The organism is Streptomyces sp. NPDC060209 (assembly GCF_042728155.1).
GTDB lineage: Bacteria > Actinomycetota > Actinomycetes > Streptomycetales > Streptomycetaceae > Streptomyces.
Genome location: NZ_JBHWZS010000023.1, coordinates 1 through 54,118, shown reverse-complemented (window position 1 = coordinate 54,118; position 54,118 = coordinate 1). Strand labels below are relative to the sequence as shown.

Here is a 54,118-nt window from a genome sequence, read left to right as displayed (position 1 = left end):
CCGACATCGAACGGGACACCATCCTCGACGCCCCGGCCGCCCTGGCGTTCGGGCTGGTGGACCACGTCGTGGAGAACCGCACGCCGCCCCAGCCGCCGCATCCCGCGAGGTGAACGCCCGATGCTCTCACCCCAGTTCCCGCCGCTTCCCGCACTGACCCGCGCCGAGGCCGAGTTCATCGACTGCTACCTGGAGGTGCTCGACCAGCTCGGCCGCATCAATCCCGCCCGCGGCAGCGACACGTACGGAGCGCTCCGGGCGGCTCAGGCCCTCGCGTCCCGGGCCACCGCGCTCCGCGACGCACTCGTGTTGATGCACGAGCGGGGTGAGTCGCAGATCCACGCGGACACCCTGGCCAGAGCGTTACGGCTGCTGGACGGAGAACGTCGCGCCGGACGGGTCGCCCTGCCTCCCGCGTCATCCGGTTGAGCGCCTTCGCCACCGACTCGGCCGCCGCATCCGTCTTTTCGACGCTCTTCCACGACACGCCCGACGGGCCGATGAGTTTCCCTCGCTCGATCGGCGTAGAAGCTCCCCCGCCCGAGGGACAGCCCAACTTGCGCAACGGGCGCGGACGCTGAGCGGAATCAATCGTTCCGCCGCTGGTACGCGGCTGGTCAGGTCCGGCCGTCGCGGCTCCGGGCCGACCGCGTCCACTCGATCGGATCAGTCGTGACGACTCTCACATATCGCCACTTCGACCAGGAAATCCGACAGCGGGTGCGTAAAGATCCCTGGGACGACAAGCCCCCGCCACCGCGGCGGGGCGGTCCGGGCGGACGCCGAGTCCTGCCGCCGTCCGGATGTCTGGTCGACAGAAGTGGATCGGCAGGAGTGGAGGACCCGAGCACAACGGGCCGGCCGGATTTCCGGACGGCCCTCGGGGTGAAGCCGCTGTGCGCGGCCGGGCAACTTCGCCAGCCCGAACCCGACAGGTCATCCTTCACAGGCGGCTGACGAAGGGTTGCGCATGACTGCGCAGGTTCATGTCCCGTCTCTGTTCGCCCGGGTCGGTACGGCCACGGTTCTGACCTTCGCCGTGGGTACCACCATGCTGGCCCCGGGTCTTGTGAACGACGCCGAGGCCGCCGCCCACTCCACGAAGGCGCTCAAGATCGCCGCCTCGAAGAAGGGTGCACCCTACAGATGGGGTGCCACGGGCCCCTACCGGTTCGACTGCTCCGGGCTCACGCTCTACTCGTTCAAGAAGGCCGGCAAGAAACTACCCCGCACGGCTCAGCAGCAGTACAACAAGACCCGCCATATCTCCAGGTCGCAGCGGAAACGCGGCGACCTGGTCTTTTTCCACGCGGGCCGCAGTGTGTACCACGTCGGCATCTACGCCGGCAGCGGGAAGATCTGGCACTCGCCGAAGGCCGGCGCGGTGGTCCGGCTCGAGAAGATCTGGTCCGGGAACGTCTGGTACGGGAGGGTCCGCTGACACTCTTTCCCATCCGGTTCAGTGCAGCAGGGGACCCGTCACCAGTACGAGCCCCAGCGCGGTGAGCGCCGTGCCGCTGCCGCCCTCGATCGCACGGGCGGTGCGCGGCCGGCGCAGCCACCGGCCCAGCCGGTCGACCAGCAGGGCCACCGCTGGGAACCACACGAGCGCGAGCAGGACGACCACCGAGGCCAGCAACAGCGTCCTCGGCAGGGGCGGACTGCCGTCGGGGACGAACTGGGGCAGCAGGCTCAGGAAGAGCACGGGCGCCTTCGGGTTGAGGGCGTTGGTCAGGAAGCCCTGGCGCAGTGACCGTCCGTGCCCCGACGGGGCCCTGTCCGCGGGTCCCTCCTCGGCACCTGCTCCCGCGACGGCCCGCCGCCGCATCGCGTACAGGCCGCTGAGGCCGAGGTAGAGCACATACGCGCCGCCGAGCAGTTGGACGGTGCGGAAGAGGACCGGCATCGTCACGAGCACGGCGGCGAGTCCGGCGACGGCCAGCGCGGTGTGCACCAGGAGCCCCCCGGCGACCCCCACAGCGGTGGCCAGCCCGGAACGCCGGGATACGAGCGCGTTGCGTACGACCACGGTGAAGTCGGCGCCGGGCAGCGCCACCATTCCCGCAGCCACGGCGACGAAGGCGAGGAGTTGTGCGTCCATGGGTACACCATGGACGCTGCAGGCCTTTAGCGTGTACTTGCAATCTTCTGGGTCTGCCAAAAGGAATGCTTAATGTACGACGCGACGCGGCTGGCCGCGCTGGTGGCGGTGGCCGAGGCCGGCTCGATCACACGGGCAGCCGTGCGGCTGGGCTACACCGCGCCCGCGCTCTCGCAACAGCTCGCCAAGCTCGAGCGGGAAGCCGGAGCGGCGCTCCTCGTCCGACACCACCGCGGAGCACGGCTGACGGCCGCCGGTGAGCTGCTGGCGGGGCGGGCCAGACGTGTGCTGGACGAGATGGACCAGGCGCGGCACGAGCTGGCCCGGCTCACAGGGCTGTCGGGCGGCCGGCTGCGGGTCGGCACGTTCGTGACGGCCGGGATCCATCTGCTGCCGCCGGTACTCACCGCGTTCCGGCGCTCGCACCCCGACGTGGAACTGGCCGTCACGGACTACGAGCCGCCCGCCGGGGTCACCGCCGTGGCCGCGGGCGACGTGGACCTGGCACTGACCCATGCGTACGAACCCGCGGCCGCCGAACCGATGCCGGCGGGGGTGTCGGCCGAGCCGCTGCTCGTCGAGGAGCTGGTGCTGGTCACGGCGCTCGGGCAGATGCTGGCCGAAGGCACCGGGCCGCTGCCCGTGGCCGAACTGGCGGGCCGCCCGCTGATCAGCAGCGCGCCCGGGCATCCGCCGCGGCGTGGTGTGGAGCGTGCGCTGGCCGAGGCGGGCGCCACTCCCGCCGTGGTGTGCGAGTCGCCCGGCTACGCCCTGGTGTGCGCCCTGGTCAGTGCCGGCCTCGGCGTGGCGGTGGTGCCGGAAATGGTGGCGGCGATGTCCCCGACACCGCTCGCCGTCCGGCGCCTGGAACCCGCCGCTTTCCGGCGGACGATCTCCGTGGTGCACCGGGGGGACCGGAACACAGCTGCGGCGACGACGCTGATGGCACTGCTGCGCAGCGGCTTCGGCCGGGCCTCCGCCGTGTGAAGGCGGTTCCGCCCCGCGAGGGCGGTCCTCTCGACGGCGTCAGGACTGCGCGGGAACCGGCCAGGGAAGGGCGATCGACACGGTCTTGCCCCCGTCCGGGGTGGGGCTGACGCTGAGCCGGCCGCCGTACTCCTTCGCCAGGGCCCGGATGATCACCATGCCGCGGCCGTTGTCCTGCCGCACCGCGGCGGGCAGCCGCTGGGGCCAGCGAGGGTGACTGTCCGTCACGCCGAGGTAGAACTCCACGTCCCGGTCGAGCCGTAGGTCCACGGTGAAGGTGGGCGACTGCCCGAAGGTGTGCTGGACGGCGTTGGTGGCGAGTTCCGAGACGATCAGCCGGATGGTGTCGGCGGTGTCACCGTCCTCGGGCAGGCCCCATTCGGCGAGCACCCGGGCCACAAGTCTCCGGGCCGCGGACACCGAGGCCGGATCGCTCGGCAGAGTGACGGTTGCTTCCTGATGGTCTGCCATGTCGACGCCGTCCCTTTCCCGCCCGACCGGCCCACGGCCGGCCTGGATTGTGCTTCGCGCCAGACTGCCACCGATGCCGCCCTCCATGACGGCGATCCACCAAGATATGCATATATCTGTCGCTCATTACGGTGAACTCTGTCGCCTGAGCCGTGTACGGGCGCAACACTGGCCCCTTTCCGGGCCGGACCCCGCGGGGGCGGCTCTCCGTACAACGGGAGGAGGCCACCATGCGGCACGGCCCTGCGGTACGCCGGCGCAAGCTCGGGGAGGAGCTGCGCAGCCTTCGTCACACCTCGGGACTCACGAGCCGGGACGCCGCCGGCCTGCTCGGCTGGCACCAGTCGAAGGTGAGCCGGATCGAGACGGGGGCGAGTGGGGTGACGCCCGGTGACGTGACCCGGCTGCTGGATGCCTACGGCGTGGACGACCGGCAGTTGCGTTCTCTGCTCCAGGCGCTCGCCGGGTCGGCCGGCGGCGGTGGAAGCGGGTGGTGGCACGCCTATCGCGGGCTCATTCCGCCCCAGTACCGCGACTTCATCAGCCTGGAGTCCCAGGCTGACGCCGCCCGCACACTCGAGACCTCGGTGGTCCCGGGGTTGCTGCAGACCGCCGACTACGCGCGCGCGGTGACCCGGTCCTCGGTGGACGGACTGCCGGCCGCCCAGCTCGATTCCCTGGTGGAGGTCAGGCTCGCCCGGCAGAGCGTCCTCCACTCGCCCCGGCCGCTGCGGCTCAGCGCCGTGATCGACGAGGCCGTGCTGAGGCGGAAGGTGGGCGGCCCCCGGGTCATGGAGGAACAACTGCACCATCTGACACGTGTAGCCCAACTGCCCCACGTGACACTTCAGTTACTGCCGTTCACGGCCGGGAGCTATATCGGCCTCACCGGACCTTTCGTTATCTTCTCCTTTCCGAACACTTCTGATCTGGATGTGGTCGTTCTTGACCATTTGACGAGTAGTCTCTACCTGGAGCGGAGAGAAGACCTTGAGGCGTACAGCTCGGCCTTCCACACGATGCAGGGTCACGCACTGTCGCCGGAGCGTTCGCTGGACCTCATCGCCGTGGTAGGCCACGGCGGTTAGGCGGGAACTTTCAGACTGCCCGAGGGGGGCACGATGTCCGACCGTCTCGCACAGCCCGCACCCAGGTGGCGGCGCAGCAGCCGCAGCACGGGGATGAACAACTGCGTGGAAACCGCACCGCTCGGCGACGACCGGCTCGCCGTACGGGACTCCAAGGACGCGCGACTGCCGCCGCTGCGCTTCTCGGCGAGGGCGTGGACGTCCTTCGTGGCCGGACTCCGCGACCGCCCGGTCAGCTGACCGGCAGGGGCGCCGTCGCGAGGACGGTGCCCACGGCGGTCGCGATCTGCTCCTGCGTCAGGTCGGCACGGGCGGTCAGCCTCAGCCTGGAGATCCCGTCCGGCACCGACGGTGGCCGGAAGCACCCCACCGCGAGACCCGCCGCGCGGCAGTCGGCGGCCCAGCGCACCGCGGACTCCGCCGAGGGGGCGCGGACCGACACGACGGCCGCGTCGGGGCGCACCGCGGTCAGTCCGGCCGCCGTCAGCCGGCCGTGCAGTTCGACGGCGACGGCCCCGGCCCTCGCCGCGCGTTCGGGTTCGCGGCGCAGCAGTCGCAGCGCGCCCAGAGCCGCGCCGACGGCCGCCGGTGCGAGACCGGTGTCGAAGATGAACGTACGGGCCGTGTTGACCAGATGGCGGATGACCCGGGCGGGCCCTAGCACCGCTCCGCCCTGGCTGCCGAGCGACTTGGAGAGGGTGAGTGTGGCGACGATCCCCTCGCCGCCCGCGAGTCCGGCGGCCGCGAGCGCGCCGCGCCCTCCCTCGCCCAGGACGCCCAGCCCGTGCGCGTCGTCCACGAGAAGGGCAGCGCCCGCGTCGCGGCAGACGTCGGCCAGTCCTGCGAGCGGGGCGGCGTCGCCGTCCACCGAGAAGACGGAGTCGGTCACGGTCAGCGCCCGTCCGCCGTGCGCGTGGAGCGCCTTTCGCACGGCCTCGGGGTCCGCGTGCGGCACGACGGCGGTGGCGGCCCGGGAGAGCCGGCAGCCGTCGACGATCGAGGCATGGTTACCCGCGTCGGAGACGATCAGCGAATCGTGTCCGGTGAGCGCCGTGAGTGCGGCGAGGTTGGCCGCGTAACCGGAGGAGAACACCAGGGCGGCCTCGAATCCGCAGAAGGCCGCCAGTTCGCTTTCGAGTTCGGCGTGCAGCGCGGTGGATCCGGTGACGAGCCGCGAGCCGGTGGCACCCGCGCCCCATGTCCGTGCCGCCTCGGCAGCGGCCGCCGTGACCTCGGGGCTCCGGCTCAGACCCAGGTAGTCGTTGCTCGCGAGGTCCAGCAGTTCCGTCTCGGCGGCCCGGGGGCGCAGCGTCCGGACGAGTCCGGCGTCGGCACGGCGGCGGGCCTCGTCGTCGATCCAGTCGAACGGGGCGTAGGACATGAGCGGGTCCTTTTTTGTAGGCAGCTCACAGACCCTAACCGGGCGTGCAACAGGCCAGGGTGTGGCAATACACACAGCATCGACCGGCTCTATTGTCCGGTTCCTCCTTGGCCGATGGCGGCCCCGTACGTCAGGATCAACGCCATGGACCTGCTGAACACGCTGGTGGACAAGGGGCTGCGGCGCGAACTGCCGACCCGGGACGAAGCGCTCGCCGTGCTGGCGACCTCCGACGACGAACTGCTCGAGGTGGTGGCCGCGGCCGGAAAGGTGCGCCGCCAGTGGTTCGGCCGGCGCGTCAAACTCAACTACCTGGTGAACCTGAAGTCCGGGCTCTGCCCCGAGGACTGCTCGTACTGCTCGCAGCGGCTCGGCTCCAAGGCGGAGATCCTCAAGTACACCTGGCTGAAACCGGACGAGGCGAAGAAGGCCGCCGCCGCGGGAGTGGCCGGCGGTGCCAAGCGGGTGTGCCTGGTGGCCAGCGGCCGAGGGCCGACCGACCGCGACGTCGACCGGGTGTCGCAGACGATCGAGGCCATCAAGGAGCAGCACGAGGGCGTCGAGGTGTGTGCCTGCCTCGGCCTGCTGTCGGAGGGCCAGGCCGACCGGCTGAGGTCTGCGGGTGCCGACGCGTACAACCACAACCTCAACACCTCGGAGGGTACGTACGGGGACATCACGACCACCCACACGTACGCCGACCGGGTCGACACCGTCCAGCAGGCCCAGGCCGCCGGGCTTTCGGCGTGCTCCGGTCTGATCGCCGGCATGGGCGAGACCGACGCCGACCTGGTGGACGTCGTCTTCTCGCTGCGTGCGCTGGATCCCGACTCGGTACCGGTGAACTTCCTGATCCCCATGGAGGGGACCCCGCTCGCGAAGGACTGGCACCTCACGCCGCAGCGGTGTCTGCGCATCCTGGCGATGGTCAGGTTCGTGTGCCCGGACGTCGAGGTGCGGCTCGCGGGCGGCCGCGAGGTCCACCTTCGTTCGATGCAGCCGCTCGCCCTGAATCTGGTCAATTCCATCTTCCTGGGTGACTATCTGACCAGTGAGGGCCAGTCGGGACAGACCGACCTCGACATGATCGCGGACGCCGGCTTCGAGGTGGAGGGAGCGGACACGCGGACGCTCCCCGGGCACCGCGCCCCCGTGGCCGGCGGCTGCGGTTCGCACGAGGGCGGCTGCTCTCCGTGCGGTGACACCGCCGAGACGGCTCCCGAGCCGTCCGAGGCCCTGGCGGCGCGCACGGACCTCGTGGCGGTCCGCCGTCGCGGCGCCGGGACGGACCTCGCACCCAATGCCTGATCAGCTCCGCCCGGCAGAGATCCGCGCCCTGGACCGGGCCCACGTCTGGCACCCCTACGGCCCGATGCCGGGCCGCCAGGAGCCGCTGATCGTGGAGTCCGCGTCCGGGGTGCGCCTCCGGCTCGCCGAACCCGCCCACGGTCAGCGCGAGTTGGTGGACGGCATGTCGTCATGGTGGTCGGCGGTCCACGGCTACAACCATCCGGTGCTCAACGAGGCCGCCCGCGGCCAGCTGGACCGGATGAGCCATGTGATGTTCGGCGGGCTCACGCACGAGCCCGCCGTGCGGCTGGCGACACGGCTGGTGGAGATCACTCCGGAGCCTCTGCAGCACGTCTTCCTCGCAGATTCGGGGTCGGTCTCCGTCGAGGTCGCGGTGAAGATGTGCCTGCAGTACTGGCGTTCGGCGGGGCGGCCCTCCAAGCGCCGGCTGCTGACCTGGCGCGGTGGATACCACGGGGACACCTGGCAGCCCATGTCCGTGTGCGACCCCGAGGGCGGGATGCACGAGCTGTGGTCGGGTTCCCTCCCCCGGCAGATCTTCGCGGACGCCCCTCCGGACGGCTTCGACGCCGAACCGGACGCCGGCTACGAGAGGCATCTGCGCGAGCTGGTGGCCGCCCATGCCGATGAGCTGGCAGCGGTGATCGTGGAGCCCGTGGTTCAGGGTGCGGGCGGAATGCGTTTCCACTCCCCCGCGTATCTGCGGGTGCTCCGCGAGGCGTGCGACGCGCACGACGTACTACTGGTGTTCGACGAGATCGCGACGGGTTTCGGCCGTACCGGGCAGCTGTTCGCGGCCGGGCACGCAGGGGTGTCACCGGATGTCATGTGTGTCGGCAAGGCACTGACCGGCGGGTATCTCACGCTGGCGGCGACACTGTGCACCTCGCGGGTGGCGGAGGGCATTTCGAGCGGAGACGTGCCGGTACTGGCACACGGGCCGACGTTCATGGGCAACCCGCTCGCCTCGGCGGTGGCCTGCGCGTCCGTGGACCTCCTGCTGGGCCAGGACTGGGAGCTGGAGGTGAAGCGGATCGGCACGGGACTGCGACAAGGGCTGGCCGAGGCAACCGATGTGCCGGGCGTACGTGACGTCCGGGTGCTGGGCGCGATCGGGGTCGTGCAGCTCGACCACGAGGTGGACATGGCGGCCGCGACACGGGCCGCTGTCCGCGAGGGCGTATGGCTGCGTCCGTTCCGGGATCTCGTGTACACGATGCCGCCCTATGTGACCGGCGACGACGATGTGGCACGGATCTGCCGGGCAGTGTGCGCCGCGGCGAAGGAGGGCTGAGATGACGATCCTCGTGGTGACCGGTACGGGCACCGAGATCGGCAAGACCATCGTGACCGCAGCGGTTGCGGCCGCATTCCGGGATCTCCGGGTCGCGGTCCTCAAGCCCGCCCAGACGGGACTCGCCCCGGGCGAACCGGGGGACGCCGCCGAGGTGGTGCGGCTGGCGGGCGCCCACGTCACTGCGGTCGAACTGGCACGTTTCCCCGAGCCTTTGGCACCTGAGACGGCGGCACGCCGAGCCGGTCTCGCGCCCGTACGCCCGTACGAGATCGCCGAAGCCGCCCAGAAGCTGGCGACGGAGCACGACCTGGTGCTGGTCGAGGGCGCGGGCGGGCTGCTCGTCCGCTACGACGAGCAGGGGGCCACGCTCGCGGACGCCGCGCGGCTGATGGCGGCGCCCGTGCTGGTGGTGGCGCCCGCCGGCCTTGGCACGCTCAACGCCACCGCGCTGACGACCGAGGCGCTGCGGGCACGAGGGCTTTCGTGTCCCGGAGTGGTGGTCGGGAGCATGCCGGCCGAGCCCGATCTGGCCTCACGGTGCAACATCGACGACCTTCCGGTCGCGGCGGGCGCCCCGCTGCTCGGTGCGGTGCCGGCCGGAGCGGGAGCGCTGGAACCGGCTGCATTCCGGGCGCGGGCGGCAAGTTGGCTGGCACCGGAGCTCGGCGGGAATCGACCCGCCGGATGAAGGGCTGAGCGGGGCCCGTACGGGGGAGAATCCAAGGAGAGCCGTATTCACGTGCCCTCCGAGGAGGCCCGATCATGCGTCGGCGCAGCACACCTGTCCCCCGGGACGCGGTGCACCACCCGGTATTCGCCCGCTTCTACGCCCGGCTGAGCGTGACCGCCGACCTCAAGGGAGGTGTGGCGGCCCATCGCGACGAACTCCTCGCCGGCCTCTCCGGCCGCGTCATCGAGATCGGCGCGGGTAACGGCCTCAATTTCGCGCACTACCCGGGGGCCGTGTCCGAAGTGGTGGCGATCGAGCCCGAGCGCAGCCTGCGACAGATGGCGGCCGATGCGGCGCTGCGCGCGGAGGTGCCGGTCGATGTGGTGCCGGGGACGGCCGAGGCACTGCCGGTCAAGAGCGAGGGGTTCGACGCGGCGGTGGCCTCGCTCGTCCTGTGCACCGTGAGGGACCTGCCCCGGGCGCTGGCAGAGATCAAACGGGTGCTGAGGCCGGGCGGCGAGCTGCGCTTCTTCGAGCACACCCTTGCACCCGGCCGGGCACTGGCCACGGCGCAGCGTGCGGCGGACCGCACACTCTGGCCGCTGCTCTTCGGGGGCTGTCACACGGCGCGGGACACCGTCGCGGCCATCGAGGAGGCCGGCTTCGAGCTGGGGGTGTACCGCAGGTTCCGCATCCCGGACAAGGGCGTGCAGCTGCCGAGCTCCCCGTGTGTGCTCGGTGTGGCCCGTCGGTCCGCCGTGGTGGACCGCTCGGCGGAGGTGGGCTGAGGACTCCCGGTCACAGGCTCCACCGGCGCAGCTCGTCGGCGATACTCCGGACGTCGGCCTTGCCCTCCTTCACCAGCCGGGCCAGATCGCGCACCTGCTCGGGAGAGGTGATGACCTTCAGCCCTGAAGCGACGAGATAGCCGTATGCGACGGCGGAGGCGAACATCGCGTTGGAGTGCTCGAGCGCGGGCACATGGAGGAGCAGTTGCAGCATGGCGGCTGCCCGGGAGTGCGGATCGCTGTAGACGGGGCTGCCGAAGATCTCCGCCTCGTGCCGGCTGACAGCGGCGACGAGTGCACCCCAGTCGACGACCTGTGGATCACCGGGCGTCTTGTGCTCGGCGACCATGAGCAGCCAGGAAAGGTCGATCTGCAGGTTCAACGGGTGCCTTTGCGCTCCGGGCCGAACTCCTCGGCGAACACCGACTCGTACTGCTTCATGAAGTCGGCCGCGGCCTCGACGAAGGTGTGTCCCACCTCGCCCGCATCCTGTTTGACGAGTTCCTCTATGTAGCGGTTCACGCTCATCCCCCGCTGCAGGGCGCGCTGTCGCGCCGCCTCGGCGGTGGCCTCGTCCACTCGAACGTTCAGCTGAGTCTTGGGCACGTCATCACGCTAGCGCGTGTGCGCTAGCACTCGCAAGGGGAGCGGGGCGACGCACCGACAGCTCTCGGGACCGGCGGTGGTCCATCGTGCGGGAGCCGGGCACTGCGGGCCGGGGCGCCACAGGTGTTCCGGTGGCTGCCGGCGCGCACCGGGAAGCAGCGTCGTGGAGCAGCGCCGTGGGGCAGCGCCGTGGGGCAGCGCCGTTAGTGGCGCCGTTGAGCAGCGCCGGAAAATGGTCGCCCGCCGCCCGAGCTCTCTGGTTGGCTCGAACCATGACCGATCTTGATATCCGCTGTGCGGGCCTCTCCGACATCGACGCTGTTCTGCGGTTCTGGCGCGAGGCCGCGGAAGGCACCAGCATCACCGACGACCACGACGGAGTGGCCCGGCTGATCTCGCGGGACCCCGACGCCCTGCTCCTCGCGGAACGCGACGGGCGGATCACCGGGACCGTCATAGCCGGGTTCGACGGATGGCGGTGCTCCGCATACCGGCTCGCGGTGCACCCGGACTGCCGCCGGCAAGGCATCGCCACAGCCCTGTTGGACGCCGCGGAGCGACGGTTCCTCGCCCTCGGGGGGCGACGGATCGACGCCATGGTCCTGGAGGCAAACGAACAGGCGCATCACACATGGGGCGCGGCTGACTACCATCGCGAGGACCACTGGCGGCGCTGGGTCAAGTCCCTCTGAACGCGACCAGGGCCGCCAGAGGCCTGTGACCAGCCGCAATCCGTACGCCGTACACGGCATTTTGCCGGTCCTTTACTATGGATCCTCGACCGTCCGACCCTTTCGAAAGGTGTGAGCGTCCGCCCATGGGCGAGCCCCCCAGTAGTCGACACCGCCGACATCGCGCGATCCTTCTGCCCCTGCCCGATCATGGGACGGAGGTGAACCGATGACCGAAGTGCTTCTGCTCCTCGTGGCGCTGCTGCTCTCCCTCGCCTGCGGTGCGTTCGTGGCGGCCGAGTTCTCTCTGACCACCGTGGAGCGCGGCGAGCTCGAACGGGCCGTCGAGCGAGGGGACAGGGGTGCGGCGGGAGCGCTCAAGGCCGTACGCAGCCTCACCTACCAGCTCTCCGGCGCGCAGCTCGGCATCACCGTCACCAACCTGGTCGTGGGCATGCTCTCCGAGCCGTCCATCTCCAAGCTGATCCAGGGACCGGTGGAAGCGACCGGACTGTCGCCCGGTGTGTCCTCCTCACTGGCTCTCGTGATCGGCACCGCGCTGTCCACCGTGGTCCTGATGGTGGTCGGTGAGCTCGTCCCGAAGAACTGGGCGATCTCCTCCCCCCTGGCCGTCGCCCGGACGGTCGCCGCGCCGCAGCGCGCCTTCACGGCAGTCTTCCGGCCCTTCATCAGCCACCTCAACAACACCGCCAACCGGATCGTGCGGCGCTTCGGCCTCGAGCCGGCAGAGGAGCTGGCCTCGGCGCGCAGCCCGCAGGAGCTCGTGGCCCTGGCCCGACACTCCGCGAAGGAGGGCGCGCTCGAGGCGGACACCGCGGAGCTCTTCGTACGCACCCTCAACCTGTCCGAACTGACCGCGGAGAACGTGATGACCCCCCGGGTCCAGGTCACCGCCCTCGAGGTCCAGGCGACCGCCGAGGACGTCGCGAACGCCACCCGGGCCACCGGTCTCTCCCGGTTCCCCGTCTACCGGGGCAGCCTGGACACGGTCGTCGGCGTCGCTCACATCAAGGACGTACTGGCCATTCCCGCCGAGCAGCGGCCCCGTAAGCGGGTGTCGGACATGCTCCGCGAACCACTGCTCGTGCCGGAGACCCTCACCGTGGACCGCCTGCTGGACCGCCTCTCCGGAAAGCTGGCCATGGCCGTCGTCATCGACGAGTACGGCGGCACGGCGGGAGTCGTGACGCTGGAGGACATCGTGGAGGAAGTCGTCGGCGAGGTGCGGGACGAGCACGACCCGCACGAGACCCCCGACCTGGCGGCCGCCGGTGAGGACGCGGACGGACGCACACTGTGGTCCGCCGACGGAGCGGCCCGCACGGACCAGCTCCGCACCATCGGACTGCGAGTACCGGACGGACCGTACGAAACACTCGCCGGGCTGATCGCCACGCGGGTCGGCCGCATTCCGGTGGTCGGCGACACCGTCGAGCTCACGGGCTGGCGGATCGACGTGGTGGACGCCTCGGGGCATCGCGCCGCGCGTGCGCTGCTGCACGCGCCGCTGCCCGGTAGCGACGAGCCGGCGGAGGACGAACGATGATCGCCGTCCAGCTCTTCATCGGCTTGCTGACCCTGGTCGTCAACGCCTTCTTCGTCGGCGCGGAGTTCGCGCTGATCTCCGTACGCCGCAGTCAGATCGAGCCCGCGGCCGAAGCCGGGGACCGGCGGGCCCGCAGCGTCATCTGGGGCCTCGAGCACGTGTCGGCGCTCCTCGCGGCGGCCCAGCTGGGCATCACGCTCTGCACCCTGGTGCTGGGTATCGTCGCCGAGCCGGCCATCGCCCATCTGCTGGAGCCCGTCTTCGACGCGGTGGGGGTGCCGCACGGGCTGGTGCACCCGATCTCGTTCGTCATCGCCCTGACCGTGGCGACGTATCTGCACATGCTGCTCGGCGAGATGGTGCCGAAGAACATCGCACTCGCCGAGCCCGCCCGCACCGCGCTGCTGCTCGGCCCGCCGCTGGTGACTCTCGCCAGGGCGCTGAAGCCGGTGATCTTCACGATCAACGCCTTCGCGAACACACTGCTCAAACTGCTGCGGGTGGAGACCAAGGACGAGGTCTCCGCGACGTTCTCCGACGACGAACTGGCACGCCTCGTCAAGGACGCCGAGGACTCCGGGCTCGTCGACGACCGCTCGGCGGACCGCCTGCGCCATGCGCTGGAGCTGGGCCGACGCCCGGTCCGGGACGTACTCCTTCCGGTCGACCGGGTGCTGTACACCCGGGTCGGCACGACCCCGGAGGAGCTGGAGCGGCTCTCCCACGAGTCCGGCTTCTCGCGCTTCCCGGTGATGGACAGCGAGCAGCGCATCATCGGCTACCTCCATGTGAAGGACGCCCTGGACGCCGCACCGCGCGATGTGCCGTTCCCGGTGACGGCCCTGCGGCCTATCGCCCGGGTGCGTGCTGCGACGCCACTGGACGACGTACTGACCGCGCTGCGGCGTAGCCGTACGCATCTGGCAGCCGTTCTCGACGAGGACGGCCGGCTGGCCGGCATGATCACGATGGAGGACGTACTGCGCGAGCTGGTGGGCAGGCACCAGGCGCGCTGACGTCGGCTTCGGCTTCGGTCCGGGTCCGGGTCCGGGTTCGGTCCGGGTCCGGCTTCGGTCCGGTTCGGGTTCCGGTTCGGGTCCGGGTAACGCTACGAGGAGGGGCGCGGCTGCGGTCGCGCCCCTTTTCGTGCCTCGCCGGCTACCGGCAACTGTCACTCCCGCGGGCCCGGCAGGGAGTCGGCGTCGCGGTACGATCAGCAACGCCATGGAATTGAATGCCTCCTACACCAGCTTTGTCGCAGTCGGCGACTCGTTCACCGAGGGCATGTCGGATCTGCTGCCCGACGGCTCCTACCGCGGCTGGGCCGACGTCCTCGCCGCCCGTCTCGCGGCCCGCGCGCCCGGATTCCGGTACGCCAACCTCGCCGTACGGGGAAAGCTCATCAGGCAGATCGTGGACGAGCAGGTCGCCGTCGCCGCGGCACTGCAGCCGGATGTGATCACGCTCGTCGGCGGGCTCAACGACACTCTGCGGCCGAAGTGCGACATGGGCATGGTCCGTGACCGGCTGGAGGAGGCGGTGGAGCGTCTCGCGCCGTCGTGCAAGACCTTGGTGCTGATGCGCAGTCCGGGCCGGAACGGCCCGGTGATGGAGCGCTTCCGTCCGCGCATGGAGGAGCTGTTCCTGCTGATCGGTGACCTGGCCGAGCGCCATGGCGCACTGGTGGCCGATCTGTACAGCGCGCCGTCGCTGGGCGATCCACGGATGTGGGACGTCGACCGGCTGCACCTCACTGCCGAGGGACATCGCAGGGTCGCGGAGGCGGTCTGGCAGACGCTGGGGCTTCCTGCCGAGAGTGACTGGCAGACCCCGATGCCCGCGTCGGCGTCCGCGCGGTGGGCGCAGCGACGGATCGACGACGTCCGGTTCGCCCGGCAGCATCTGATGCCATGGATCGGGCGGCGCCTGACCGGACGGTCGTCCGGGGACGGCCGGGCCGGCTCACAGTTCGACGCGGGGCTGGGGAAGGCGTTCTGGATCACCCCCGAGGACGGGGCGGCCCCCGGCCCGGTGGCGGGCTGGCGTCGGCTGGACGGCTGACCGCCCTGCCGGAACGGCACGTACGTCCTGTCGTCGAGTCGGCGCCGTTCTTCAGCGGCGGGTGGCGCTGATGGTGCTCCCCACCCTGAGGCATGTCGCGGACCCGAATGAAGCGACCGCCCTTCTGCGCGGCTGCTTCGTACATCCCGCGTCCCGGGGAGATCGTGCGCTCCCTCGCCGACGGGCTCGATCCGATCGAACCGAAGTTCGGTTCGATCAGCCTGTGGCACCCCGCGGAGTCTGTGGCCGGTGAGCCCGGCGGACCAGCAGAGCCTCGTGGCCGCAAGGCCCTGAGGACCGGCGGCCCGGCAACGGCGCTGCCGGAGGGCGGGCAGCGCCTTCGTAGGAAGCCACATACCGGCCCGCGGCGCGGACCTGCAGAAACCGCCAGTAGAATCGGGACACGTGACTGCTGTGTCTGCGAAGCCTCGCATCCCCAATGTCCTGGCCGGCCGCTATGCCTCTACGGAGCTGGCCGTCCTCTGGTCCCCCGAGCAGAAGGTGAAGCTGGAACGTCAGCTGTGGCTGGCGGTGCTGCGCGCTCAGAAGGACCTCGGGATCGAGGTACCCGACGCGGCGCTGGCCGACTACGAGCGCGTGATCGACCAGGTCGACCTCGTTTCGATCGCCGAGCGTGAGAAGGTCACCCGGCACGACGTGAAGGCCCGGATCGAGGAGTTCAACGCTCTCGCCGGCCATGAGCAGGTCCACAAGGGCATGACGTCCCGGGACCTCACCGAGAATGTCGAGCAGCTGCAGATCCGGCTCTCACTGGAGCTGATGCGCGACCGTACGGTGGCGGTTCTGGCGCGGCTGGGCAAGCTCGCGGCGGAGTACAGCGAGCTGGTAATGGCCGGCCGTTCGCACAACGTCGCCGCGCAGGCGACGACGCTCGGCAAGCGTTTCGCCACCGCCGCGGACGAGCTGCTGGTTGCCTACGGGCGGCTGGAAGACCTGCTGGGCCGTTACCCGCTGCGCGGCATCAAGGGGCCCGTCGGCACGGCACAGGACATGCTGGACCTGCTCGGCGGCGACGCGGGCAAGCTCGCCGACCTGGAGCAGCGCATCGCCGGGCACCTCGGCTTCGCGCACGCCTTCACCTCCGTCGGCCAGGTCTACCCCCGTTCCCTCGACTACGACGTGGTGACCGCGCTGGTGCAGTTGGCCGCCGCCCCCTCGTCGGTCGCCAAGACCATCCGGCTGATGGCCGGGCACGAGCTGGTGACCGAGGGCTTCAAGCCGGGCCAGGTCGGCTCGTCGGCGATGCCGCACAAGATGAACACCCGCTCCTGCGAGCGCGTCAACGGCCTGATGGTGATCCTTCGCGGCTACGCGTCGATGACGGGCGAGCTGGCGGGTGACCAGTGGAACGAGGGCGATGTGTCCTGCTCCGTGGTCCGCCGGGTCGCGCTGCCGGACGCATTCTTCGCCTTCGACGGTCTGCTGGAGACCTTCCTCACCGTCCTCGACGAGTTCGGTGCGTTCCCCGCGGTCGTGGCACGTGAGCTGGACCGCTACCTCCCCTTCCTCGCCACGACCAAGGTGCTGATGGGCGCGGTGCGGGCCGGGGTCGGCCGCGAGGTCGCACACGAGGCCATCAAGGAGAACGCGGTCGCCTCGGCTCTTGCCATGCGGGAGCAGGGCGCGGAGCGCAACGAGCTGCTCGACAAGCTGGCCGCCGACGAGCGGATCCCGCTCGACCGCGGTGAGCTCGATGCCCTGATGGCTGACAAGCTCTCGTTCACCGGGGCGGCGGGCGATCAGGTCGCGTCTCTGGTGTCCAGGATCGAGGAGATCGCCAAGCAGCACCCGGAGGCTGCCGCGTACACCCCCGGCTCCATCCTCTGACGGCCGCCACCGCTGCCGGATGACACCCGAAGAGCTTCAGGCCGCCCGCGATCGCGTCGTACCCGACGTGGTCGCGGGCGGTCTGCGTGTGCTGTTCTGCGGAATCAACCCGAGCCTCATGACTGCTGCCACGGGGCACCACTTCGCCCATCCGGGCAATCGCTTCTGGCCGGTGCTGCATCAGTCGGGCTTCACGCCCAGGCAGCTGAAGCCGTCGGAACAGGATCAGCTTCCGGGATTCGGCCTGGGCATCACCAATGTGGTGGCGAGAGCCACGGCGCGGGCGGACGAGCTCGGCACGGAAGAATTCCGCGAGGGCGGAAGAACGCTGTCGGCCAAGGTGGAAGAGCTGGGCCCCCAGTGGCTGGCCGTCGTCGGCGTCACCGCTTATCGCACAGCTTTCGGCGATCGCCGCGCGCAGATCGGCCCCCAGGAGCGGACCATCGGCGGCGCGCGCGTCTGGGCGCTGCCCAACCCGAGTGGACTCAACGCCCACTGGACGGTGAGCACCATGGCGGGCGAGTACGCCCGCTTGTTGGCTGCGGTCGGCCGGGGCGCCTGCAGCTAGGGGTTGTCCGCCAAGTCCCGCCTGGCACGTACTGCCACGGACCCGCGCCGCAGAACCGGACACCCTCGCCGCTCAGGGCGGGTCGACCACGGTGACCAGAACCCCCAACTCGCAGCCCGGTCCGTCATCCTCCTGGTAGAGCACCACGGCAACCCACCGGCCGCCCGTACGCCACAGCTGGAGGTACTCGCAGCTCGCGACTGGTTCAGCCCAGGGCTCCGCTATCACCTCCCCCGCCGTCATCCGTTCCTGTGCGCTCCACAGGCTGACGACCTGCGGTTCACCCCAGCGCAGCGTGAGCAGTGTGAGCAGCGCGTCGTGTTCAGCCAGGCATTGGACTCGGTGTTCTACGCGGTCTGCTCCGTCTCCTTCCTCGTGGCCGTCCTCGCCGATGAGGAGCGCCGTGTGGTAGCCAGGTCCGCTGACTCCCGAGCCCGACGGAAGGCGCTCCAGGGGGAAGTCCTTGGTGCGCATCCCGTCGATGAGGCGGAGGTGATGTGCGGTGGTCATACCGTCAGTAAACCTCCCGGCACTGACACATGGCCCCCACCAGGCGCCGTCGGCCACCGGCACATGGGCGCCCACCAGCCAGCCCTTCGCCTCCCGAGGTACTGACGCCGACCACCCGAACTGCGGGCAGCGAGCCGAACCCACTCCACCACCGCGGCTCAGGCGTCCCGCTTGCGCAGGGTCCACCAGCCTGCGACCAGCGCGGCAGCGGCCCACCCTGCGGTGACGGCAAGCCCCGTCCACGGCCCGAGGCTCCCCTCATGAGTTCCATGGAGCACCAACTGCCCCGCCTGGTCCGGGAGATACTGGGCCACGTCTCCCGCTATGTCTCCGACAACGAAGGAGACGACCAGGATGAAGGGGATGAGCAGGCTCAGCACGGCAACCGCGCTGCGCAACACCGCCGTCAGCCCCGCCGCGAGCAAAGCCATCAGAGCGAGGTAGACGCCACCACCGAACGCAGCGCGCAGGGCGCCTGGTTCCCCTGGACCGATCGCGTACTCGCCCATGAACAGCTGGCCCACCAGGAATGTGGCGAAGCTGGTGATCAGCCCTACGACCAGGGCGAGCCCACCGACCACAGCCATCTTCGCGACGTAGAAGAGGCTGCGGCTGGGGACGGCCGTGAGCGATATCCGCAGGGCTCCGTTCAGGAACTCGGACGACAGAGCGGTCGCACCGAAGCTGATGGCCGCGATCTGGCCGAAGTTCAGTGCGTAGAAGGCGGAGAAGAGAAGGTCGTTACCCGGATTGTCGGCCTCTGCCTGACCGACGGTGGAGAAGGCGAGCACGGTGACGGAGATGGTGGCGGCGAAGACCGCTATGAGGGAACCGGAAACGGACCGCACCGATTTGATCTTGATCCACTCGGAGTGCAGTACCGCGGTCGTCGACATGGTCATGCTGGTCAGACCTCCTGGCCGGCGGAGCGGGGCGGCGTGATGGCGGCGAATTCCGTCTCGGTCGCCGTGAGATCGAGGTAGGCCTCTTCCAGCGTGGCCTGCTCATCGACGAGTTCGAGAAGAGGTATGCCTTCGAAGGCGGCCAGGGCGCCGATTTCCTCCGCCGTGGCTCCGTCGACCGTCCAGCGCCCGTTCTCGCCCTGCGCCGGCGCGTACCCCTTGCGGATCAGCGCATCACGCAGCCGCGCGGATTCCGTCGTGCGGAGCCGGACGCCGGGCCGGCTCCGGGAAGCGAGGAACTCCCGCATCGGCATGTCGACAAGGAGCCTCCCCTTACCGAGAACGACCAGGTGATCCGCGAACGAAGAGGTCTCGTTCATCAGGTGGCTGGAGACCAGTACCGTACGGCCTTCGCCGGCCAGCTTCCGCATCAGCTGCCGGATCCAGACGATGCCTTCCGGATCCAGTCCGTTCGACGGCTCGTCCAGCATCACCACCTCCGGATCGCCGAGAAGCGCCGCGGCGATTCCGAGCCGCTGCCGCATTCCGAGCGAGAATGTCTTGATCCGCCGCCCGCCGACCGATTCGAGACCGGCTTCCACGAGCACCTCTTCGACCCTGGCGCCCGCTATGCCGTTGCTGGTGGCGAGGGCGAGCAGGTGATTGCGGGCGGTGCGCGAGCCATGTGCCGCCGTAGCGTCGAGCAACGCACCGACCCGGCGCAGCGGATCGCCCAGTGAGGCGTAGGGGTGTCCACCGATCGTGGCGGAACCGCCGGTCGCCCGGTCCAGGCCGAGGACCAGGCGCATGGTGGTGGACTTGCCCGCGCCGTTGGGCCCGAGGAAGCCGGTCACCCGGCCAGGTCGCACGCTGAACGTGAGGTGGTCCACGGCGCGGGTGGTTGCGAAGTCCTTGGTGAGCTCATGCACGTCGATGCTGGTCATGACTTCAGCCTGGCCCTCGGTCCTGGTCCGCCGCCTCCCCCGCCCGGGTGGATCGTCTCCCTCTCTCGGGGGAGTCGTCCCCCGGCCTGCCCTGGCACGATGGCGGCATGCGCCGCTTCCTCACCATGCTGGCCAGACCGGCCACTTACAGTCGCTGGCTGCACCTGCTCATTCCGGCCGCCGTTGGCAGCGTGTGGTTGTTCATCTCCCCGAGCAAGCCGTGGATGCCATTCCTCTTCGCGATACCCGTCGGGCTGCTTCCGGCGATGCGTCTGGCCGAAGGAGTGCAGGCACAGCTGCTTCTCACACCCGAGCAGCGGGGCCGTCCCGACGCCGCGATCTCCGCCGGTCCTGCCACGACTTGGCCGGACCGCTGGCGCACCGTTGCCTGGCTGGAGCTGCGGCTGGTGCTCGCGGTGGTGACGTGCTTCGCGACGGTCTGGCTGTCGGCGACATCGGTCGATCTCGTGCGAGGTTCGTTCGGAACGGGCCCGAGCGACGTATGGCTGGCCCGTGGTGTCGGGCCCGGCTGGTGGTGCGCCCTGCTCGCACCCCTGCCGATCCTGATACTTCTCGGGTCGGTCGTCCTGTGCGGTGAAGTGGCCGCGGCAGGGGCCCGCGGGCTGCTGGGCCCCTCACCGACCGAGCGGATGACCGCTCTGGAGGAGCGCACCGAGCAACTGCTGGAGCGTAACCGGATAGCGCGCGAGCTTCATGATTCGATCGGACATGCGCTGACGGTCGCGGTTGTCCAGGCAGGAGCTGCCAGGACAGCGGGGAACCCGGAGTTCACCGCTCGGGCACTCGCCGCCATCGAGGAGACGGGACGCAACGCACTGGACGATCTGGAACGCGTGCTCGGGGTGTTGCGCGAGTCCGACGTTCCCGCCAGCGGGCGTCCGACCCTGGCGGAGGCCGACCGGCTGCTGGAGTCGGCCCGCGGCTCCGGCGTGAAGCTCGACGTGGAAATGACGGGGCCACTGGATCTGGTCCCCGGCCCGGTGTCCCGTGAGGGCTACCGGATTCTGCAGGAGTCGCTCACCAATGTGCTGCGTCACGCCGGTGCCGTCCCCGTAAGGGTGAGGATCGTCGTGGTGGAGGAGAGGCTGGAGCTGGAGGTGGCCAACCCCCTCTCAGGATCGCCGCGCGGCCCGGGTGGCGGCAGCGGGCTCAGGGGCATCCGGGAGCGGGCCGCCCTGCTGGGCGGCAAGGCCAGAACCGGCCCGCACGAAGGGGAATGGCGGGTGCACGCGAGCCTCCCCCTGGACCGCATACGCTGACCGGATGCCGGTTACCGTTCTTCTGGTCGACGACGAGCCCCTGGTGCGCGCGGGGCTCCGCGCGGTCCTGGAGGCGCAGCACGATATCGAGGTGGTGGGCGAGGCCGCCGACGGTGCGGCGGTGATCCCCCTCGTGAGACGCCTTCGGCCCGACGTCGTGGCCATGGATGTGCGCATGCCTCTGATGGACGGCATCGAGGCGACCCGGGCGGTTCTGCGCACGGTCGCCGATCCACCGAAGATCCTGGTGGTGACCACGTTCGAGAACGACGAGTACGTGTACGAGGCACTCCGCGCAGGGGCGGACGGGTTCCTGCTCAAGCGCGCCCGGCCGGCGGAGATCGTGCACGCCGTGCGGCTGGTGGCGGAGGGCGAGTCCCTGCTTTTCCCTGCCGCGGTCCGGCAGCTCGCCGCGGAGTACGGCACGAGCGAGGCTCGGGCCGCTATGGACCGGGCGGCGCTCACGGACCGTGAAGCGGCAGTGCTCCGGCTGATGGCCCGCGGCTTGTCCAACGCGGAGATCGCCACCGAGCTCGTCGTAGGGGTGGAGACCGTGAAGACACATGTGAGCTCGGTGCTAGCCAAGTTGGGCGCCAGGGACCGTACGCAGGCGGTGATCGCAGCCTACGAGTCGGGCTTCGTGGCACCACGCTGACCGACGTCGCGCCCGACCGGTACCCGCTCCGGTTCGGGTTCCGCTTCGTCTCTCTCCGGGTGCCGGTCGCCGCCGTCGGGGGCAGCGAGTACGATCCGGCAGACATGCGCACGACCTGGGAGGTCACACGGTGGGCAGGCTGACCGGTGGGGACCCGTCTCTGCTGCGGAGGATCAATTCCGCGGTGGTGCTGCACGCCCTGCGAGGGGCGGATTCGCCCACGCTCACGGACCTGACCCGGATCACAGGCCTGTCGCGGCCCACCGTCGAAGGTGTCGTGGAGGGGCTCTTCGCCGCGGGCCTCGTGGTCGAGGCGCTTCCCGACGAGAGCGGAACCCGGCGCCAGGGCCGTCCCGCCAGGCGGTTCAGGTTCCGTGCCGAGGCCGGGTATCTGCTGGGCGTCGAGATCGGCCCGCACCGGGTCTCCGCCCTTCTGTCCGGTCTGGACGGCCGGATCGTGGGCGCGGGCTCGCGTGACGTCTCCGAGACCGCGTGCGCGGATGACAGGCTCGACCAGGTCAGAGGCATGATCGCCGACGTGCTGCGTCGAGCCGGCGTGCAGCGGAGCAGCTTGCGTGCGGTCGGCGTGGGCAGCCCGGGCATCGTCGAGGCCGACGGCACCGTCCGGCTGGGTACAGCGCTTCCGGACTGGACGGGCCTCGCGCTCGGCGAGAGGCTGCGGCGCTCCTTCCGGTGCCCGGTCCTGGTGGAGAACGACGCCAACGCCGCAGCGGTGGCCGAACACTGGAAGGGAGCGGCGACCGAGTCCGACGACATCGTCTTCGTCCTGGCGGGCCTGAGCCCGGGCGCGGGTTCGCTGATCGGCGGGCGGCTGCACCGTGGCTTCGGCGGTGCGGCCGGGGAGATCGGCGCACTGCATCTGCTGGGCCGCGATGTCACACCGGAACACCTGCTGTCCACGACGGACACCCCGCTGGACCCTCTGGACGAGCAGGCCGTCGCCGCCGTCTTCGCCAAGGCCAGGGACGGCGACGCCGGGGCGCAGGCTGCCGTCGCGCGGTTCATACAACGGCTGGTGCACGACGTAGCGGCCCTGGTGCTGGCGCTCGATCCGGAGATCGTGGTGATCGGCGGGTGGGCCGCCGGCCTGGACGGTGTTCTCGACCCGCTCCGCGACGAGCTCGCCCGTTACTGCCTGCGGCCTCCCCGGGTGGCCCTGTCGCTCCTGGGGGAGGCGGCTGTCGCCACCGGCGCGCTGCGGCTGGCACTGGATCACGTGGAGGAGCAGCTCTTCGCCGTGGAAGGAACGGTGACGGCCCGCCGCTGAGAGCGACGGGCCGTACGGGTTCGGACAGGGCTGCCGGACTGCTGCGATCAGGCCACGGCCTCGGAGGCGAAGAAACCTCCGCACGGGAACCCCTCGATGCGGCCGACAGGCCTTCCGAAGGCGTCAGGAGGCCTTGCGCTCCTGCTCGTCGTGGCTGATCTCCAGCGCGCCCGAATCCCCGAAGGTGAGCCGGCAGGTGTCGGCCCTGTACGTGGCGACTGAGACAGCCGCCGTGCCGGCGGCGGCGAGATACCGAGTGGTGACCACGAGAACGGGTGCGCCCGGGAGCCGGTCGAGTTCCTTCGCGTCGTCCGCGCGTGCCGACCCCAGTTCGACCGAGCGGTCCTGGCCGTCGAGGTCGAGGCGGTGCAGTTCCCTCAGGACGCTTCGGGCCCGGGCAGGTCCGGACGGCGCTTCGATGGCGGAGAGTTCGGGCACGGACGACGTCGGGACGTACAGCAACTCCGCCGCCACAGCCTGCCCATGGGCGACACGGATGCGGCGCACCACGTGTACGAGCTCTCCGGGATCGGTGTCGAGCGTAGCGGCGACGGCGGCAGGAGCAGTCGTGGTGGTGCATTCGAGGGGCTGCCACGCCTCGTCCGTTTCGCCTCCCGCCCAGCCGTGCTGTGCGGTGGCGACGGCCACTCCGACCCGGGGTGGGGCAACGGTCGTGCCCACGCCGCGGCGTCGCTGCAGCCTGCCTTCGAGCTCGAGCTGCTCGAGTGCCTGACGAAGCGTCGCCCTGGCGACACCGAAGCGCGCCGCGAGGTCTCGCTCGTTGGGCAGCACCTCTCCCACCGCGAAGTCCGAGTCGAGTGCCTCACTGAGCACGGTCTTGAGGTGCCAGTACTTCGGCTCCTGCACCGATTCCAGCTGCGTGGTCCCCACCCTGTCCTCCGCATCCGCCCGGTGGCTTGTTTTCCGCGACGTTATTTATTAAAGGTTCCTGCCTTATCGTTCAGACCTTAGGACGGCGAACCACCTTGGTCAAGACCAATCCTCACCCCGTAACGCAGCGAAACGGTCCCCTGCCGCAGAGCGTTCACAGGACGTTCGTGCGGCGGTGAGCCCCGGCAGTACGAAGCCCCACGCCCGACACCACCGGTCGGGTTCGCGGGGCTCGCGTCGAGTGCGGGCTTCATGGAGTTCGCGGGTCGCGGAGCTCGCGAGGTCCGTGGAACCCGTGGGGTCCGTGGAACCCGTGGGGTCCGTGGAACCCGTGGGGTCCCCGGGGACGGCTGCGCGCACCCCCGAAGATCCTGGCCAGGTTTCCGCCCGCGCCACCGATCGCCGCTAAGGGCTGCCCCGTGATCCGCGGCGGGCGCACGACGACAGCTACGGCACCTCGCCGCGTTGTCGGATCGCCCGAATACGCCAGTATGAGGACGCCCCTCCGCCTTGCGATGCACCGCATCCGTCGCCGCGCGCCGATCCACCGGGCATTACGGGGCAGCCCTCAGGACGCGCGCACCCCGGCCAGCTTGTCCGGGTTACGGATGACGTAGACGCACCGGATGACCCCGCCGCCGACTTCGGTCTGGAACACCGTGTCCACCTCGCCGTCCACGCTGAACACCAGAGCGGGGCCCCCATTGAGCTCCAGGATCCGCACGTCCGTGGTGGCGGACCGGGCCTGCCCCACGGCAAGGAGGAAGCGGCCGACCTTGTCCGCGGTCTCGATGATCCGTCGCGGCGCCTTCGCCTTTCCTCCGCTGTCGCTGACCAGACGTACGTCCGGAGCCAGAAGGGCGAGCAGGCGCTCGAGGTCCCCACCGGACGCGGCGGCGAGGAAGCGCTCGGTGAGATCGCGCCGCACGGCCGGATCCACGTCGTACCGCGGCTTGCGCTCATCCACATGACGCCTTGCGCGGCCGGCGAGCTGCCGTACCGCTGCTTCGGAACGGTCGAGGGTGGCCCCGATGTCCGCGTACGGGAAACCGAAGGCCTCACGCAGGACGAATACCGCACGCTCCAGCGGGGAGAGGGACTCGAGGACGACGAGCAAGGCGAGGGACACGGAGTCGGCGAGCACGGCGCGCTCCGTCGAATCAGGGACGGCCGGGCCGAATTCGGTGACCACGGGTTCGGGCAGCCAGGGCCCCACGTACGCCTCGCGCCGGGACCGCAGATGGCGCAGACGGTCGATGGCCAGACGCGTGGTGATCCGTACGAGAAAGGCCCTCGGCTCCCGCACCTCGTCACGCTCGGCCGACGACCAGCGCAGCCATGCCTCCTGCACCACGTCCTCGGCGTCGGCGACACGGCCGAGCATGCGGTAGGCGACCCCGGTGAGGAAGGGCCGGTGTTCTTCGAAGAGCTCGGTCACGGTGTCGGCAGTCACTTTTCCATCCCAGCCGACGCACCGCAGGGTGTCCAGCGGGAATCGGCGCCTGCCCCTTGAACTGGAAGCTACCCGACGGTAATCATTGCTGACGGCCCGTCTCATTCCGTCCCAGCCCGCCAGGTCCGTCCCGAGGAGCAGCATGGCCACCACGGTCTCGTTCGCAGTCGATTCTCCCGCCGGCCGTCGTACGGTCGAGATGGCGTACGAACGAATCGGTTCGGGTGAGCCGCTGGTGCTGCTGCACGGAATCGGCCATCACCGCCAGGCGTGGGATCCGGTCCTGCGCATCCTGGCGGCCGAGCGCGACGTCATAGCCGTGGACCTGCCCGGATTCGGCGCCTCACCGGCGCTGCCGCACGGGCTCGCCCATGACCTGCGGACCATGGTCCCCGTGCTCGGCTCACTCTTCGACGCGCTCGGGGTGGAACGGCCGCACGTCGCCGGGAACTCCCTGGGGGGCCTGCTGGCTCTGGAGTTGGGCCGCGAGAAGCTGGTGCGTTCGGTGACGGCGCTGTCCCCTGCCGGCTTCTGGACGCAGAGCGAGCGCCGCTACGCCTTCGGTGTGCTGCAGGCGATGCGTGTCGCGGCCCGCTCGATGCCGATGCCGCTGATCGAGCGGCTCTCGAAGAGCTCGCCCGGCCGCACCGTCCTGACCAGCACCATCTACGCGCGACCAGGCCGCCGTTCACCCGATGCGGTCGTGTCGGAGACCGTCGCCCTGCGCGAGGCCACCGGTTTCCGTCAGACCCTCGAGGCCGGCCTGACCGTCGCCTTCACCGATGATGTGCCGGACCTCCCCGTCAGCATCGCCTGGGGCACCAAGGACCGTCTGCTCCTGCCTCGGCAGGGCGTCAGGGCCAAGCACGTGATTCCTGGCGCACGGCTCGTCCGCCTTCCTGGTTGCGGCCACGTCCCGATGAACGACGACCCTGCCGCCGTCGCGCGGGTCGTCCTCGACACGAGCCGCTGACGCCCCGGCGCCGCCCAGAACGCCCGAGCCCAGCGCCACCCCCAGACCCACCAGAACGCTCCCCACCCCCTGGCCCACGCCGTAGGTTCCCGTGCCGACCAGCGGTGCGGTCAGCGCGGCCGATACGGGGATCAGCCCGGAGAAGAGCGTGGCGCGCTCCGCACCGATGCGCCGCATACCGCTGTACCAGCACACGAAGCCGATGACGGTGACGACGGCCGCCTGCCAGAGCAACGCGAGCGTCTCCACCGGTGTGGGCACCCGCAGAACGGCTCCGCCATCCAACAGGACGCCGAGCAGTCCGGATTCCACGGCTGCGACAGCGCACACGGCCGCCGACAGCAGTTTCGGCCCGAGGGGTCGCAGCACCGGCACGGCGAGGACCGCGAAGCCGACCTCTCCGACCAGCGCGCCCACCGAGTAGAGGACCCCCGCCAGGTCGGTCCTGCCCCAGCCCTGGACGGTGAACGCGCCGATGGCCACGAGACCCGCCCCGTACAGGACGGCCCGGGCCGGGCGGCGCCCTTCCAGGGCAGGCACGAGGACGCCTACGACGATGGGCGCGCAGCCGACGAGCACCCCTGGTACCGCTGGTTCCGCCGTGCGTTCCGCGGCCAGGACCGCCAGGTTGAAGCCGACCATTCCGATTGCGGCGAGGGCCCCCAGGCGGCCCCACTGACGCAGGGTCAGCATCCTCAGGGTGGCAGCCGTTCCCGGGCCGCCACCTGAGCGCAGGAGCGGCAGGAGCAACAGGGCGGCCAGACCGTAGCGCAGCGCCTGGCCGCCTGCGTAGGGATAGTCGCCGAGGACACTGTTCGCCGTGAAGGACGCACCGACGAGGGTGCAGGCGAAGGCCGCGAGAAGGGCTCCGCGCAGGGGAGTTGCGTTCATGAGGGCGACGCTAGGTTGTGTCGCGGTCCGGTCTAAGGTCCACTTCCATGACGTCTTCGGGGACCAATCAGCCACCCGGTACGGCCTCGGGGGGCGGAGGACCGGGCGCTTCCGCCGCCTGGGAACTGCTGCTCCCCGTCGCGTCCATCCCCTCACGCCGACGAGGGCGCGCGCTGCAGGCGGCCCTGCGTGATGCCGTGCGTTCGGGCCGGCTGCCGGCCGGGACCCGTCTTCCGGCCAGCCGTGCACTCGCCGCCGACCTCGGGGTGTCGCGAGGGCTGGTGACCGAGGCCTACGAGCAGCTGACGGCGGAGAGCTACCTCCGCGCCGGACGGGGTGCGGGCACCTGGGTGAGCGGATCGGTGCGGCCGGCCGCCGAGGAGGCCCGGGATCTGTCACCGCGCGCGCCCGGCGCACGGGTGGACTTCCGTCCGGGCACCCCGGATCTCGCGCTCTTCCCGCGGAGCGCCTGGGCCGCGGCTCACCGCACGGTCCTGGACCGGCTGCCGCACAGCTCCCTCGGCTATCCGGATCCGCGAGGCCTGCCGGAACTGCGCGTGGCGCTGGCGTCCCTGCTCACCAGGCGCCGAGGTGTGGTGGCCGATCCGGAGCGGGTCGTGGTGTGTTCGGGGGTGGCCCAGGCCACGACTCTGCTCGGGTTCGTCCTGCGCGGGCGTGGTGCGGCGACGGTGGGTGTCGAGGATCCCGGAAGCCCCGAGCACGCCTCACTGTTCGCCTCCACCGGCCTGACGGCGGTTCCGCTGCCGCTCGACGACGAAGGGCTGGCGGTGGGACCACTGATGCGCTCCGGCGTTCGCACCGTGGTCACGACCCCGGCTCATCAGTTCCCCACCGGCATCGCGTACTCCGCCGGGCGACGCGGTGCGCTGCTCGACTGGGCCCGGAGCACCTCGGGTCTGATCATGGAGGATGACTACGACGGCGACTTCCGCTACGACCGGGCGCCTGTCGGGGCGTTGCAGGGTCTGGATCCCGAACACGTCGTGTACACCGGCTCGGTCAGCAAGTCCCTCGCACCCGGCCTGCGTCTCGGCTGGCTGATCGCCCCCGCGTCGATGACGGACGAGATCGTCGCCCGCAAGCGCACGATGGACCTCGGCAATCCGTCGGTCGACCAGGCGGTACTGGCGGACTTCGTCGCGGGCGGCGGCTACGACCGGCAGCTGCGCCGCTGCCAGCGCGCGTACCGGGAGCGCCGCGATTCACTGACGGCAGCCCTGGCCGAGCACTTCCCCGGGACGGAGGTCAGCGGGATCTCCGCGGGTCTGCACATCATCGCCCGGCTGCCCGAACGGTTCGGTCCGCAAGGCGAGTTCCTGCGTCGGGCGGCGGCCGCCGGTATCGCGCTGCGTCCGCTGAGCCAGTGCACGGCTGGCGAGCCGGAGGACGACTCGGTCCGTCTGGTACTGGGCTACGCCCATCTGGCGCCCGCCGCCGTCGAGCACGGCGTCCGGCTTCTGGCCGAGGCGGTCCGCAGGGATCCCGCGGACCGGGACCCGGCGCTCCAGGTCGCGTATCGGATGTGGATCAATGGTCAGTGATGGCCGTCCATGGCCCGGAACCAGGATCGTCCGCCTGACGCGGGCCTGAGGAGGTGCGTGAAAATGGCCGCCGTGGTGCTCGTTCACGGCCTGTACCACTGTCCGGAGCACTTCGCCGTGGTCGCGGAACGCCTGCGGGCCGCAGGAACCGACGTTGTCGTTCCCGAGCTCCACCGAGGCTCACTGCCCGCTGACACAGCCGCGGTCCAGGCAGCCGTCGACTCGCTGCACGAGCCTCCGGTCGTGCTCGGTCACTCCTACGGCGGGTCAGTGATCACCGGGCTGCGCGGAGCGGGCCACCTGGTCTATCTGGCGGCCTTCGTGCCCGATGCCGGCGAGAGCGCGGCCGGTCTGGGCGGGGCGGCCCCGCAACTCCAGGAGGCGATCAGGCCTGAGGCCGACGGCTTCACCAGCCTGCACCCCGGCCGGGCTGTCGACACCCTCTACGGCGACTGTCCCGGACCTCTCGCCGACCGGGCGGCCGGCCTGCTGCGTGCACAGGCCCCCGGCTGCGGGCGGGGAGTCCCGGAACGCCACAGCTGGAAGCACACTCCCTCCACCTACGTCATCTGTGGGCAGGACCGGGCCATCGACCCGGTCCTGCAACGGAAGATGGCCTTGCGCTGCACCGACGCGCGCGAGTGGCAGACGGGGCACTCCCCGTTCGTAGGGCAGCCCGGTCTCATCGTCGAACTCCTCCAGGGACTGCTCGCCACCGACACCCCGCGCACGGGGGATGAAGGAGTCCCAACCGCTCGTCGACGACTGCGATGAGGGCGGTCGCTCCACGGCCCGGGGCGGACCGACCCGTTGTTCATCTGCGGTTGGCGTGCCGGCCGCCGCCGGGGACTAGGTATGAGTCTGCAGATCAGCCTGTACCGACCCGCTGTTCCGGCAGCCCCTCTCGCCCCTGGAGGCGCATCGATGTCGAACCGTCCGCTCATCCCGGCCCCGGGCCGCCGCACCGTGCTGCGCGGCTCGCTCCTGGCCTCGGCCGCGGTCGCCGTGCCCGCAGCGGTCACCGCACCCGCCTTCGCACTGTCGGGCCGGCCGAGCGCGTCGTGGGGCGTGCAGGTCGGTGATGTGACGGCGTCGTCCGCCCTGGTGTGGGTGCGTTCGGACCGCCCCGCCCGGATGGTGGTGGAGACATCCGCGACCGAGTCGTTCCGGCGCGCGCGCACGTGGCACGGCCCCCTGATCGGCGCCCGTACGGACTTCACCGGCACGACCCCGCTGCACGGACTGCCGGCCGGCGAGCAGGTGCACTACCGGGTCACGCTCGCGGACCCGCACGACCCCCGACGCACCGGCAAACCGGTGTACGGCACCTTCCGAACCGCTCCCGCCGTCCGCCGTGACGGAGTGCGGTTCCTCTGGTCCGGCGACATCGCGGGACAGGGGTGGGGCATCAACCCCGACATAGGCGGCTACCGGGTGTACGACGAAATGCGCCGCCTGGACCCTGACTTCTTCCTGTGCAGCGGGGACAACATCTACGCCGACGGGGTGCTCGAGCCCAGCGTGACGCTGCCCGACGGGCGGATCTGGCGCAACATCACGACCCTGGAGAAGTCGAAGGTCGCCGAGACCCTGGACGAGTACCGCGGGAACTTCCGGTACAACCTGCTCGACGACAATCTGCGGGCGTTCAACGCTCAGGTTCCCTCCATCATCCAGTGGGACGACCACGAGGTGCGCAACAACTGGTACCCGGGCCAGATCCTCGACGACGCCCGCTACACCGAGAAGAACGTGGACCTGCTGGCGGCGCGTTCGATGCGTGCGTTCCGCGAGTACTTCCCGGTGCCCACACTGCAGGGGGCGCCGAACGAGAGGCGCATGCACCGTGTGGTGCGGCACGGTCCGCTGCTCGATGTGTTCGTGCTGGACATGAGGTCCTTCCGCAACGCCAACTCCCCCGGCCGCCGGCCCGACGACACCACGGGCATCCTGGGCTCCGAGCAGCTGAACTGGCTCAAGCGGGAGCTCTCGCAGTCCCGTGCCGTGTGGAAGGTGATCGCCGCCGACATGCCGCTGGGGCTGGTGGTCCCGGACGGGGCCACGGACTTCGAGGCGGTCGCGCAGGGCGACCCGGGCGCACCGCTGGGCCGGGAGCTGCAGATCGCCGAGCTGCTGCGCCACATCAAGCACCGGCGTATCACCGGTACCGTCTGGCTGACGGCCGATGTGCACTACACCTCCGCTCAGCATTACGCCCCCGAGCGCGCGGCCTTCAAGGACTTCGCACCGTTCTGGGAGTTCGTCTCGGGCCCGCTGGCGGCCGGCAGCTTCCCCGCGAACGCACTGGACGGCACGTTCGGCCCGGATCGAGTCTTCGTCCGGGCACCGGACCGGGCGAACGTGTCCCCCATGGAGCAGCCGCAGTTCTTCGGGGAGGTCGACATCGACGGCGGGAGCGGGGAGCTGACGGTGAGGCTCCGGGCGCAGGGTGGCACGGTCCTGTTCAGCAAGGTGCTGCAGCCGGGGCGCACCGGGCAGTGAGCGGGGCTCGGGCCTGGTGCCGGACCGGGCACGACCTCGGCGAGGCCATGAGGACCGGCGAGGACCAGGACACGGAAAAGGTGCTGAAGACGACCAGATCCACACGTAACCCATCAGTCACAATGCGTTCGTGACCAGGCAACACCGTTCGGTCACAGTGAAGACATGACTGATGTGACATCCGCGAAGAGTGCCCGCCGTCCGCACCACTGGCGGCGGGACCTGATCGAGCTGGCCGCGCTCTTCACGGCGGTCGCCGTGGCCGACGCGATCGCCAACCTGATCGGGCACCAGCCCGACGGCCCCTATCTGCTCGTGGCCTCGGCCGTGGCCCTGGTCGCCACGGCCGCCTTCCACACCTGGTGGGCACGGCGGCACAGCCACGCACCGCCCCCGGACACCGATACCGGCGCCGATGCGGACATCCCCTCCGCCGGCGCCGACGAGGCCGTCGAAACGGTGCTGTGGCGGATGCGGACGACCGTGCGGGACGCCCCCGGCACCCTGGCAGCCCTCTGCATCGCCCTTGCCCGCCACCGGATCGACATCCTCACCCTGCAGACCCACCCGCTGGCCGAGGGCACGGTCGACGAGTTCCTGCTGCGTGCGCCGGCGGCGCTGCCGGCCCAGCAGCTCACCCGGGAGATCTCCGCCGCCGGCGGGTCCGCCACCTGGATCGAGCGCGCGGACGCTCACGACCTGGTGGACACACCCACCCGGGTCCTCGGCCTGGCCACCCGGACAGCGCTGGACGCGGCCGAGCTCCCGCTGGCTCTGCGCCAGCTCCTGGGCCGGTGCACGATCCACTCGCTGCCGGCCCTGTCGATCACCGGCCGTCCCACCGGGGAGAGCGCCCCGGTGGAAGGCGTCCTGGAGGACACCGTGATGAGGCTGCGGGATCCCTCGGGCGGTGTCATCACCGTCGAGCGTCCCTACCTCCCCTTCACCCCGACGGAGTTCGCCCGCGCCCGGGCCCTGGTCGAGCTCGACGCACGCCTGGGCCCGCGCGTACCGCGCAGCGAGGACGTCCTCACCCTGCCGGAGGGCAACGAGATCACCGTGCGCCGCGCGGACCGCGGCGATCTCGACGCGGCCCTGGCCATGCACGGCCGCTGCTCCGAGCAGACCCTCGGTCTGCGCTATCACGGTCCTGTCCGTGACGCCGACCGCTATCTGGACCACCTGCTGAGCCCCCGCTTCGGCCGCACACTCGCCGTGCAGACGGCCTCCGGCCGGCTGGTGGCGCTCGGCCATCTGCTCTGGGACGGGGACGAGACCGAGGTCGCCCTCCTCGTCGAGGACGACTGGCAGCGCCGCGGTATCGGTTCCGAGCTGCTCGGCCGGCTGGTGGCCCTGGCCGTCGAGGCGGGCTGCGAGAGCGTGTACGCGGTGACACAGGCCCACAACACGGGGATGGTGGCCGCCATGCGGGCACTCGCGCTGCCTCTCGACTACCAGATCGAGGAGGGCACCCTGGTCGTCACCGCCCGGCTCACCGCGGCTCCCGCCCAGCAGTTCGCGCAGCCGATGACGGAAGCGGTGACCCGGTCGGGGGCAGCGTCGTCGTCCCGACCGCTCCCCCGGACCGAGCCGCTCCCCCGGACCGAGCAGGCGGAACAGCACCTCCGTCGCTGAGCGCCTGACACAGATCCGCCCAGAGGTCCTCGACATCCTCGAGGCCGACCGACATACGCAGCAGCCGGTCACCGACACCCGCGGCCCTCCGGTCTCCCTCACCCACGATGCGGTGGCTGATGGAGGCCGGATGCTGGATGAGCGTGTCGACGCTGCCGAGGCTGACGGCCGGCGTGATCAGCCGGACTCCCGCGATGATCCGGTGCGGATCGCCGAACACCTCGAAGGACACCATCGCGCCACCCACCTCGGGGTAGTGGACCCGCGCGACACGGGGATCGGCGGAGAGCCTCCGGGCCAGTTCCGCCGCGGCGGCCGACGCGGCCCGGATCCGTACGGGCAGCGTGGCCAGCCCGCGCAGCAGCAGATAGCCGGCCATGGGGTGCAGTACGCCCCCGGTGGCGAACCGCACCTGCCGCAGGGTCGCGGCGAACTCCTCGTCGCAGGCGACGACGCCGCCCATCACATCGCCGTGACCGCCCAGGTATTTGGTGGCGCTGTGCAGCACGATCCGGGCGCCCTGTTCGAGCGGCCGCTGCAGCACGGGCGTGGCGAAGGTGTTGTCGACGAGGAGCGGCACGGAGCCGCAGGAGTGGGCCACGGCCCGGATGTCGATCTCTGCCAGCGTCGGGTTGGCGGGCGTCTCGACCATCACCAGTCCGGTGTCCGGGCGTATCGCTTCGGCGATGCCCGCCGGATCCGTCCAGGTCACCTCGGTGCCCAGCAGCCCTGCGCTCAGAAGGTGGTCGCTGCAGCCGTAGAGCGGACGCACCGCGACCACGTGGCGCAGCCCCAGGCTCGCGCGGGCCAGCAGGACGGCGGTGAGCGCCGCCATTCCGCTGGCGAAGGCGACTGCGCTCCCGGCGCCTTCGAGCCGGGCCAGTGCCGTTTCGAAGCGTGCCGTCGTCGGGTTGTCCAGCCGTGCGTACACGGGCGGGCCGTCGGGCCTGGCTCCGGTGGCGGCGAAGGCGTCGATGCGCTCGGCCTCGCCCCGGGAGTCGTACGAGGGATAGGTGGTGGACAGATCGATCGGCGCGGCGTGCAGACCGAGAGAGGCGAGATCGTCGCGTCCGGCGTGCACGGCTTCGGTGGCGAGCGCTCTGGACCGGAAGGAGGGCTGGGATGCCAGCGAGGTGGCTTCGGTGTCCATGTCACCAGCCTGAACAGTGACCGGCCGATGGTGCCCGGATGCCGTGCTACGTTCGCCCGATGTCTGAATCCGTCGCTCTGGATCCGGTCGATCTCCATATTCTGCGCCTCCTGCAGAACGATGCGCGGACGACGTACCGGGAGCTCGCCGCCGAAGTCGGAGTGGCCCCGTCCACGTGTCTGGACCGCGTGGCACGGCTGCGCCGGTCCGGTGTGATTCTCGGGCACCGGCTACGGCTCGATCCGGCGCGGCTCGGCCGCGGTCTCGAAGCGCTCCTGCTGGTCCAGGTCCGACCGCACCGCCGGGAGCTCATCGGTCCGTTCGTCGAACGGATCAGGGCGCTCCCGGAGTCCCGGGCGTTCTTCCACCTCACCGGACCCGACGACTACCTGGTGCATGTGGCGGTCGCCGACCCGACGGATCTGCAGCGCCTGGTGCTGGACGAATTCACCTCACGCCGTGAGGTGGCACGCGTGGAGACCCGGCTGATCTTCCAGCAGTGGGAATGCGGTCCGTTGATGCCGCCAACGGCGGACGTGCGGAATCCATCCGTCGTCCCGGAGGCGCGTCGCGGTTCCTCCGCGACATAACCGGTCCTCGCCCGGCCGAAGTCCTGTTCCCCCGTGACGTGAAGGCCTTCGGCGTAAGAGGATGTCCACATGTCAGACACATCGAGCAGCGCACTGCCGCGCCAGGTCGCCGACGCCTACGTCGACGCATACATCGAACTCGACCCGATCACCGGTACATACCTCGGTGTAGCGGAAAGCTCCCGTCGGCTGCCCGATTTCTCGCCCGCCGGCCAGGACGCCATGGCCGCTCTCATCCGCAGCACCCTCGTGGAACTCGACGCCGCGGAGCAGCTGCCGGGCGCGGACGCCGACGAGGAAAGGCGTTGCGCACGGCTGCTGCGGGAACGCCTGACGGCCGAACTAGCCGTCCATGAGGCCGAGGAGGGGCTGCGGGCCGTTTCCAACATCCACTCCCCGGCCCACAGTCTCCGTGATGTGTTCTCGGCGACGCCGACGGCGACGGACGAGGACTGGGCCGCGATCGTGGACCGCCTGCGCGCGGTACCGGCCGCGCTGGAGGGGTATCGCGCCTCGCTCGCGCTCGGTCTGGAGCGCAAGCTGTACGGCGGCCCGCGCCCGGCCGCGACGTTCATCGGTCAGCTGGGGACCTGGGCGGGGGAGGACGGCCCGGGCTTCTTCCAGGACTTCGTGGCCGAGGGGCCCGCATCACTGCGCACGGAGCTTGACGACGCCGCCGGGCAGGCCGCCGGGGCGCTGGTCGCGCTGCGGGACTGGATGAAGGAGGTGTACGCCCCCGCGATCGAGGGCGCTCCGGACACCGTCGGCCGCGAACGCTACGCCCGCTGGTCGCGCCTGTTCAACGGCACGGATCTGGATCTCGACGAGGCGTACGCGTACGGCTGGTCCGAATACCACCGGCTGCTGGCCGAGATGAAGACCGAGGCGGACAAGATCCTCCCGGGCGCTGGCCCTTGGGAGGCGCTCGCCCATCTCGATGTGCACGGCAAGCACATCGAGGGCGTGGAAGAGGTCCGGGTCTGGCTGCAGAGCCTGATGGACGAGGCCATCGAGGCGCTCGACGGCACCCACTTCGAACTCGCCGAACGCGTAAGGAAGGTGGAGTCCCGGATCGCTCCCGCGGGAGGCGCCGCCGCTCCGTACTACACCGGCCCCTCGGAGGACTTCTCCCGGCCCGGCCGCACCTGGCTCCCCACCATGGGCGAGACCCGCTTCCCCGTCTACGACCTGGTGTCCACCTGGTACCACGAGGGCGTACCGGGCCACCACCTGCAGATCGCGCAGTGGACGCACGTCGCCGACAGCCTCTCGCGCTACCAGGCGTCGGTCGGCCAGGTCAGCGCCAACGCCGAGGGCTGGGCGCTGTACGCCGAGCGGCTCATGGACGAACTGGGCTTCCTGCCCGACGCGGAGCGCCGCCTCGGCTACCTGGACGCGCAGATGATGCGTGCCTGCCGGGTGATCGTCGACATCGGCATGCATCTGGAGCTGGAGATCCCCGCGGACTCGCCGTTCCATCCGGGTGAGCGGTGGACCCCGGCTCTGGCCGAGGAGTTCTTCGGCAGCCACAGCGGCCGGCCGGCCGACTTCGTGGAGAGCGAGTTGACCCGCTATCTGTCGATGCCGGGACAGGCGATCGGCTACAAGCTGGGCGAGCGGGCCTGGCTGCTGGGCCGGGAGAACGCCCGGAAGGCCCACGGCGACGCGTTCGACCTCAAGGCCTGGCACATGGCGGCCCTTTCGCAGGGGTCGCTCGGCCTGGACGACCTGGTGGACGAGCTGTCCAGGCTCTGATCGCGGCGGGGCCGGGGCCGGTGCGCGATCACCGGCGCCCGGCCCGCTCCTCCCTCTCCCCCGCCGACGGTCCGAAGGACGATCCCCGCATGACTCCGCCCGGCTTCCTGTTCTGCCGCGACCCGCTGCGGCCGCGGCGCCCCGATCCTCTGTTCGCCCAGGAGGAGTCCGCAGCACGGCGCGTCGGTGCGCAGACCGTCATGATCGATCACGACGCGCTTCTCGCCGGAGATCCGGAGACCGCTGTCGGCCGGGTGCGGCGGGACTCGGGGCCGTACTGGTACCGCGGCTGGATGATTCCGCCCGCTCGTTACGCGGAACTGGAGCGCGCCCTCGTCGCCCGAGGCTGCTCCCTGCTCACCGACGCCTCCGCATACCGCACCGCCCATGAACTCCCCGGCTGGTACGAGTCGTTCACCGAGCTCACCCCGCGCAGTGTCTGGCGCTCCCTGCCCGCCGGAGAGGTTCAGCCGGATCCCGGCGTCTGGTCCGGCCTCGCCGGGGCTCTCGGGTCCGGCCCCGGCATCGTCAAGGACTTCGTGAAGTCCCGTAAGCACGAATGGCATGAGGCGTGCTTCGTGCCGGAGCTGAGGGATACGGACCGGCTCGCCACCGTCGTCGGCCGATTCCTCGAACTGCAGGGGGACTTCCTGGCCGGCGGAGTGGTGCTGCGGGCGTACGAGCCGTTCGTGCCGGGCGGTGAGGCACGGGTGTGGTGGGTGGACGGCGAAGTCGCGCGGGTGACAGCTCATCCGGACACGCCCGGCCGGCTGCCTGCGCCGGGCCTCGACACCGTCGGCGAGGCCGTGCGCGCCCTCGGCTGCCGGTGGGTGACCACCGACATGGCGCTCCGGGAGGACGGGGTGTGGCGGGTGGTGGAGGTCGGTGACGGTCAGGTCAGCGGCCTGCCCGCCGACGACGACGGCGAGGGCCTGTTCCGCGCGCTCCTCGTGCCCTGAGCCCGCCGGGCGGCTGCTCCCCCTCGCTCGCCTGGGCGCCCGTTCCGACCCGGAGACGATCCGTGGGGCGCCGCCCGTTCAGCAGCCGCAGTCCTCTGCGTCCACGGGCGCGGTGAGCGGGTCGGCGGTGCGCCGCTCCGGTCCCTCCCAGGTCTCGAAGGCGAATCCCTCGCGTACCCAGTATTCGAATCCACCGAGCATCTCCTTGACCTGGTAGCCGAGTTCGGCAAGTGCCAGAGCGGCCCGGGCCCCTCCGTCGCAGCCCGGTCCCCAGCAGTACGTGACCACCGGGACGGCCGGGTCGAGCAGCCCGGCCGCCTGCTCCGCCATGAGGGCGGTCGGCAGGTGCACCGCGCCGGGGACGTGCCCCTGGTCCCAGGACGCGGTGGAGCGGGAGTCGAGTACGACGAATCCGGGGTCACCGCCGGCCTCCAGGGCGGCGGCCACATCGGACACGTCCGCGTGGAACGCGAGCGAGGCACCGAAATACGCGGCAGCGGCTGCCGGGGAGGCGGGCGGTACGCGGAGGACGGGGTTGCCGCTGGTGAGCGTCTGTGAGGTCATGACCAGAAATCTACGGCCGGTCCACGATCGCCGGAAGCAGTGATCCCCGGCACATCGCTTGATCCCCAGGGGATTCCCCTGTTGTCTGGCGCCCATGACCGAGTATTCCCCGGACGCCACGGACTGGCGCATCCTCGACGTCCTGCAACGCGACGGACGCGCGACCTTCGCCGAGCTGGCCCGCGCCGTGGCGATGTCCCCCAGCGCCGTCACCGAGCGAGTACGCCGTCTCGAGGAGCTGGGAGTGATCAGCGGATACACCGCGGTGGTGGACCCGGAACGGCTGGGTCTGCCGATCCTCGCCCTCGTACGACTGCGCTACCCGAACGGCAACTACAAGCCGTTCCACGATCTGACGGACTCCACACCGGAGATCGTGGAGGCCCACCATGTGACCGGGGACGACTGCTTCGTCCTGAAGGTGACCGCCAGGTCGATGCGCCATCTGGAGGAGGTCACGGGGAGGATCGGCACCCTCGGCTCCGTGACCACCAGCATCGTGTACTCCTCGCCCCTCCCCCGTCGGGCGATCAGCCGCTGAGCGTGCCGGCAGCCCGGTGGACCACGGCCGACCCGTGCCGCTCCTTCACCACCTCGAGCTGGGCGGGGATGCGTCGGCGCAGGTCGCCCACGTGGCTGACAATGCCGACACTGCGGTCACGCTCCCGCAGCGAGTCCAGGACGTCGAGCACCTCGTCCAGCGTCTGTTCGTCCAGGCTGCCGAAGCCCTCGTCGATGAAGAGCGTGTCCAGACGGGCGCCGCCCGCCTCGTCCGTCACCACATCGGCGAGGCCGAGAGCCAGGGCGAGCGAGGCGAAGAAGGTCTCTCCGCCGGACAGGGTCGCCGTGTCGCGCTCCCGGCCCGTCCAGGAGTCGACGACGTGCAGGCCGAGCCCCGCCCTGCGGGCCCCGCTGCGGTCGTCGGAGTGGACCAGCGTGTAGCGGCCCGACGACATCCGCTGGAGTCGGGCGGTCGCCGCGGCGGCCACCTGTTCGAGGCGGGCCGCCAGTACGTACGCCTCCAGCCGCATCTTGCGCTCGTTGTCCGCCGAGGTGCCCGCGGTCAGCCCTGCGAGACGGGCCACCCTTTCGTACTCCTGCCGCAGTGGCCCCAGGGATCGCACCTCCTCCTCGGCGCGGCGTGAGAGCCGGCCGAGCTCCGCGCCGCGCTCCTGAGCAGCGGCGTGCGAGGCGGCGCTGCCGCGCAGCGCCTTCGCCGACAGGTCGTACGCCGCCTGCGCCGCGTCCGGCGTGGCGGCCGGCCGGCCGGCGGCGGCCTTGGCGTCCTCCTCGGCGAGACGGTCGGCGACCGTGGCGGCCTCCGTCTGCCAGGCGTCGATGCGGTGCTGGAGCTCCCGCTGCGCGGTGTCGCCGAGGATCTTCGCGGCGGCAGCCTGCGGCGTGTCGAATCCGGCCCGGAACGCCGCGTCGGCAAGCCTGCCGTCGGCCTCCTTGAGACGCTCGGCCGCCCCTTGCTCGGCGCGGAGCGCCTCGGCGGCGTCGGCCAGCAGTCCGGCACGGCGCTCCAGCAGCCCCGCGTGCTCGGCCACGGAGGCGCAGGCACCACGGGCCTTGACCAACTCGGCCTCCAGCGCCGCCTGCTCACGGTCGAGCGCTTCCCGCTGCGAGGTACGGGCAGCGGTACGCCGCTCCGCCTGCTGCCGGTCGTCGAGCCGGCCGAGGTGCTCACGCTCGGCGGCGGCGAGGGCTTCCCTGGCCGCATGCGTTCCCGCGGCCGAGCGGTGCGCGTCCGTGTGCTCCCGGGTCAAGCGGTCCACGACCGACCGCAGTTCGGCCACGGAAACGGGAGCCCGGTCCGTCGACCCGGGTGCGCCGGTTCCCTCCTCCGGAGCCGCCGCGTCCGCCCGCGCCGCCGCAAGGCGTTCACGCAGGACCCCGAGCTCGCCCTCCGCCTCCGCACGGACCCGGTCGGCCCGCTGGTGGGCGGCGAGCGCCGCCTCCTCCGTGGCCCGGTCCACATGCCCCGCCTCCGCGCGGGCCGGCTCCGGGTGCTCGGCCGAGCCGCACACCGTGCAGGCCACCCCGTCGACGAGCTGACCGGCCAGTTCCGCCGCGATGCCGCGCAGCCGCTGCTCCCGCAGCGCCAGCCACTTCTCGTGCGCGTCCACCGCGCTCTCACGCGCGGCGGTCAGGGCCACCGCCGCCGTCTCCTCCTGCGCGCCGAGAGAGTCACGCCGGCGTGCCGCCTCAAGCCTCCTGCGCGCGGGGGCGAGCCGGCCGGCCAGCTGTTCCGCGCGGGTCGCGGCGTCCTGCGCCGTCTCGATGCGTTCCCTGAGGCTCCGGTGGGTGGTGTCCCAGCCGGCCAGCCATTGCGCCGCGTCCTGGAGCAGTTCGTCGTCCGAACGGGACTGCCTTTCCAGACCGGACCGTTCGGCGTCGATCTCCCTGCTGCGCCGCTCGGCGCGGCGTGCGGCGTCGAGCGCGCCCAGCTCCGCCCGGAGTCCGCGTTCCCTTCCGGCCAACTGCTCGGGGCCTGCCTCGGCCAGTTCGGACGGCAGGCCGGCGCGGGACCGCTCACATGCCGCGAGTGCCGTGCGGTGGGCCCGCTCGGCCTCGTCGCGCAGGTCGAGCGCCGGGGCGACCAGGTCCGCCTTGCGCGCGCGGGCCAGTTGTTCGTGGCAGCGGTCGCGCTCCGCGCGGCGGTCCTCCAGCCCTGCGGCACGGCGACGGCTCTCCTCGTACCGCTGCTGAAGCCGGGCGAGTTCACGCTCGGCCTCGAATGCGTGGCGCGCGGCGGCGTTCCGGTCCTCGGCCCCGGCCAGGACGCACTGGGCGATGTCGAGCCGTTCGCGGGCACCACTGCGCGCGACGGCGGCCCATCGCAGGACCCCCTCGGCAAGACCGGGCTCACCGGGCCGCTCCTCCGGCGGCGCCACCTCGTCCGCCGCCGGACCGGCCGCCTGCGCGATGCGCTGGGCCAGGGCGAGGATCTGCTCGTCCCCAGCCCTGACCCGCGCTTCGGCCGCCCGTCGCAGTTCGGCCAGACGCTCCTCGACGGCCGCGAAACGGCGGGTGTCGAAGAGCCGGCCGAGCAGTTTGCCGCGTGCCTCCGCGTCGGCGCGCAGGAACCGTGCGAAGTCTCCCTGCGGCAGCAGCACCACTTGGCAGAACTGATCCCGGCTCATCCCGATGAGCCCGCCGATCTCCTCACCGATCTCCTGGTGGGAGCGGCTCAGGGCCTTCCAGCCGTGCTCGGGGTCGTACTCGCGCAGCCAGCTCTGCGCCTTCTCGGTCGTGAAGCCGCCGCCCCTCTTCTTCGGGCGGGGCTGGGCGGGTCGCCTGGTGACTTCCAGGCGGCGCCCTCCGACGGTCAACTCCAGGCACACCTCTGTCGGCCGGTCCACCGGGGCGTGGTCACTGCGCAGGGAGGTGCCGGGGCTCTGCCGGGCGCCGGGCACCGCCCCGTACAGGCCGTAGCAGACCGCGTCGAGCACGGAGGTCTTGCCCGCGCCGGTGGGGCCGTGCAGCAGGAAGATCCCGGCCGAGGACAGTGCGTCGAAGTCGACTTCCTGAGTGGCGCCGAAGGGGCCGAACGCGGTCAGGGTGAGCTTGTGGAGCCTCAACGGGACACCTCGCCGACTCCGTCGCCGACCCGCACGTCGTCGAAGGCGGCACGCAGCACCGTACGTTCCTGCTCACTGGGTCCGCTGCCGCCGCGTACATGGGCCACGAAATCCTCCGCCACCTGCTGGTCGTCACGCCCCTCGAGCCGCTGCGCGTACGACGCGAGGGGGTCCTGAGGGGCCCGCTCGGGGTCGAACACGAGGCTGAGGGTGTGCGGGAAGCGCTCGAGCAGTCGGGCCATCGGCTCGTCCGGCCGCGCGGGGTCGGTGAGGGTGGCTTCCACCCAGGATTCCCGGTGCCGTTCGAGGGCCGGGTCGTCGAGCAGCGTGCCGAGGCGGCCGCGGAGCCGCGTGAGCGGGCGCGGCGCCGGGCAGTCGACGCGTTCGGCGACGAGCTCTCCGCCGGGGGCGAGGTCGATCAGCCACATCGTCTTGCGGTGGGCGTGCTCGGAGAAGGAGTACGCGAGCGGCGAGCCCGAGTAACGCACGCGTTCCGTGACCTTCTGACAGCCGTGCAGGTGACCGAGCGCCGCGTAGTCGACACCGTCGAAGACTCCCGCGGGGACGGCGGCGACACCGCCGACCGTGATGTCGCGTTCACTGTCGCTGACTTCACCGCCCGCCACGAACGCATGAGCCAGGACCACGGACCGGGTGCCGTCGGGCCGGGTGGCGAGATCGGCCCTCACCCGGTCCATCGCCGCCGTGAGGACGGCTTCGTGCCCCGCCTTCGCGGCGCCCAGGCTGTCCTTGACGAGGGCCGGCTCGAGATAGGGCAGTCCGTAGAACGCCACGTCACCGTGGGGATCGTGCAGCATGACCGGAGTGGCGCAGTCACCGGGGTCGGTACGCAGATGGATCCCGGCCCGCGCGATCAGCCCGGCGCCGACGCCCAGCCTGCGGGCCGAGTCGTGGTTCCCGGAGATCATGACGGTCGGTACTCCGGCGGCGGCGAGCCGGTGCAGAGCGTCGTCGAAGAGCTGGACGGCCGACAGCGGCGGAACAGCCCTGTCGTAGACGTCGCCCGCCACCACGACCACGTCGACGGAGTGCTCCCGCACCGTCTCGACGAGGTGGTCGAGGAAGGCCGCCTGGGCGTCGAGCATCGAAACGCGGTGGAACGACCGCCCCAGGTGCCAGTCCGAGGTGTGCAGAATCCTCACGACATCACTCCGACCGCTCCGACCTGCATGTTCCTCTTCCTCCACCGCGCCGCGCAGCTGGTCCGGCATCCGCCCGGCCGCGCTCCGCGGCCGGACCGACCACGCTGATGCGGCGCGGCGCCGGATCCCTCGTCCGGCTCAGACATCCCCGTACGCCTCGCCACCGAGTTCGAGCGTCGCGGAGCCTGCGGTGGCGTCCGCCAGCCAGGCCCTGAAGCCGTCGACGTCGGCGTCCGGCAGTCCGATCGCGATGGTCACCGCCTCCGTGTAGGTCACCTCGTGGACGGCCACACCCGTGGCGCGCAGATCGTTCTCCAGCTTGCCCGCACGCTGGTGGTCGACGGTGACGGTGGCGAGGCGGAACCGGCGGCGGGTGGTGGTGCCCAACGCGTCGAGCGCTTCGCCGACCGCCCCTCCGTACGCCCGGATCAGTCCGCCCGCACCGAGCTTCACACCGCCGAAGTAGCGCGTGACGACGGCGACGGCGTACCGCACCTCGCGCCGCATGAGCATCTGCAGCATGGGGACGCCCGCCGTCCCGCCGGGCTCCCCGTCGTCACTGGCCTTCTGCACGGAGGCATCGGCGCCGATGACGTAGGCGAAGCAGTTGTGGTTGGCGGTGGGGTGCTCCTTGCGGACGCGCGCGACGAACTCCTGCGCCTCCTGCTCGGTGGCGGCGGGGGCGAGCGCGCAGAGGAAACGCGATCGGCTGACCTCGGTCTCGTGCACGCCCGCGTCGGCGACTGTCCGGTACTGCTCCTGCATCCGTCCACCCTATGCGCCGGTCCGCCCGGTACTTTCACCCTCCCGTGGGGAATGGCCGGGCGGGGCCGTCCGTTGTCCGGGCATGTACGCAGACGATGAGACGGTTCGCAGGATCCTCCGGGACACGGGCGACACGTGGGCGGTGGTCGGCCTGTCCACCAACCGGTCCCGCGCGGCCTACGGGGTGGCCGAGGTCCTCAAGCGCTTCGGCAAGAAGGTGGTGCCCGTCCACCCCAAGGCGGAGCCGGTCCACGGCGAACAGGGATACGCCTCGCTGGCGGACATACCCTTCCCCGTCGACGTGGTGGATGTCTTCGTCAACAGCGACCTGGCGGGCGGTGTCGCCGACGAGGCGGTGGCGGCCGGCGCGAAGGCGGTCTGGTTCCAGCTCGGCGTGATCGACGAGGAGGCCTACGAGCGCACGCGCGCGGCGGGCCTCGCCATGGTGATGGACCGGTGCCCGGCGATCGAGATACCCCGCCTGAGCCCTCTCCGCTGACCGCTGACTCCCGCGTGCCCGCAGCCCGCTGCCCGCTGCCCGAAGCACCCTTCGGCACTCGCGGCGGCCGCCGCTCGGAAGGCGTGGTGTCGCGGAAGGCCCCGGGCGGGGAGAATGTCCGCCGTGACACAGCATCTCCTCCTCGGTGGTGAACGCACCGCCCAGCTGTACGAGCTCGGCGTGCGGCGCGGTGGTGTCCTGCTGGTGCACGCCTCGATGCGCGCCGCGGGCGGGGACGCAGGGGACATGGCCCGTGCGCTGCGCCGGGCTCTGGGCCCGGAGGGGACGCTGGTCGTCCCTGCCTTCACCCCGGAGAATTCCGACACCTCGCGCGCCTACCTGGACCGCGTCCGCGGCCTGAGCGACGAGGCCGGTGCGGCGGTGCGTGCGGCGATGCCCGCGTTCGACCCGGCGGCCTCTCCCGCACCCACGATGGGCGCGCTCGCCGAGACGGTTCGGCTGTCTCCGGGCGCACAGCGCAGCGGCCACCCGCAGACCTCGTTCGCCGCGCTCGGCCAAGCGGCCGCGAAGCTGCTCGCCGGCCACCGGCAGGACTGCCACCTGGGCGAGGACTCCCCCCTCGCCCGGCTGTACGAGGCCGATGCGCAGGTCCTGCTGCTGGGCACGGGCTTCGACAGCTGCACCGCCTTCCACCTCGCGGAGTACCGCCGCCCCGCCCCGCCCCGCCGCCTCTACCGCTGCGTGGTGGCGTCGGAGGACGGACGCCGCTGGTGGGAGTACGAGGACATCGCTCTGGACGACAGCGACTTCGCCGGCCTCGGGGACGAATTCGTCCGTGCACGGACCGGAGCGGTCAGCACCGGCCAGGTGGGGGCGGCGCGCAGCCATCTCTTCCCCCTCCGTACGGCCGTGGACTTCGCCGCGGAATGGTTCGAGGACCGCCGGACCAGCGACTGTTGAGCCTTCCGGCCCGGTGCTCCTCACACACCCGCCGTCGCGGATCGCGTCTGGCCCTCTCAGACCCCGAGGCCCTCCAGCAGGACCGCTCCCGGCAGCGCCGCCAGCGCCTTGCCCGGGACGATCAGCTTGCCGCGGCGGCGGCCGCTGCCGATCAGGACCCATTCCGCGTCCGCCACCGCGGGGTCGACCAGGAGGGGCCAGGCAGCCGGGAGGCCGATCGGCGTGATCCCGCCGTACTCCATGCCGGTCTCGCCGACCGCCACGTCCATCGGGGCGAACGATGCCTTACGGGTCCCGAGGTGCTTGCGCACCGCCCCGTTCACGTCGACGCGGGTACGCGAGAGGACCACGCACGCGGCCAGGGTGGTGTCGCCGCCCCGCTTGCCGGCCACCACGACGCAGTTGGCCGACTCATCGAGCAGTTCGGCGCCGTAGTGCTCGACGAACACAGCCGTGTCCGCGATCTCGGGGTCGGTGTCGACGTAGACGACCGACTCGGCGGGGATGCCGCCCCAGCCGGCCGCGATCGCCTTCGCGACGGGCGGTGTGAGCAGGTCCAGCCGGTCGGCGGCGGGAGAGACATCGCTGAAGGTACCCAGGGGCGCGCGCATGCCGCCCACGCTAACAGCGCCTCGCGAACCACTCACTTGCCTTCCCTGCGAACCGGTGGGATCGATACGGCCATGGTCAGGTCGGCGGGCTCGGAGCCGTCGTTGCGGTAGCTGTGCGGCACATGGGCCTCGAACGTCGCGGAGGTGCCGGCGGGCACCGCGTGCGCCTCGCCGTCGACGATCAGGGTCAGTTCACCCGCCGTGACGTGGAGGAGTTCCACCGTTCCTTCGGGGTGCGGGTCGGAGGCGCTGCTGTCGCCGGGCATCAGATGCCAGGACCAGAGCTCGATCGGTCCGCCTGCCTCCGTGCCGACCAGCAGCGTGGTCGAGCTGCCGGCCTCCGTCGACCACATGCGCACCGCCTGGCTCTCGGGCACCAGTCGCACCTGAGATCCCTGCTCGTAGTCGAGCAGCGTGGTGATGCTGACGCCCAGCGCGTCGGCGAGCTTGACGGTGGTGCCGACGCTCGGGTTCGTACGCGCCTGCTCGATCTGGATGATCATGCCGCGACTGACCCCCGCTCGGGCCGCGAGAGCGTCCAGGGTGAAACCGCGCTCACCCCGCCAGCGCTTGAGGTTACGCGCGAGCGACTGGGTGAGCTGATCGAGGTCAGACACATTCCGTCCAATATCCTGGATGACATAGTCGAAAATACTGCACTACGGTGTGGTGCACCCACCCGACCACCGCACTGTACTGCGAGGCACCCGATGACAGCACTGTTCGCCCTGGCCACGAGCCTGCTGTGGGGGTTGGCCGATTTCGGGGGCGGACTGCTGACCCGGCGCACGCCCGCTCTCACCGTGGTGGTCGTGTCGCAGTGCATCGCCGCCACCGTCCTCGGGATCGTCGTGATCGCGACCGGCGCCTGGAGCGAGGCCGGGGGCCGGCTCTGGTTCGCCGTCGCGGCCGGGGCCGTCGGCCCGGTCGCGATGCTGAGCTTCTACAAGGCGCTGGCACTGGGTCCGATGGGCGTGGTCTCCCCGCTCGGCTCCCTCGGAGTGGCGGTCCCGGTGGGAGTGGGCCTGCTCGTCGGCGAGCGTCCCGGGCTGCTCCAGTTCGCCGGAGTGGCGGTCGCCGTCGCGGGGGTCGTCCTGGCCGGAGGTCCGCAGCTGCGCGGCGCGCCCGTGCAGCGCCAGGCGGTCGTACTGACCCTGTTGGCCGCTTTCGGCTTCGGAGCGGTGATGGCACTGATCGCGGAGGCGTCCACGACCGTGACCGGTCTCTTCCTCGCTCTCTTCGTCCAGCGGGTCACGAACATCGCGGTCGGCGGAACGGCACTGTACGTCTCCGTGCGCCGCGGCGGCCGCGCGCTGCCCGAGGAGGGCGGGATGGACGTCGTACGGGCCGCCCTGCCCGCACTCGCCTTCGTCGGACTCGCCGATGTCGCGGCCAACGGCACCTACTCGATCGCCGCCCAGCACGGCCCGGTCACCGTGGCCGCCGTCCTCGCCTCGCTGTATCCCGTGGTGACGGCGCTGGCGGCGCGAGGCGTTCTGGGTGAGCGGCTCCGTGGGGTCCAGGCGGCGGGCGCGGGCCTGGCCCTGCTCGGAACGCTCCTGCTGGCGACCGGCTGAGGGGCCCCGCGAACCGGCGGGCCCATTCCACAGGGCCCGATACGCGCCGGACCGAAGATGTCAGGCCCCTTCGACCGGGTCTTCCAGCAGCAGCGCCACGGCGGCCAGCTGCTCGGACGTGACCCCGTCGGGGATCGGAATCGGCGCGGGGGTACGCAGCGGCGGCTGCCAGCCCTTCTCGGGATCCCAGCTCCGCACCGTTCGGGCGGGCGCCCCCGCCACCACCGCGTGGTCGGGGACCTCGCCGCGTACGACGGCTCCCGCCGCGACCACCACGTTGCGGCCGAGCCTGGCCCCCGGAAGGATCACCGCTCCGGTGCCGATCCAGCACCCGGGTCCGATGACGACCGGCTCCATGCGCGGCCACTGCTTGCCGACCGGCTCGTGGGGATCGTCGTAACTGTGGTTGGTGGAGGTGATGTAGACGTACGGACCGCAGTACGTGTCCGAGCCGATCGACACGGAGGTGTCGGCGATGACATGGCTGCCCCGGCCCAGCACCACACCGTTGCCCAGGGTCAGGATGGGCTCGGATCCCAGATCCAGATCGGGCATCAGGCCGGCCGTGAGCGTCACCTGTTCACCGATGATGCAGTGGTCGCCCAGCTCGATCCACGGCTCTCCGAAGACCGTGCCCTGCGGGAAGGCGAGCCGGGTTCCCGTGCCGATACGACTGAACCGCAGCCGCCCGGGGTGCTGTGCGGTGACCGCTCCGGTCTCCTGCGCCCACGCCCAGACGCGGTGGACGGCGCGGGACGTGACACCACGCCGCCAAAGGGCCAGGGAGGAGAACAAGTTCCGGTTCTTCGGCACCCGCTCACGGTAGTCGGCCCGGCCGGAGCGGATCCGCGCGACGGGCTGTGACATTCACCCCACCTGTCCGGGGCGCCGGGACCGTCCATTACGGTTCGTGCGGAGCACGGGGCGCCGAGCGCACCACACCCCACCGGAGGAGCAGGCGATGGCAGAGCAGGCATTGGTCACCGGCATCGGCGGCAAGGAGCCGGACATCGACCCGGACGCCTTCCTCGCACCGACCTCCGTCGTCATCGGCGAGGTGTCGATGGCCGCGGGCTCCAGTGTCTGGTACCACGCCGTGCTGCGCGGCGACGGCGGCCCGATCTCCCTGGGCCCCGACAGCAACATCCAGGACAACTGCAGCGTGCACACCGACCCCGGCTTCCCGCTGACGGTGGGCGCCAGGGTGTCGGTCGGGCACAACGCCGTACTGCACGGCTGCGTCATCGAGGACGACGTCCTGGTCGGCATGGGCGCCACTGTGCTCAACGGCGCGCACATCGGTGCGGGTTCACTGATCGCGGCGCAGGCCCTCGTGCCGCAGGGGATGCGGGTGCCGCCGGGCTCCCTCGTCGCCGGTGTGCCCGCCAAGGTCAAGCGGGAGCTGACCGCCGAGGAACGTGAGGGCATTGCCTTCAACGCGGCCGGCTACGTGGAGCTGGCGAAGGCCCACCGCGAGGCGCACCGGCAGGGCTGACAGCCGCGGGCGGGGCCGGAGCGGCCCCGGGCGAGTGCGGTCCCCCACGTGCGGGGCCGGCCTCGCCCGCGGGCCGTTTCGGATCAGTCGGCCGCGCGGACCGCGTCCGGCTCGGGCGCCGGAACCGGGAGGTCGGCCTGTTCCGCGGCCTTCTTGGCCCGGTTCTTCAGCACCAGCATCGAGATCACGCCGATCAGCACGGCGGCGAGCAGCCCCAGCCACGAGAAGCGCTTGAGCCATGCCTCGGCGACGACGCCCACCGAGTAGATGACGGCTGTGGTGCCGCCGGCCCAGACGATTCCGCCGAGCACATTGGCGATCAGGAACTTCCAGTACGGCATGCGCAGCACACCGGCCAGCGGCCCCGCGAAGATCCGGAGCAGTGCGACGAAGCGGCCGAAGAAGACCGCCCACATGCCCCACTTCTCGAACGACCGCTCCGCCAGTGCGATCTGGGGAGCCCCGAAGTGCTTGGGGAACTTCCCGCCGAGCCACGCGAGCAGTGGGCGCCCTCCCCTGCGGCCGATGGCGTAGCCGATCGAGTCACCGATGATCGCTCCGGCCGACGCACAGGCACCGAGCACCACGGGGTCGATGTCGCCGTGCTGGGAGGCGAGGAGCGCCGAACTCACGAGGACGATCTCGCCGGGCAGCGGGATACCCAGACTCTCCAGCCCGATGACGACCCCCACCAGGAGGTAAATGCTGACCGCCGGTACGGTCTCGAGCCACTCCTGGACGTGCATCGCCGGTCCTCCCGTAAGAAATCTGCCGCCGCGCACCACGGGTGGTGCACGGCGGGCAGCCTACCGGGCCGGACGGGCGGAGCGGGCGCCGCGGCTCCCCGACCGGGGCGCGGGGGGCCGGTCGGCGGTCAGCGGTTCGGACGCAGCGTCCAGACCACGCTCATCTCGCTGGTCACGGCGCCGTCGGCGCGCCGGATCTCGACGCTCACGGGAAACTCCGGACGCTTCCCCTCGTCCAGTTCCGCGACGACCTCCGAGGCCGGGCGGCCCAGGACCGCGGTGGCGGTGAGTTCGCCCATGGCCACCTTCTTGAAGGCCATCTCCGTGGTGACGGGCAGCGGAACGGCCCGTGCCATCTGGTCGCCGAACGCGGCGACGACGATCGCGCCGCTCGCCGACTCGGCGAGTGTGAACATCGCTCCGGCGTGGGGTCCGCCGAGGTGATTGTGATATTCGGCGCGGTCGGGGAGCGAGAGGACAGCGCGCTCAGCGGTCGTCTCCAGGTATTCGATGCCGAGGGTCCGGACCATCGGGACGCTCGCGGACAGGATGTCGCCGACTGTCATCTCTTCAGTGCTCATGACGGGGGATGTTACTTGTGAGTAGCAGTCTTTGACCATCCCCTCACAGGGGCGCCCGTAGCAGAGGGCGCCCCTCCCCTCTATGGTTACTGGCCATGTGGCCAGGACAGCAGCCGCCCGGGGGCGAGCAGAACCCGCAGGACCAGAATCAGAACCCGTACCAGCAGCCGGGGTACCAACAGCCGAATCCCTATCAGCAGCCGGGATATCAGCAGCAGGGTCAGCCAGGGCAGCAGCCGGGTTACCCGCAGCCCAACCCGTACCAGCAGCCCACCGTGCCGCAGTACGCCGTACCGGGCGGGCCGGGCGGCCCGCAGCCGGACGACAAGAAGAAGACGACGATCGTCGCCGTCCTCGCGGCGACCGCGGTCGTCATCGCCGCGGTCGTCACCGGTGTCGTCGTCATGAACAAGGACGACAAGGGCGGCTCGGACGTGGCCGACGACAAGGCGTCCTCTTCGCCGACCGCGAAGGCGTCCGACGCCGCGTCCTCCCCCGCGGCGAACCCGCGGGGCGGCGAGGACGCCGCGCCCACGATTCCGGGCTGGAAGGTCGTGACCAACCCCAAGTGGGGCACGCAGTTCGACGTGCCCGGTGACTGGGAGATCGCCGGCACCGGTGTGATCTCGGGCTTCGAGGACGTGAAGGACCCCACGGGCCCGCCGGCGGTCGGCTTCTCCGCTCCCGCGCACCTGAAGAGCAAGTGGTGCAGCGACGACACGGACAAGGACGGCAAGCAGGAGGACACCGGCCTGGCCGGTGTCGGCACCAAGGGCGCCCAGGGTGCCAAGAACACCGACGAGGCAGCCACGAACGAGGCTGCCAACTGGGTCTGGGCCGCCTACGCGCAGGAGGACCCGAAGGAGAAGGTCAAGATCGGCAAGCCCGCGCCGTACACGACCAAGTCGGGCCTCTCGGGCAGCGTCGTCACGGCCACCGCCACCGGGCTGGCCAACAAGAACAAGTGCGACACCGACGGCAAGTCGATCGCGTTCACCTTCAAGAACGCCAAGGACGAGTACTCGTCCTGGATCCTCTACGCCAACGCCGGTGTCGCCGACGAACTCCCGGACGCCACCATCCAGAAGATCCTCAGCACGGTGCGCCTGGCGGAGAGCGCGGAGACCGCTTCCTGAGCCTCCGGCGCGCACGGCCGGGACCGCCCATTTGGCGGGAGGGGGCCGGGGCGGGGATAGTCCCTTGGTGACTTCCGCCTCGTCCTCCCCCTCCCCCACCCCGCGCTCCCTGCCGGCGGGCCGCAATTTCGGTCTGCTGACCGCCGCCGCGATCATCACGAGCCTGGGTACCAACGGCGCGCTGATCGCGGCGGCGTTCGCGGTTCTGGAGTCGGGCGGCGACGGCGGCGACGTCGGGCTGGTCGCCGCCGCGCGTACGGCGCCTCTGGTGCTGTTCCTGCTGATCGGCGGCGCCGTCGCGGACCGGCTGCCGCGCCACCGGGTGATGGTGGCCGCGAACACCCTCAACTGTGTCTCGCAGGCGGTGTTCGCCTGGCTGGTACTGACCGGCGACGCCCAGCTGTGGCACATGATGCTGCTGACTGCGCTCTGCGGTACCGGGCAGGCCTTCTTCGGTCCGGCCGCCGAGGGCATGCTGATGTCCAGCGTCAATGGCGAACAGGCGGCCCGCGCCTTCGCCTTCTTCCGGATGTCGATGCACGGCGCGGCCATCGGTGGCGCGGCGCTCGGCGGCGCCATGATCGCGGCAATGGACCCGGGCTGGGTGCTGGCGGTCGACGCGGCCGCGTTCGCCGTGGCCGGTGCGCTCCGCGCCTTCCTGGACGTGAGCCACATCCCCGCGCGCGCACCGGGCGGCGGGCTGCTCGCCGATCTTCGGGAGGGCTGGCAGGAGGTCGCCGGGCGTCCCTGGCTCTGGGCCGTCGTGCTGCAGTTCTCCGTGGTCGTGGCCGTCGTCGGGGCCGCCGAGGCGGTGTACGGACCGCTGGTGGCGAGGGACGAACTCGGGGGCGCCCGCCCCTGGGGCTTCGCTCTCGCGGCGTTCGGCGTCGGCACGCTGGGCGGGGCGCTGCTGATGATGCGATGGAAACCCCGGCGGCTGCTGCTGGCCGGGACGCTCTGCGTGTTCCCGCTGGCCCTGCCGTCCGCGGGGCTCGCGATCCCGCTGCCGGTGGCGGGCCTCTGCGCGGTGATGTTCGTGACCGGGGTCGCCATCGAGGTGTTCGGGGTCTCCTGGATGACGGCCCTCCACCAGGAGATCCCGGAGGAGAAGCTGTCCCGGGTCGCGGCGTACGACTGGTTCGGCTCGGTCGCCATGGTGCCGCTGGCCACGGCGGCGGCCGGCCCGGTGGAGACGCTCGTCGGCCGCAGCGAGGCCCTGTGGGGCTGCGCCGCCCTGATCGTGCTGGTGACGGCTGGCGTGCTGCTCGTCCCGGATGTACGGAATCTGACGCGCCGCAGCTCGGTGAAGAAGATCAGCGTGCCGGAGCCGTCCCGCGAGTCAGCCGATGCTGAAAGCCCCGTCGGGGGGCTCGGGTGAGGCCACGGCCTCACTGTCCCGCACCGGCTTCGCACCGCCGATGAGCCGGGTGAGCGCCGCACCGTGCTCGACCCGCGCGGGGAACGCGTCGGCGGCGCACAGCCTGGTGAGCCGTGCGAGGTCGAGAGGGTTCCGCGAGGCGAGCAGCACGGCGTTGCCGAAGCGCCGGCCGCGCAGGACGGCCGGTTCGGCGATCAGGGCGAGGTCGTCGAACACCGCGGCGAAGTTGGCCAGTTGCGACCGCAGGAAGGTGAAGGGAGCGCTGTCGGCCAGGTTGGCCGCGTAGACGCCGTCCCTCCGCAGGACCCGCCCGGCGGCCCGCGCGTACTCGACGGAGGTGAGGTGCGCCGGCACCCGTGCGCCGCCGAAGACGTCGGCGATGAGGAGATCGGCGGAATCTTCCGGCGCCTCCTCGATCCAGCCCCGGGCATCGGTGCCGTGCACCGTGATGCCGGCACCCTCGGGCAGCGGCAGATGCTCGGCGACCAGCTCGGCGAGCCCCCGGTCCGCCTCGGCAACATCCTGCCGCGAGCCGGGCCGGGTCGCCGCGACGTAGCGGGGGAGCGTGAGCGCGCCGCCACCGAGATGCACCGAGTCCAGCGGCGCACCCGGGGCTCCCGCAAGGTCCACGACGTGGCCGAGCCGTCGTACGTACTCGAATTCGAGGTGCTCCGGCTCGTCGAGATCGACGTACGACTGCGGGGCTCCGTCGACCGTGAGCAGCCAGGCCCGCTCCCGGTCGACGTCGGGCAGCAGCCTGGCGGTGCCGCAGTCGGTGTCGCGGATGACGGGTATCGGCTCGTTCACTCCCCCATTGTGACGGGCTCCGGGCCCTCCTCCCGCCGGGTCAGCCGTTCCACACCGCGGCGACCGCTTCGGTGTGGGCCGCGGACTGGGCGAGTCCGGCCCTGGCTGCCGCGGCACGGCGCGCGGGGTCCAGGGAGTTGCGGCCGATCGCCTTCCGGGTACCGGCGTCCGGGGTGATGACCTCGACGCGGGCACCCGCGGCCTCCAGTTCGGCGGCCTGCGCGCGGGGGGAGACGATCACCTTGTTGCCGCTCGCGGTGGGTGCGATCACGATCACGCGTTCGTAGCCGGCGGCGAGCTGGGCGTTGGCCGGGGAGTGCACGCCCCCGTCGATCCAGCTCCCGCCTCCGGCGCTGACCACGGGCCAGACCACGGGGACCGCGCAGCTGGCGGTGACCGCGTCGGCGAGCGCGACGGTGCCCGTCCTGTCGAAGGTGTGCAGCGCGCCGGTGGACGCGTCGACGGCGGTGACCAGCAGGTGCCGTTCCGGCCATTCGGGCGACGGAAGCCAACTCGCGATCATCTCCCGCCGTTCGGCCGCGGTCGCCGCGGGCCGGCTGTCGCGGGCCAGCGCGCCCAGCTTGCGGCCGTACTCGTCCGGCGTACTGGAGGAAAGGACCGCTCTCGCGTAGCGCAGGATGGTGACGGGGCCGAGACGGCCGGCCGCCCCGTTCGCGTCCTCCGGGGCGGCGAGCTGCCGCTCGTAGAGGTCGCCGACGCCCGCGGGTCCGAAGGCGAGCTGCGCCCCGACGATGGCACCCGCCGAGCTCCCGACGATCAGATCGGCGGTGGAGAGGTCGACGCCCGCCTTGGCGAGCCCGTGCAGGATGCCGCTTTCCCATGCGGTGCCGGTGACGCCTCCGGCACCCAGTACGAGAGCTGTGTCTGCCATGGCCCCCAGTCTGCCGCACAAGGCGCGGCCCGCCTCCCCGGGGT

At 71.2% G+C, this 54,118-nt stretch carries 55 protein-coding genes, 2 pseudogenes and 1 riboswitch (1 of these 58 cut by a window edge); of the genes and pseudogenes, 34 read left to right on the top strand and 23 right to left on the bottom strand.

The genetic code is table 11. The annotated features are described in order from the left end of the window. From ACFWFI_RS07335 to ACFWFI_RS07325, 3 genes are all read left to right on the top strand, one after another. Positions 1-113: the end of an ATP-dependent Clp protease proteolytic subunit gene (locus ACFWFI_RS07335; protein WP_387386634.1), read on the top strand. 523 nt of this gene lie to the left of the window's left edge; only the last 113 of its 636 coding nucleotides appear in the window; the start codon falls outside the window, past its left edge; it ends in the stop codon at positions 111-113. 7 nt (positions 114-120) lie between these two features. Beyond that, the gene (locus ACFWFI_RS07330) at positions 121-429 is read left to right on the top strand and encodes a hypothetical protein (protein WP_387386631.1); all 309 of its coding nucleotides are present in this window, start codon (positions 121-123) and stop codon (positions 427-429) included. A 354-nt stretch (positions 430-783) separates the two neighbouring features. Then, positions 784-967, top strand: a riboswitch (cyclic di-AMP (ydaO/yuaA leader). A gap of 3 nt (positions 968-970) precedes the next feature. After that, on the top strand, positions 971-1,441 hold the full coding sequence (locus ACFWFI_RS07325) for a C40 family peptidase (protein WP_387386629.1): 471 nt from the start codon (positions 971-973) through the stop codon (positions 1,439-1,441). Between the two features lie 18 nt (positions 1,442-1,459). Here the strand turns inward: ACFWFI_RS07325 and ACFWFI_RS07320 are convergent, their stop codons facing one another. Then, on the bottom strand, positions 1,460-2,101 hold the full coding sequence (locus ACFWFI_RS07320; protein ID WP_387386626.1) for a LysE family translocator: 642 nt from the start codon (positions 2,099-2,101) through the stop codon (positions 1,460-1,462). A 72-nt stretch (positions 2,102-2,173) separates the two neighbouring features. On the opposite strand from ACFWFI_RS07320, the gene ACFWFI_RS07315 reads away from it, so the two are divergent. Then, entirely contained in the window at positions 2,174-3,088 is a 915-nt protein-coding gene (locus ACFWFI_RS07315; RefSeq protein WP_387386624.1) for a LysR family transcriptional regulator, read from the top strand. A 39-nt stretch (positions 3,089-3,127) separates the two neighbouring features. Here ACFWFI_RS07315 and ACFWFI_RS07310 read toward each other — a convergent pair whose 3' ends face one another. Then, the gene (locus ACFWFI_RS07310; RefSeq protein WP_387386621.1) at positions 3,128-3,559 is read right to left on the bottom strand and encodes an ATP-binding protein; all 432 of its coding nucleotides are present in this window, start codon (positions 3,557-3,559) and stop codon (positions 3,128-3,130) included. Between the two features lie 230 nt (positions 3,560-3,789). Between ACFWFI_RS07310 and ACFWFI_RS07305 the strand changes: the two genes are divergently transcribed. Then, positions 3,790-4,647: a helix-turn-helix domain-containing protein gene (locus tag ACFWFI_RS07305; RefSeq protein WP_387386618.1), complete on the top strand. Its 858-nt coding sequence runs from the start codon at positions 3,790-3,792 to the stop codon at positions 4,645-4,647. A 33-nt stretch (positions 4,648-4,680) separates the two neighbouring features. Continuing rightward, on the top strand, positions 4,681-4,887 hold the full coding sequence (locus ACFWFI_RS07300; protein ID WP_387386616.1) for a DUF397 domain-containing protein: 207 nt from the start codon (positions 4,681-4,683) through the stop codon (positions 4,885-4,887). Here the strand turns inward: ACFWFI_RS07300 and ACFWFI_RS07295 are convergent. After that, positions 4,880-6,028, bottom strand: a complete 1,149-nt coding sequence (locus ACFWFI_RS07295; protein ID WP_387386613.1) for an 8-amino-7-oxononanoate synthase — start codon at positions 6,026-6,028, stop codon at positions 4,880-4,882. The genes ACFWFI_RS07300 and ACFWFI_RS07295 overlap by 8 nt on opposite strands. Positions 6,029-6,172: 144 nt before the next feature. On the opposite strand from ACFWFI_RS07295, the gene bioB reads away from it, so the two are divergent. The 4 genes from bioB (at position 6,173) to ACFWFI_RS07275 (ending at position 10,094) form a co-directional block, all read left to right on the top strand. Then, a complete protein-coding gene (gene bioB, locus ACFWFI_RS07290) occupies positions 6,173-7,336 on the top strand; it encodes a biotin synthase BioB (protein WP_387386643.1) in 1,164 nt (387 codons plus the stop codon). Further along, entirely contained in the window at positions 7,329-8,633 is a 1,305-nt protein-coding gene (locus ACFWFI_RS07285; RefSeq protein WP_387386610.1) for an adenosylmethionine--8-amino-7-oxononanoate transaminase, read from the top strand. The genes bioB and ACFWFI_RS07285 overlap by 8 nt, the downstream gene beginning before the upstream one ends. A 1-nt stretch (position 8,634) precedes the next feature. Beyond that, complete coding sequence (gene bioD, locus ACFWFI_RS07280) at positions 8,635-9,324, top strand: dethiobiotin synthase (RefSeq protein WP_387386609.1); 690 nt, start codon at positions 8,635-8,637, stop codon at positions 9,322-9,324. Positions 9,325-9,398: 74 nt separating this feature from the next. After that, on the top strand, positions 9,399-10,094 hold the full coding sequence (locus tag ACFWFI_RS07275) for a class I SAM-dependent methyltransferase (protein ID WP_387386606.1): 696 nt from the start codon (positions 9,399-9,401) through the stop codon (positions 10,092-10,094). A gap of 10 nt (positions 10,095-10,104) precedes the next feature. Here the strand turns inward: ACFWFI_RS07275 and ACFWFI_RS07270 are convergent, their stop codons facing one another. Continuing rightward, entirely contained in the window at positions 10,105-10,476 is a 372-nt protein-coding gene (locus tag ACFWFI_RS07270; RefSeq protein ID WP_387386604.1) for a fic family toxin-antitoxin system, toxin component, read from the bottom strand. Beyond that, on the bottom strand, positions 10,473-10,700 hold the full coding sequence (locus ACFWFI_RS07265) for a hypothetical protein (protein ID WP_030921856.1): 228 nt from the start codon (positions 10,698-10,700) through the stop codon (positions 10,473-10,475). Before ACFWFI_RS07265 ends, ACFWFI_RS07270 begins: the two co-directional genes overlap by 4 nt. Before the next feature lie 272 nt (positions 10,701-10,972). On the opposite strand from ACFWFI_RS07265, the gene ACFWFI_RS07260 reads away from it, so the two are divergent. The 6 genes from ACFWFI_RS07260 (at position 10,973) to mug (ending at position 17,415) form a co-directional block, all read left to right on the top strand. Beyond that, on the top strand, positions 10,973-11,392 hold the full coding sequence (locus tag ACFWFI_RS07260; RefSeq protein ID WP_387386601.1) for a GNAT family N-acetyltransferase: 420 nt from the start codon (positions 10,973-10,975) through the stop codon (positions 11,390-11,392). A gap of 208 nt (positions 11,393-11,600) precedes the next feature. Then, positions 11,601-12,938, top strand: coding sequence for a hemolysin family protein (locus tag ACFWFI_RS07255; RefSeq protein ID WP_387386598.1), 1,338 nt, complete (start codon positions 11,601-11,603; stop codon positions 12,936-12,938). Continuing rightward, positions 12,935-13,954: a hemolysin family protein gene (locus ACFWFI_RS07250; protein ID WP_387386595.1), complete on the top strand. Its 1,020-nt coding sequence runs from the start codon at positions 12,935-12,937 to the stop codon at positions 13,952-13,954. Before ACFWFI_RS07255 ends, ACFWFI_RS07250 begins: the two co-directional genes overlap by 4 nt. A 208-nt stretch (positions 13,955-14,162) precedes the next feature. Then, positions 14,163-14,999 (top strand): SGNH/GDSL hydrolase family protein, encoded by an 837-nt coding sequence (locus ACFWFI_RS07245; protein WP_387386593.1) that lies wholly within the window; start codon positions 14,163-14,165, stop codon positions 14,997-14,999. Positions 15,000-15,404: 405 nt separating this feature from the next. Continuing rightward, a complete protein-coding gene (gene purB, locus ACFWFI_RS07240; RefSeq protein WP_387386590.1) occupies positions 15,405-16,847 on the top strand; it encodes an adenylosuccinate lyase in 1,443 nt (480 codons plus the stop codon). Positions 16,848-16,866: 19 nt separating this feature from the next. Further along, positions 16,867-17,415: a G/U mismatch-specific DNA glycosylase gene (gene mug / locus ACFWFI_RS07235; protein WP_387386588.1), complete on the top strand. Its 549-nt coding sequence runs from the start codon at positions 16,867-16,869 to the stop codon at positions 17,413-17,415. Between the two features lie 72 nt (positions 17,416-17,487). On the opposite strand, the gene ACFWFI_RS07230 is transcribed toward mug, so the two are convergent. The 3 genes from ACFWFI_RS07230 to ACFWFI_RS07220 form a co-directional block, all read right to left on the bottom strand. Then, positions 17,488-17,925, bottom strand: a complete 438-nt coding sequence (locus tag ACFWFI_RS07230; RefSeq protein WP_387386585.1) for a hypothetical protein — start codon at positions 17,923-17,925, stop codon at positions 17,488-17,490. 158 nt (positions 17,926-18,083) lie between these two features. Further along, positions 18,084-18,827 carry an ABC transporter permease gene (locus tag ACFWFI_RS07225; RefSeq protein WP_387386582.1) on the bottom strand — a complete coding sequence of 248 codons (744 nt, stop codon included), beginning with the start codon at positions 18,825-18,827 and terminating at the stop codon, positions 18,084-18,086. 5 nt (positions 18,828-18,832) lie between these two features. Continuing rightward, the gene (locus ACFWFI_RS07220; RefSeq protein ID WP_387386579.1) at positions 18,833-19,771 is read right to left on the bottom strand and encodes an ABC transporter ATP-binding protein; all 939 of its coding nucleotides are present in this window, start codon (positions 19,769-19,771) and stop codon (positions 18,833-18,835) included. A 107-nt stretch (positions 19,772-19,878) separates the two neighbouring features. Here ACFWFI_RS07220 and ACFWFI_RS07215 point away from each other — a divergent pair, with 107 nt between their 5' ends. From ACFWFI_RS07215 to ACFWFI_RS07205, 3 genes are all read left to right on the top strand, one after another. Next, positions 19,879-21,051, top strand: a complete 1,173-nt coding sequence (locus ACFWFI_RS07215; protein ID WP_387386576.1) for a sensor histidine kinase — start codon at positions 19,879-19,881, stop codon at positions 21,049-21,051. A gap of 4 nt (positions 21,052-21,055) precedes the next feature. Beyond that, the gene (locus ACFWFI_RS07210; RefSeq protein ID WP_387386573.1) at positions 21,056-21,706 is read left to right on the top strand and encodes a response regulator transcription factor; all 651 of its coding nucleotides are present in this window, start codon (positions 21,056-21,058) and stop codon (positions 21,704-21,706) included. Between the two features lie 130 nt (positions 21,707-21,836). Further along, positions 21,837-22,994, top strand: a complete 1,158-nt coding sequence (locus tag ACFWFI_RS07205; RefSeq protein ID WP_387386571.1) for an ROK family protein — start codon at positions 21,837-21,839, stop codon at positions 22,992-22,994. Between the two features lie 123 nt (positions 22,995-23,117). Here the strand turns inward: ACFWFI_RS07205 and ACFWFI_RS07200 are convergent, their stop codons facing one another. Together ACFWFI_RS07200 and sigJ are read right to left on the bottom strand one after the other, a co-directional pair. Then, positions 23,118-23,885, bottom strand: a complete 768-nt coding sequence (locus ACFWFI_RS07200; protein WP_387386565.1) for a GntR family transcriptional regulator — start codon at positions 23,883-23,885, stop codon at positions 23,118-23,120. Between the two features lie 568 nt (positions 23,886-24,453). Beyond that, positions 24,454-25,338 (bottom strand): RNA polymerase sigma factor SigJ, encoded by an 885-nt coding sequence (gene sigJ, locus ACFWFI_RS07195; RefSeq protein WP_387386563.1) that lies wholly within the window; start codon positions 25,336-25,338, stop codon positions 24,454-24,456. Positions 25,339-25,480: 142 nt separating this feature from the next. Between sigJ and ACFWFI_RS07190 the strand changes: the two genes are divergently transcribed. Further along, complete coding sequence (locus tag ACFWFI_RS07190) at positions 25,481-26,311, top strand: alpha/beta fold hydrolase (protein ID WP_387386560.1); 831 nt, start codon at positions 25,481-25,483, stop codon at positions 26,309-26,311. A gap of 90 nt (positions 26,312-26,401) precedes the next feature. Here ACFWFI_RS07190 and ACFWFI_RS07185 read toward each other — a convergent pair. Continuing rightward, positions 26,402-27,202: pseudogene (locus ACFWFI_RS07185) on the bottom strand (EamA family transporter); the annotation flags it as partial. Between the two features lie 47 nt (positions 27,203-27,249). On the opposite strand from ACFWFI_RS07185, the gene ACFWFI_RS07180 reads away from it, so the two are divergent. The 4 genes and pseudogenes from ACFWFI_RS07180 to ACFWFI_RS07165 form a co-directional block, all read left to right on the top strand. After that, positions 27,250-28,764, top strand: a complete 1,515-nt coding sequence (locus ACFWFI_RS07180) for a MocR-like pyridoxine biosynthesis transcription factor PdxR (protein WP_387386558.1) — start codon at positions 27,250-27,252, stop codon at positions 28,762-28,764. A gap of 63 nt (positions 28,765-28,827) precedes the next feature. Next, on the top strand, positions 28,828-29,538 hold the full coding sequence (locus ACFWFI_RS07175) for an alpha/beta fold hydrolase (RefSeq protein WP_387386555.1): 711 nt from the start codon (positions 28,828-28,830) through the stop codon (positions 29,536-29,538). Positions 29,539-29,688: 150 nt separating this feature from the next. Further along, positions 29,689-31,266, top strand: coding sequence for an alkaline phosphatase D family protein (locus tag ACFWFI_RS07170; protein WP_387386552.1), 1,578 nt, complete (start codon positions 29,689-29,691; stop codon positions 31,264-31,266). A gap of 174 nt (positions 31,267-31,440) precedes the next feature. Next, a pseudogene (locus ACFWFI_RS07165) lies at positions 31,441-32,787 on the top strand (GNAT family N-acetyltransferase); the annotation flags it as partial. Here ACFWFI_RS07165 and ACFWFI_RS07160 read toward each other — a convergent pair. Beyond that, the gene (locus ACFWFI_RS07160; RefSeq protein ID WP_387386550.1) at positions 32,759-34,051 is read right to left on the bottom strand and encodes a trans-sulfuration enzyme family protein; all 1,293 of its coding nucleotides are present in this window, start codon (positions 34,049-34,051) and stop codon (positions 32,759-32,761) included. The pseudogene ACFWFI_RS07165 and the gene ACFWFI_RS07160 sit on opposite strands and share 29 nt — an antisense overlap. Before the next feature lie 59 nt (positions 34,052-34,110). Between ACFWFI_RS07160 and ACFWFI_RS07155 the strand changes: the two genes are divergently transcribed. From ACFWFI_RS07155 to ACFWFI_RS07145, 3 genes are all read left to right on the top strand, one after another. Next, positions 34,111-34,641, top strand: a complete 531-nt coding sequence (locus tag ACFWFI_RS07155; RefSeq protein ID WP_387386548.1) for an Lrp/AsnC family transcriptional regulator — start codon at positions 34,111-34,113, stop codon at positions 34,639-34,641. 69 nt (positions 34,642-34,710) lie between these two features. After that, positions 34,711-36,396 carry a DUF885 domain-containing protein gene (locus ACFWFI_RS07150; protein ID WP_387386545.1) on the top strand — a complete coding sequence of 562 codons (1,686 nt, stop codon included), beginning with the start codon at positions 34,711-34,713 and terminating at the stop codon, positions 36,394-36,396. An 89-nt stretch (positions 36,397-36,485) separates the two neighbouring features. Beyond that, complete coding sequence (locus ACFWFI_RS07145) at positions 36,486-37,355, top strand: ATP-grasp domain-containing protein (RefSeq protein WP_387386542.1); 870 nt, start codon at positions 36,486-36,488, stop codon at positions 37,353-37,355. Positions 37,356-37,433: 78 nt separating this feature from the next. On the opposite strand, the gene ACFWFI_RS07140 is transcribed toward ACFWFI_RS07145, so the two are convergent. Then, positions 37,434-37,919 carry a rhodanese-like domain-containing protein gene (locus tag ACFWFI_RS07140; RefSeq protein ID WP_387386540.1) on the bottom strand — a complete coding sequence of 162 codons (486 nt, stop codon included), beginning with the start codon at positions 37,917-37,919 and terminating at the stop codon, positions 37,434-37,436. 94 nt (positions 37,920-38,013) lie between these two features. Here ACFWFI_RS07140 and ACFWFI_RS07135 point away from each other — a divergent pair, with 94 nt between their 5' ends. Next, entirely contained in the window at positions 38,014-38,460 is a 447-nt protein-coding gene (locus ACFWFI_RS07135; RefSeq protein ID WP_387386537.1) for an Lrp/AsnC family transcriptional regulator, read from the top strand. Here ACFWFI_RS07135 and ACFWFI_RS07130 read toward each other — a convergent pair. The 3 genes from ACFWFI_RS07130 to ACFWFI_RS07120 all read right to left on the bottom strand — a co-directional run bounded on the left by ACFWFI_RS07130 (position 38,450) and on the right by ACFWFI_RS07120 (position 43,431). Then, entirely contained in the window at positions 38,450-41,503 is a 3,054-nt protein-coding gene (locus ACFWFI_RS07130) for an AAA family ATPase (RefSeq protein ID WP_387386535.1), read from the bottom strand. The genes ACFWFI_RS07135 and ACFWFI_RS07130 overlap by 11 nt on opposite strands. Continuing rightward, complete coding sequence (locus tag ACFWFI_RS07125) at positions 41,500-42,666, bottom strand: exonuclease SbcCD subunit D (protein WP_387386533.1); 1,167 nt, start codon at positions 42,664-42,666, stop codon at positions 41,500-41,502. Before ACFWFI_RS07125 ends, ACFWFI_RS07130 begins: the two co-directional genes overlap by 4 nt. Before the next feature lie 138 nt (positions 42,667-42,804). Next, positions 42,805-43,431, bottom strand: a complete 627-nt coding sequence (locus tag ACFWFI_RS07120) for a YigZ family protein (RefSeq protein ID WP_387386531.1) — start codon at positions 43,429-43,431, stop codon at positions 42,805-42,807. Between the two features lie 82 nt (positions 43,432-43,513). On the opposite strand from ACFWFI_RS07120, the gene ACFWFI_RS07115 reads away from it, so the two are divergent. Together ACFWFI_RS07115 and ACFWFI_RS07110 are read left to right on the top strand one after the other, a co-directional pair. After that, positions 43,514-43,930 (top strand): CoA-binding protein, encoded by a 417-nt coding sequence (locus ACFWFI_RS07115; protein ID WP_387386529.1) that lies wholly within the window; start codon positions 43,514-43,516, stop codon positions 43,928-43,930. Between the two features lie 114 nt (positions 43,931-44,044). Then, the gene (locus ACFWFI_RS07110; protein ID WP_387386526.1) at positions 44,045-44,851 is read left to right on the top strand and encodes an AAC(3) family N-acetyltransferase; all 807 of its coding nucleotides are present in this window, start codon (positions 44,045-44,047) and stop codon (positions 44,849-44,851) included. A 56-nt stretch (positions 44,852-44,907) separates the two neighbouring features. On the opposite strand, the gene ACFWFI_RS07105 is transcribed toward ACFWFI_RS07110, so the two are convergent. Both ACFWFI_RS07105 and ACFWFI_RS07100 read right to left on the bottom strand, forming a co-directional pair. Continuing rightward, on the bottom strand, positions 44,908-45,462 hold the full coding sequence (locus ACFWFI_RS07105; RefSeq protein ID WP_387386524.1) for a YbaK/EbsC family protein: 555 nt from the start codon (positions 45,460-45,462) through the stop codon (positions 44,908-44,910). A 32-nt stretch (positions 45,463-45,494) separates the two neighbouring features. Beyond that, on the bottom strand, positions 45,495-46,079 hold the full coding sequence (locus ACFWFI_RS07100) for a helix-turn-helix domain-containing protein (protein ID WP_387386522.1): 585 nt from the start codon (positions 46,077-46,079) through the stop codon (positions 45,495-45,497). Between the two features lie 93 nt (positions 46,080-46,172). Between ACFWFI_RS07100 and ACFWFI_RS07095 the strand changes: the two genes are divergently transcribed. Further along, positions 46,173-47,039 (top strand): EamA family transporter, encoded by an 867-nt coding sequence (locus tag ACFWFI_RS07095; RefSeq protein ID WP_387386519.1) that lies wholly within the window; start codon positions 46,173-46,175, stop codon positions 47,037-47,039. 60 nt (positions 47,040-47,099) lie between these two features. Here ACFWFI_RS07095 and ACFWFI_RS07090 read toward each other — a convergent pair whose 3' ends face one another. Then, positions 47,100-47,852 (bottom strand): acyltransferase, encoded by a 753-nt coding sequence (locus ACFWFI_RS07090; RefSeq protein ID WP_387386641.1) that lies wholly within the window; start codon positions 47,850-47,852, stop codon positions 47,100-47,102. Between the two features lie 148 nt (positions 47,853-48,000). Here ACFWFI_RS07090 and ACFWFI_RS07085 point away from each other — a divergent pair, with 148 nt between their 5' ends. Then, a complete protein-coding gene (locus ACFWFI_RS07085; protein ID WP_387386517.1) occupies positions 48,001-48,534 on the top strand; it encodes a gamma carbonic anhydrase family protein in 534 nt (177 codons plus the stop codon). Positions 48,535-48,617: 83 nt separating this feature from the next. Here the strand turns inward: ACFWFI_RS07085 and ACFWFI_RS07080 are convergent, their stop codons facing one another. Together ACFWFI_RS07080 and ACFWFI_RS07075 are read right to left on the bottom strand one after the other, a co-directional pair. After that, positions 48,618-49,280 (bottom strand): DedA family protein, encoded by a 663-nt coding sequence (locus ACFWFI_RS07080; protein WP_387386514.1) that lies wholly within the window; start codon positions 49,278-49,280, stop codon positions 48,618-48,620. A 128-nt stretch (positions 49,281-49,408) separates the two neighbouring features. Next, positions 49,409-49,846 (bottom strand): DUF4442 domain-containing protein, encoded by a 438-nt coding sequence (locus ACFWFI_RS07075; protein ID WP_387386638.1) that lies wholly within the window; start codon positions 49,844-49,846, stop codon positions 49,409-49,411. Between the two features lie 110 nt (positions 49,847-49,956). Between ACFWFI_RS07075 and ACFWFI_RS07070 the strand changes: the two genes are divergently transcribed. Continuing rightward, complete coding sequence (locus tag ACFWFI_RS07070; protein WP_387386512.1) at positions 49,957-50,997, top strand: hypothetical protein; 1,041 nt, start codon at positions 49,957-49,959, stop codon at positions 50,995-50,997. Positions 50,998-51,064: 67 nt separating this feature from the next. Further along, on the top strand, positions 51,065-52,375 hold the full coding sequence (locus tag ACFWFI_RS07065) for an MFS transporter (RefSeq protein ID WP_387386510.1): 1,311 nt from the start codon (positions 51,065-51,067) through the stop codon (positions 52,373-52,375). Here the strand turns inward: ACFWFI_RS07065 and ACFWFI_RS07060 are convergent. After that, on the bottom strand, positions 52,337-53,182 hold the full coding sequence (locus ACFWFI_RS07060) for a spermidine synthase (protein ID WP_387386508.1): 846 nt from the start codon (positions 53,180-53,182) through the stop codon (positions 52,337-52,339). The genes ACFWFI_RS07065 and ACFWFI_RS07060 overlap by 39 nt on opposite strands. A gap of 40 nt (positions 53,183-53,222) precedes the next feature. Further along, positions 53,223-54,074, bottom strand: coding sequence for a patatin-like phospholipase family protein (locus ACFWFI_RS07055; RefSeq protein ID WP_387386506.1), 852 nt, complete (start codon positions 54,072-54,074; stop codon positions 53,223-53,225). Between the last annotated feature and the right edge of the window lie 44 nt (positions 54,075-54,118).

Excerpts from the sequence above, each read along its gene's own strand:
- ACFWFI_RS07220 (WP_387386579.1), bottom strand. The coding sequence starts at position 19,771 with ATGACCAGCATCGACGTGCATGAGCTCACCAAGGACTTCGCAACCACC.
- ACFWFI_RS07135 (WP_387386537.1), top strand. The coding sequence starts at position 38,014 with ATGACCGAGTATTCCCCGGACGCCACGGACTGGCGCATCCTCGACGTC.
- ACFWFI_RS07095 (WP_387386519.1), top strand. The coding sequence starts at position 46,173 with ATGACAGCACTGTTCGCCCTGGCCACGAGCCTGCTGTGGGGGTTGGCC.
- ACFWFI_RS07190 (WP_387386560.1), top strand. The coding sequence starts at position 25,481 with ATGGCCACCACGGTCTCGTTCGCAGTCGATTCTCCCGCCGGCCGTCGT.
- ACFWFI_RS07215 (WP_387386576.1), top strand. The coding sequence starts at position 19,879 with ATGCGCCGCTTCCTCACCATGCTGGCCAGACCGGCCACTTACAGTCGC.
- bioD (WP_387386609.1), top strand. The coding sequence starts at position 8,635 with ATGACGATCCTCGTGGTGACCGGTACGGGCACCGAGATCGGCAAGACC.
- ACFWFI_RS07075 (WP_387386638.1), bottom strand. The coding sequence starts at position 49,846 with ATGACAGTCGGCGACATCCTGTCCGCGAGCGTCCCGATGGTCCGGACC.
- ACFWFI_RS07250 (WP_387386595.1), top strand. The coding sequence starts at position 12,935 with ATGATCGCCGTCCAGCTCTTCATCGGCTTGCTGACCCTGGTCGTCAAC.
- ACFWFI_RS07080 (WP_387386514.1), bottom strand. The coding sequence starts at position 49,280 with ATGCACGTCCAGGAGTGGCTCGAGACCGTACCGGCGGTCAGCATTTAC.
- ACFWFI_RS07225 (WP_387386582.1), bottom strand. The coding sequence starts at position 18,827 with ATGACCATGTCGACGACCGCGGTACTGCACTCCGAGTGGATCAAGATC.
- ACFWFI_RS07300 (WP_387386616.1), top strand. The coding sequence starts at position 4,681 with ATGTCCGACCGTCTCGCACAGCCCGCACCCAGGTGGCGGCGCAGCAGC.
- ACFWFI_RS07295 (WP_387386613.1), bottom strand. The coding sequence starts at position 6,028 with ATGTCCTACGCCCCGTTCGACTGGATCGACGACGAGGCCCGCCGCCGT.
- ACFWFI_RS07210 (WP_387386573.1), top strand. The coding sequence starts at position 21,056 with ATGCCGGTTACCGTTCTTCTGGTCGACGACGAGCCCCTGGTGCGCGCG.
- ACFWFI_RS07230 (WP_387386585.1), bottom strand. The coding sequence starts at position 17,925 with ATGACCACCGCACATCACCTCCGCCTCATCGACGGGATGCGCACCAAG.
- bioB (WP_387386643.1), top strand. The coding sequence starts at position 6,173 with ATGGACCTGCTGAACACGCTGGTGGACAAGGGGCTGCGGCGCGAACTG.
- ACFWFI_RS07120 (WP_387386531.1), bottom strand. The coding sequence starts at position 43,431 with ATGCAGGAGCAGTACCGGACAGTCGCCGACGCGGGCGTGCACGAGACC.
- ACFWFI_RS07070 (WP_387386512.1), top strand. The coding sequence starts at position 49,957 with ATGTGGCCAGGACAGCAGCCGCCCGGGGGCGAGCAGAACCCGCAGGAC.
- ACFWFI_RS07085 (WP_387386517.1), top strand. The coding sequence starts at position 48,001 with ATGGCAGAGCAGGCATTGGTCACCGGCATCGGCGGCAAGGAGCCGGAC.
- ACFWFI_RS07180 (WP_387386558.1), top strand. The coding sequence starts at position 27,250 with ATGACGTCTTCGGGGACCAATCAGCCACCCGGTACGGCCTCGGGGGGC.
- ACFWFI_RS07330 (WP_387386631.1), top strand. The coding sequence starts at position 121 with ATGCTCTCACCCCAGTTCCCGCCGCTTCCCGCACTGACCCGCGCCGAG.
- ACFWFI_RS07160 (WP_387386550.1), bottom strand. The coding sequence starts at position 34,051 with ATGGACACCGAAGCCACCTCGCTGGCATCCCAGCCCTCCTTCCGGTCC.
- ACFWFI_RS07145 (WP_387386542.1), top strand. The coding sequence starts at position 36,486 with ATGACTCCGCCCGGCTTCCTGTTCTGCCGCGACCCGCTGCGGCCGCGG.
- ACFWFI_RS07175 (WP_387386555.1), top strand. The coding sequence starts at position 28,828 with ATGGCCGCCGTGGTGCTCGTTCACGGCCTGTACCACTGTCCGGAGCAC.
- ACFWFI_RS07275 (WP_387386606.1), top strand. The coding sequence starts at position 9,399 with ATGCGTCGGCGCAGCACACCTGTCCCCCGGGACGCGGTGCACCACCCG.
- ACFWFI_RS07110 (WP_387386526.1), top strand. The coding sequence starts at position 44,045 with ATGTCCGCCGTGACACAGCATCTCCTCCTCGGTGGTGAACGCACCGCC.
- ACFWFI_RS07155 (WP_387386548.1), top strand. The coding sequence starts at position 34,111 with ATGTCTGAATCCGTCGCTCTGGATCCGGTCGATCTCCATATTCTGCGC.
- mug (WP_387386588.1), top strand. The coding sequence starts at position 16,867 with ATGACACCCGAAGAGCTTCAGGCCGCCCGCGATCGCGTCGTACCCGAC.
- ACFWFI_RS07325 (WP_387386629.1), top strand. The coding sequence starts at position 971 with ATGACTGCGCAGGTTCATGTCCCGTCTCTGTTCGCCCGGGTCGGTACG.
- ACFWFI_RS07055 (WP_387386506.1), bottom strand. The coding sequence starts at position 54,074 with ATGGCAGACACAGCTCTCGTACTGGGTGCCGGAGGCGTCACCGGCACC.
- ACFWFI_RS07105 (WP_387386524.1), bottom strand. The coding sequence starts at position 45,462 with ATGCGCGCGCCCCTGGGTACCTTCAGCGATGTCTCTCCCGCCGCCGAC.
- ACFWFI_RS07140 (WP_387386540.1), bottom strand. The coding sequence starts at position 37,919 with ATGACCTCACAGACGCTCACCAGCGGCAACCCCGTCCTCCGCGTACCG.
- ACFWFI_RS07170 (WP_387386552.1), top strand. The coding sequence starts at position 29,689 with ATGTCGAACCGTCCGCTCATCCCGGCCCCGGGCCGCCGCACCGTGCTG.
- ACFWFI_RS07115 (WP_387386529.1), top strand. The coding sequence starts at position 43,514 with ATGTACGCAGACGATGAGACGGTTCGCAGGATCCTCCGGGACACGGGC.
- ACFWFI_RS07315 (WP_387386624.1), top strand. The coding sequence starts at position 2,174 with ATGTACGACGCGACGCGGCTGGCCGCGCTGGTGGCGGTGGCCGAGGCC.
- ACFWFI_RS07255 (WP_387386598.1), top strand. The coding sequence starts at position 11,601 with ATGACCGAAGTGCTTCTGCTCCTCGTGGCGCTGCTGCTCTCCCTCGCC.
- ACFWFI_RS07285 (WP_387386610.1), top strand. The coding sequence starts at position 7,329 with ATGCCTGATCAGCTCCGCCCGGCAGAGATCCGCGCCCTGGACCGGGCC.
- ACFWFI_RS07320 (WP_387386626.1), bottom strand. The coding sequence starts at position 2,101 with ATGGACGCACAACTCCTCGCCTTCGTCGCCGTGGCTGCGGGAATGGTG.
- ACFWFI_RS07245 (WP_387386593.1), top strand. The coding sequence starts at position 14,163 with ATGGAATTGAATGCCTCCTACACCAGCTTTGTCGCAGTCGGCGACTCG.
- ACFWFI_RS07260 (WP_387386601.1), top strand. The coding sequence starts at position 10,973 with ATGACCGATCTTGATATCCGCTGTGCGGGCCTCTCCGACATCGACGCT.
- ACFWFI_RS07310 (WP_387386621.1), bottom strand. The coding sequence starts at position 3,559 with ATGGCAGACCATCAGGAAGCAACCGTCACTCTGCCGAGCGATCCGGCC.
- ACFWFI_RS07305 (WP_387386618.1), top strand. The coding sequence starts at position 3,790 with ATGCGGCACGGCCCTGCGGTACGCCGGCGCAAGCTCGGGGAGGAGCTG.
- ACFWFI_RS07150 (WP_387386545.1), top strand. The coding sequence starts at position 34,711 with ATGTCAGACACATCGAGCAGCGCACTGCCGCGCCAGGTCGCCGACGCC.